The sequence below is a fragment of the Caecibacteroides pullorum genome, from assembly GCF_019239235.1.
Classification (GTDB): Bacteria; Bacteroidota; Bacteroidia; order Bacteroidales; family Bacteroidaceae; genus Bacteroides; species Bacteroides pullorum.
Genome location: NZ_JAAZTS010000011.1, coordinates 1 through 57,671 on the forward strand (window position 1 = coordinate 1; position 57,671 = coordinate 57,671).

General features: G+C 48.3%; 38 protein-coding genes (1 of these 38 running past the window's edge). 10 read left to right on the forward strand and 28 right to left on the reverse strand.

What is annotated here, in order from left to right:
- Nucleotides 1-192: 192 nt before the first annotated feature.
- Nucleotides 193-1,680: a sulfatase family protein gene (locus HF894_RS08850; protein ID WP_204971683.1), complete on the reverse strand. Its 1,488-nt coding sequence runs from the start codon at nt 1,678-1,680 to the stop codon at nt 193-195.
- A 393-nt stretch (nt 1,681-2,073) separates the two neighbouring features.
- Between HF894_RS08850 and HF894_RS08855 the strand changes: the two genes are divergently transcribed.
- From HF894_RS08855 to HF894_RS08865, 3 genes are read left to right on the forward strand one after another with little or no spacing between them, the layout of a single operon-like run.
- Entirely contained in the window at nt 2,074-3,663 is a 1,590-nt protein-coding gene (locus HF894_RS08855; RefSeq protein ID WP_204971684.1) for a M60 family metallopeptidase, read from the forward strand.
- Nucleotides 3,664-3,688: 25 nt separating this feature from the next.
- Nucleotides 3,689-6,679 (forward strand): glycoside hydrolase domain-containing protein, encoded by a 2,991-nt coding sequence (locus HF894_RS08860; protein ID WP_204971685.1) that lies wholly within the window; start codon nt 3,689-3,691, stop codon nt 6,677-6,679.
- A gap of 33 nt (nt 6,680-6,712) precedes the next feature.
- Nucleotides 6,713-9,886: a DUF5107 domain-containing protein gene (locus tag HF894_RS08865; protein WP_204971686.1), complete on the forward strand. Its 3,174-nt coding sequence runs from the start codon at nt 6,713-6,715 to the stop codon at nt 9,884-9,886.
- Nucleotides 9,887-10,195: 309 nt separating this feature from the next.
- On the opposite strand, the gene HF894_RS08870 is transcribed toward HF894_RS08865, so the two are convergent.
- The 3 genes from HF894_RS08870 to HF894_RS08880 are packed head-to-tail and all read right to left on the reverse strand — an operon-like array spanning nt 10,196 to nt 12,340.
- Entirely contained in the window at nt 10,196-11,176 is a 981-nt protein-coding gene (locus HF894_RS08870; protein ID WP_204971687.1) for a dihydroorotate dehydrogenase-like protein, read from the reverse strand.
- An 18-nt stretch (nt 11,177-11,194) separates the two neighbouring features.
- Nucleotides 11,195-11,860: a YggS family pyridoxal phosphate-dependent enzyme gene (locus HF894_RS08875; RefSeq protein WP_021846511.1), complete on the reverse strand. Its 666-nt coding sequence runs from the start codon at nt 11,858-11,860 to the stop codon at nt 11,195-11,197.
- A 15-nt stretch (nt 11,861-11,875) separates the two neighbouring features.
- Nucleotides 11,876-12,340 (reverse strand): DUF4494 domain-containing protein, encoded by a 465-nt coding sequence (locus tag HF894_RS08880; protein WP_021846512.1) that lies wholly within the window; start codon nt 12,338-12,340, stop codon nt 11,876-11,878.
- Between the two features lie 257 nt (nt 12,341-12,597).
- Between HF894_RS08880 and tpx the strand changes: the two genes are divergently transcribed.
- Entirely contained in the window at nt 12,598-13,098 is a 501-nt protein-coding gene (gene tpx, locus HF894_RS08885; RefSeq protein ID WP_021846513.1) for a thiol peroxidase, read from the forward strand.
- A gap of 105 nt (nt 13,099-13,203) precedes the next feature.
- On the opposite strand, the gene HF894_RS08890 is transcribed toward tpx, so the two are convergent.
- From HF894_RS08890 to HF894_RS08905, 4 genes are all read right to left on the reverse strand, one after another.
- Nucleotides 13,204-14,094 carry a DUF368 domain-containing protein gene (locus HF894_RS08890; RefSeq protein WP_204971688.1) on the reverse strand — a complete coding sequence of 297 codons (891 nt, stop codon included), beginning with the start codon at nt 14,092-14,094 and terminating at the stop codon, nt 13,204-13,206.
- Between the two features lie 40 nt (nt 14,095-14,134).
- Nucleotides 14,135-15,574: a tetratricopeptide repeat protein gene (locus HF894_RS08895; RefSeq protein WP_204971689.1), complete on the reverse strand. Its 1,440-nt coding sequence runs from the start codon at nt 15,572-15,574 to the stop codon at nt 14,135-14,137.
- Nucleotides 15,575-15,595: 21 nt separating this feature from the next.
- Nucleotides 15,596-17,335 carry a glutamine--tRNA ligase/YqeY domain fusion protein gene (locus HF894_RS08900; RefSeq protein WP_075317277.1) on the reverse strand — a complete coding sequence of 580 codons (1,740 nt, stop codon included), beginning with the start codon at nt 17,333-17,335 and terminating at the stop codon, nt 15,596-15,598.
- 542 nt (nt 17,336-17,877) lie between these two features.
- A complete protein-coding gene (locus HF894_RS08905) occupies nt 17,878-18,699 on the reverse strand; it encodes a PstS family phosphate ABC transporter substrate-binding protein (RefSeq protein WP_246593188.1) in 822 nt (273 codons plus the stop codon).
- Between the two features lie 193 nt (nt 18,700-18,892).
- On the opposite strand from HF894_RS08905, the gene pstC reads away from it, so the two are divergent.
- The 4 genes from pstC to phoU all read left to right on the forward strand — a co-directional run bounded on the left by pstC (nt 18,893) and on the right by phoU (nt 22,516).
- Nucleotides 18,893-20,074, forward strand: a complete 1,182-nt coding sequence (gene pstC / locus HF894_RS08910; protein WP_021846519.1) for a phosphate ABC transporter permease subunit PstC — start codon at nt 18,893-18,895, stop codon at nt 20,072-20,074.
- Between the two features lie 24 nt (nt 20,075-20,098).
- The gene (gene pstA / locus HF894_RS08915; protein WP_021846520.1) at nt 20,099-20,965 is read left to right on the forward strand and encodes a phosphate ABC transporter permease PstA; all 867 of its coding nucleotides are present in this window, start codon (nt 20,099-20,101) and stop codon (nt 20,963-20,965) included.
- Between the two features lie 37 nt (nt 20,966-21,002).
- Nucleotides 21,003-21,758: a phosphate ABC transporter ATP-binding protein PstB gene (gene pstB, locus HF894_RS08920; protein ID WP_021846521.1), complete on the forward strand. Its 756-nt coding sequence runs from the start codon at nt 21,003-21,005 to the stop codon at nt 21,756-21,758.
- 65 nt (nt 21,759-21,823) lie between these two features.
- A complete protein-coding gene (gene phoU / locus HF894_RS08925; protein ID WP_021846522.1) occupies nt 21,824-22,516 on the forward strand; it encodes a phosphate signaling complex protein PhoU in 693 nt (230 codons plus the stop codon).
- 95 nt (nt 22,517-22,611) lie between these two features.
- Here the strand turns inward: phoU and HF894_RS08930 are convergent, their stop codons facing one another.
- The 13 genes from HF894_RS08930 to HF894_RS08990 all read right to left on the reverse strand — a co-directional run bounded on the left by HF894_RS08930 (nt 22,612) and on the right by HF894_RS08990 (nt 42,887).
- Entirely contained in the window at nt 22,612-25,386 is a 2,775-nt protein-coding gene (locus HF894_RS08930; protein WP_204971690.1) for a hybrid sensor histidine kinase/response regulator transcription factor, read from the reverse strand.
- A gap of 60 nt (nt 25,387-25,446) precedes the next feature.
- A complete protein-coding gene (locus HF894_RS08935; RefSeq protein ID WP_204971691.1) occupies nt 25,447-26,340 on the reverse strand; it encodes a carbohydrate kinase family protein in 894 nt (297 codons plus the stop codon).
- Nucleotides 26,333-27,517, reverse strand: a complete 1,185-nt coding sequence (locus HF894_RS08940) for an MFS transporter (RefSeq protein ID WP_021846525.1) — start codon at nt 27,515-27,517, stop codon at nt 26,333-26,335. The genes HF894_RS08935 and HF894_RS08940 overlap by 8 nt, the downstream gene beginning before the upstream one ends.
- A 37-nt stretch (nt 27,518-27,554) precedes the next feature.
- Complete coding sequence (locus tag HF894_RS08945) at nt 27,555-29,750, reverse strand: alpha-galactosidase (RefSeq protein ID WP_204971692.1); 2,196 nt, start codon at nt 29,748-29,750, stop codon at nt 27,555-27,557.
- 21 nt (nt 29,751-29,771) lie between these two features.
- Nucleotides 29,772-31,643, reverse strand: coding sequence for a DUF4980 domain-containing protein (locus HF894_RS08950; protein WP_204971693.1), 1,872 nt, complete (start codon nt 31,641-31,643; stop codon nt 29,772-29,774).
- Between the two features lie 286 nt (nt 31,644-31,929).
- Nucleotides 31,930-34,284 carry a TonB-dependent receptor gene (locus HF894_RS08955; RefSeq protein WP_394369838.1) on the reverse strand — a complete coding sequence of 785 codons (2,355 nt, stop codon included), beginning with the start codon at nt 34,282-34,284 and terminating at the stop codon, nt 31,930-31,932.
- A gap of 269 nt (nt 34,285-34,553) precedes the next feature.
- Nucleotides 34,554-35,972 carry a rhamnogalacturonidase gene (locus HF894_RS08960; RefSeq protein WP_204971695.1) on the reverse strand — a complete coding sequence of 473 codons (1,419 nt, stop codon included), beginning with the start codon at nt 35,970-35,972 and terminating at the stop codon, nt 34,554-34,556.
- Entirely contained in the window at nt 35,972-36,775 is an 804-nt protein-coding gene (locus HF894_RS08965; protein WP_204971804.1) for a hypothetical protein, read from the reverse strand. The genes HF894_RS08960 and HF894_RS08965 overlap by 1 nt, the downstream gene beginning before the upstream one ends.
- On the reverse strand, nt 36,775-37,458 hold the full coding sequence (locus HF894_RS08970) for a DUF4450 domain-containing protein (RefSeq protein ID WP_204971696.1): 684 nt from the start codon (nt 37,456-37,458) through the stop codon (nt 36,775-36,777). Before HF894_RS08970 ends, HF894_RS08965 begins: the two co-directional genes overlap by 1 nt.
- A 177-nt stretch (nt 37,459-37,635) precedes the next feature.
- Complete coding sequence (locus tag HF894_RS08975) at nt 37,636-38,973, reverse strand: NADP-specific glutamate dehydrogenase (protein ID WP_204971697.1); 1,338 nt, start codon at nt 38,971-38,973, stop codon at nt 37,636-37,638.
- Nucleotides 38,974-39,119: 146 nt separating this feature from the next.
- Nucleotides 39,120-39,293: a hypothetical protein gene (locus tag HF894_RS08980; RefSeq protein WP_111936063.1), complete on the reverse strand. Its 174-nt coding sequence runs from the start codon at nt 39,291-39,293 to the stop codon at nt 39,120-39,122.
- Nucleotides 39,290-41,578: an NADP-dependent malic enzyme gene (locus tag HF894_RS08985; RefSeq protein ID WP_075317812.1), complete on the reverse strand. Its 2,289-nt coding sequence runs from the start codon at nt 41,576-41,578 to the stop codon at nt 39,290-39,292. The genes HF894_RS08980 and HF894_RS08985 overlap by 4 nt, the downstream gene beginning before the upstream one ends.
- A 28-nt stretch (nt 41,579-41,606) precedes the next feature.
- Nucleotides 41,607-42,887: an O-acetylhomoserine aminocarboxypropyltransferase/cysteine synthase family protein gene (locus HF894_RS08990; RefSeq protein ID WP_204968936.1), complete on the reverse strand. Its 1,281-nt coding sequence runs from the start codon at nt 42,885-42,887 to the stop codon at nt 41,607-41,609.
- A gap of 112 nt (nt 42,888-42,999) precedes the next feature.
- Between HF894_RS08990 and HF894_RS08995 the strand changes: the two genes are divergently transcribed.
- Nucleotides 43,000-44,001, forward strand: coding sequence for an N-acetylmuramoyl-L-alanine amidase family protein (locus HF894_RS08995; protein ID WP_204968935.1), 1,002 nt, complete (start codon nt 43,000-43,002; stop codon nt 43,999-44,001).
- Between the two features lies 1 nt (nt 44,002).
- Here the strand turns inward: HF894_RS08995 and HF894_RS09000 are convergent, their stop codons facing one another.
- From HF894_RS09000 to miaA, 6 genes are all read right to left on the reverse strand, one after another.
- Nucleotides 44,003-44,509, reverse strand: a complete 507-nt coding sequence (locus HF894_RS09000; protein ID WP_204971698.1) for a C40 family peptidase — start codon at nt 44,507-44,509, stop codon at nt 44,003-44,005.
- Nucleotides 44,509-45,312, reverse strand: a complete 804-nt coding sequence (locus HF894_RS09005; RefSeq protein ID WP_204971699.1) for an ABC transporter ATP-binding protein — start codon at nt 45,310-45,312, stop codon at nt 44,509-44,511. The genes HF894_RS09000 and HF894_RS09005 overlap by 1 nt, the downstream gene beginning before the upstream one ends.
- A gap of 66 nt (nt 45,313-45,378) precedes the next feature.
- Nucleotides 45,379-46,875 carry a DUF5687 family protein gene (locus HF894_RS09010; protein ID WP_204971700.1) on the reverse strand — a complete coding sequence of 499 codons (1,497 nt, stop codon included), beginning with the start codon at nt 46,873-46,875 and terminating at the stop codon, nt 45,379-45,381.
- A gap of 128 nt (nt 46,876-47,003) precedes the next feature.
- Nucleotides 47,004-49,847, reverse strand: a complete 2,844-nt coding sequence (locus HF894_RS09015; protein ID WP_204971712.1) for a M16 family metallopeptidase — start codon at nt 49,845-49,847, stop codon at nt 47,004-47,006.
- Between the two features lie 103 nt (nt 49,848-49,950).
- The gene (locus HF894_RS09020) at nt 49,951-50,877 is read right to left on the reverse strand and encodes a diacylglycerol/lipid kinase family protein (protein ID WP_021846541.1); all 927 of its coding nucleotides are present in this window, start codon (nt 50,875-50,877) and stop codon (nt 49,951-49,953) included.
- Between the two features lie 72 nt (nt 50,878-50,949).
- On the reverse strand, nt 50,950-51,873 hold the full coding sequence (gene miaA / locus HF894_RS09025; RefSeq protein WP_204971714.1) for a tRNA (adenosine(37)-N6)-dimethylallyltransferase MiaA: 924 nt from the start codon (nt 51,871-51,873) through the stop codon (nt 50,950-50,952).
- A gap of 582 nt (nt 51,874-52,455) precedes the next feature.
- Between miaA and HF894_RS09030 the strand changes: the two genes are divergently transcribed.
- Nucleotides 52,456-56,070, forward strand: coding sequence for a DEAD/DEAH box helicase (locus HF894_RS09030; protein ID WP_204971715.1), 3,615 nt, complete (start codon nt 52,456-52,458; stop codon nt 56,068-56,070).
- Nucleotides 56,071-56,158: 88 nt separating this feature from the next.
- Here the strand turns inward: HF894_RS09030 and HF894_RS09035 are convergent, their stop codons facing one another.
- Nucleotides 56,159-57,671, reverse strand: the 3' portion of a protein-coding gene (locus HF894_RS09035; protein ID WP_204971718.1) for a DEAD/DEAH box helicase family protein. It continues 1,805 nt past the right edge of the window; the window shows 1,513 of its 3,318 coding nt (coding positions 1,806-3,318); its start codon lies beyond the right edge, outside the window; the stop codon is at nt 56,159-56,161.

The following is a 57,671-nucleotide window of genomic DNA, read 5'->3' on the forward strand; positions in this document are numbered from 1 at the left end:
GACTGCAAAGTTGCAAAATCAAGTCCGTTTCATCTCAAGAAACCACGTAATTGACTATATTTCAATAATTTCAAAGAACTATTTATCAACTTTTACGGGACAGTAGTGAGGGCACTCTATTTTTAATAGCGTTATCCTCAGACTATAAACTCATTTTTACAGGAGCTGAGTTTGGATACTTTCTTTTTAGTTTTAGGGACGGGAAAAGACTGTATATGCAGGATCCTCTACATCCACCAGCATCTTAGTCAGTATCTTTTTGAGTTTACCTACCAGTTTCACTTCTTTGTCAGCTAGATTATTCATCTGATAAGGATCGTTTTTTCGATCAAAAAGATATTCTTCAGTAATGATTCCTTTCTTGAATTTGGCGGCGTATGTGTATTGTTTGTTACGTATACCTCTTGCGCCTGTATCTGGATTTTTCCCAGTTGAGTTTACTTGGTTATACCGCATATACAACTGATATTTCGGCATGTTTTTACGACTGCCCAGAATCTGTTTGCTCAGATTACGGGTCTGGACAGAAGAAGGTATCTTGTCCTCCAATCCCATCAGAGACAAAATAGTCGGGCAGAAATCCTCCACAGAAAGCAATAAGTCCTGATCTACCCTTGGCGAGAGTTTGTCTCCCCAGGAAATCATAAAAGGAACTCTCATTGCTTCTTCATAGAAGATATTTTTCCCGATATTCTCATGCATTCCCATGGAATCCCCATGATCAGAAACAAAGACAACAATTGTATGATCAAACATACCGTTTCGTTTGAGCGCTTCAATGATCCGTCCAAACTGTTCATCTACTCCCGATATGCAGGCATAATAATCAGGCAGACTTTTCTTGAAATAATCAACATACTTCTGATCTGCATTTCGGAGATGCGGCATTGCGGCTACAACCGAATCAACATTCAATCCTTTATAAAGTTCCTTATAATTGTCGGGTACCAGTTCATAACCCGTATGAGGAGGATTCATGGATACCATCATGGCAAAAGGCTGGTCTGATCCCTTGATACTATCCAGATACTGAATGGCAAGATCGGCCTCATATTCAGGCCCCCACTGATTCACATAATAAAAATCCTCGCGCCCGGCCTGAGAATTCCAGTACATGGGTTTCAGATGCCAGTCGTATGTACCATAAGCCACCCAATAGTCAAAGCCATGTCTTCTGTGAGGAGGACACCATTCATTCCAGGCCATTTCCCCCTTATTGTTGTAGCAGTCGATAAAAGGCTTCACAGGTTTGTCCAAATGCCATTTCCCGATGTATGCAGTATGGTAACCTTCCGAGTGAAGTACATCCGACCAGCAAGTCAGGTCTTCCCGCAATTCAACATCCTGTACGGCTGACTCCGACTGACAGTTGGTAATAACTCCATTCTTGTGCGGATAAGCTCCCGAAAGGAACATACCTCTGGCCGGAGATGATACAGGATACCCGCTGACAGCCTGGGTACACACGACTGCTTCTCTGGCAAAAGAATCAAAATGCGGAGTTTTTACCGCTTCCTTTCCTCTGAAACTGAAGGCATCTCCACGAAACTGGTCAGCCATTATGACCAGAAGATTAGGACGTTCATTACCGGAATTATCCGATACGGCAGTTGCCTGGACAGGAAGTTGATACAAAGTGGATGCAATAGCAGCAAAACAGAAATTCGCGTAATTTTTCATGGTATCTAAGTTTTATTTCAGCAAATGTAGCTATTTGAACGATAATACAAAAAATCAAATTGCTTTTTTATCGGGGTTCTACCATACTCCAGATAGTTAATTTTCACAAAAAACAAGAAGGGTGAGAAACTTTTGCTAATTTTGTAAAACGTCTGAAAATACAGAAAACTGACCGGTATTGTTATCCCGACCATAACGCCGGAATGTATCTGATCTTTCCAGATAATGGGGTATGAAAAACTATATGTACAAATCTATTAAATTTATAAACCGAAGTCTATGAAAAAAATCAGTTTCTTATTGTGCCTTAGCATGACTTTCAATAATCTTGCAATAGAACAAGCATCAGCTAAAGAAGCAAACAGCTATGAAACATGTTTTGTCTATGAAAACATGGATGAAAACAAGGTCAGTCTTGAAGAAATCGCCAAGGAATTATTCGCCGATCCTCTGTGTACGACACTGAACAAAAAAGTCGGAAAAAGAAAAATCAAGTCTTGCAAAAGCGAAGAGTTAAGAAATCTGGCCACAGCCCTGTATAACAAACAATATGACACTCAATTTCGTGTAAACTCCTTTAAACCGGTCTACAGTCCGGAAGCACTGGGAAAACTGTTGCATATCGGAGACGGTTACAGCACCTACCAGCATATTACAGGTATCGTACTCAAGCCCGGAAAACACATCATCGTTGTCGACGGTCTGAAAGAAGGCAGCAAACTCGGCGTGAAAGTAGCGGATTTGTATGCTCCCAATCAGGGAGACGAAGACTGGAGCCTTCATTTTGAAAGATTCGAACTCAAAAATGGAATTAACGTCATTGAGAAAACTTCCGAATGGACAGGACTTGCCTATATGGATTACTACTTCGACAACCCGGAAAAAGAAAATACGGTTAAGGTACATTTCATCACCGGAGAAGTCAACGGATATTTCGATGCATCCGTAAATACCAACGAAGACTGGGACAGAATGCTTGCCAACGCTGTCTATCCGGTTTTCGATGCAACAGGAAGCAACATACACCTGGCTTACCCGGTAGAGGATCTGAAAAAATATGCACCCGGCCAGGGTAAGGAACTGATTGATGTTTACGAACAGCTGGTGTCCAAGCAACATGAAATCATTGGCTGGAAAAAATACAATCACATCACAAACAATAAAATCTTTGCCCGCGTCAACTACGGATACTACATGTTCCGCGACGGTGATGGCGTAGCCTTCAAGTTCGATACCATGAAACGTGTGGCCGATCCTGTTCACATGCGGACAAAAGACGAAGATGCCTGCTGGGGATTCAGCCATGAAGTGGGACACGTACATCAGCTGCAAACCTATCTCTCATGGGGAGGATTGGGTGAAACCAGCAATAATATCTGTACCAGATATTGTACGCAGGCTTTCGGATACAAGAACAGACTTTCCTCAGCTTTTGCCAATGCTGAAAAGAGTTTCCTGGAAGACAGCAAGGCCGGTGCGGTCAGCCCTTCCCGGAAAGCCGGAGAAATGAACGACTCCATCATCTCCTCCTGCAAGGAAAATCCGGACAAGGCAATCAGCTATCTGGAAACAGATGTATTTGAAAGACTGGTTCCGTTCTGGAAGCTGCAATGCTACTTCACTCAAAACGGCTACCCTGACTTTTATCCGGACTTATACGAAAAAATGAGAAACTCCGAAAAAGAACATCCGGAACTGAAAGATCTGGACAGAAGCAGCAACGTCGTTCCATTCCAGCTGAACTTCATACGGGGAGCTTCCTTACTGGCAGGAAAGAATCTTTATCCTTATTTTGAAAAGTTCGGTTTCTTCCGTATCCTGAAACTTTCATACGATGATTACGGAAATTATACCTACGAAATGACAACCGAAATGAGAGACCGCTTCAAGAAAGAAATGGAAGAGCTGGAAAAACAGCAATTGATCAAGCCGCTCACTCCGGAAGAACTCAACGCACTGATTTATGCTAAAGAAAAAGAGTAACTCAAAGTCTAAATACCAATAAACTATGAAACGAATTTTTCCTCTTTTATTGGGAGGCCTGCTGCTGGCTGTTCCCCTTCAGGGACAGGAGAAACCCCTGCCAGCCTTATACGGCACAGGCACCTGGAATGCTGATTCACTCGGCAATCACAGAGTGGTGGTTTCCGTTGACCAGCCCTCAGATGCAGTTCTGGCTCTCATCCAATGGCGACGGAAAGATTTCAATCCGGAAAACAAGGATCTGATTGTCATTGATGCCAAGACCGGAAAGCGTATCACCAACGTATGCCGCTTTCAGATCAACCGGGAAAAAGGTGAGGTGGCCTTCCAGCCGCAGACCGTTCCGGGAGACTATTACATCTACTACCTGAAAAACATTTCTACAGGAAGCAAATATTATCCGACCGTAACTTATCCGGGATTTGAAGAAACAGCATCTGCCGAATGGAAAAAGGCCAACCGCCTGACAGGAAAAAAGGCTCCCGAACTACCGCAGGCTACCGTCAAGCAATTCCAGGCCATCAATGAATTCCATTCTTTCTACCCGATGGAAGTGATCGCCACTGCCAAAGAAAAAGACGACTTGCTGAAATCCCAACCAGAGGATCCCTATATTCTGTTTACGGAAGACCGGCGTTACCCGATCCGCATGACAACGGATCTGCCCTATAAATGGATAGAGGACAACCGCCATGATTCTTTTGAGGGAACGGCAGACAAGGGAGAATATTACACCTTCCAAATTGGTCTTTGGGCGGCCCGCAAGGATGTCAACCACCTGAAGCTTACCTATTCTGCTCTGGTTAATTCACAAACCGGCGAATCAATCCCCGCTTCTGCATTCACCTGTTTCAACACAGGAGGTGTAGATGTCACCGGAAGTGTGTTTGAAAAAGACTGTTCCGTCCCCAAAGGAAAAGTACAGGCCCTGTGGGTAGGAACGATGGTTCCCGAACAGCTGACAGCCGGACAGTATACAGGAACAGTAACCGTTCAGGCTGCAGGAATGAAACCCAAACAGGTAAAAGTGACCCTGAATGTCACTGACAACCTGATTGCCAACCATGGAGACAATGAACCCTGGAGACATTCGCGCCTGCGCTGGCTGAACTCCCAGATCGGCTTTGATGACGAAGTAATCGCTCCCTATATTCCTCTGAATGTACAGGACAAGACCATTTCACTGCTGGGACGCAAAGTGACTCTTCAGCCCAACGGATTCCCGGCACAGATCACTTCTTATTTCAAGGAAACACTCACCGAAATAGGAACAGAAGGACTGGATATCCTGTCCAGACCGATGGAACTCACAACCGGAGAAAACTGGGAGAACCTGGACTTCACCTATACCAAACGTAAGGCCGGTGCTCTGGGATGGCATGCCACCAATCAGAACAATCAGTTCATTATGAACCTGGACGCCCAGATCGAGTCTGACGGAAACATGGAATACAAGGTAGTGCTTATTGCCCGCAAGGATGGTGAAATAAATGACATTGCACTCCGTACCGAACTGGCCCCCAACATTGCACAATATATGATGGGATTGGGAGAAAAAGGCGGCTACTGCCCCCAGAATCTGGACTGGAAATGGGGCGTTGAAAAAAATCAGGATGCCCTGTGGACCGGCAGTGTCAATGGAGGACTGCAACTCCGATTCTATGACGACAAATACGAACGTCCGCTGAATACGAACTTCTACCACGAGAAACCGCTGCACATGCCGGTTTCGTGGTGTAACAACGGCAATGGAGGTATCAAGCTGAGTGCAGCAGGAAAAAACACCCTGATCAATGCTTATTCAGGAAAACGTACAGTCAAAAAAGGTGACCGCCTGTGCTTCTACTTCAACGTGCTGATCACTCCGTTCCGTACCATCAATCCCGACAAGCAATGGCAGGACCGCTATTATCACGGATATGACTTCATCGACAAGACTCATGAATTCGGAGCGACCGTAGTCAATATTCATCACGCCAATGCCATCAATCCGTTTATCAACTATCCTTTCCTGCGCACCAGAGAGATGAAAGCTTATATTGACGGAGCTCATGCAAAGAATATGAAAGTGAAGATCTACAATACGGTACGTGAACTTTCAAACAGCTGTACCGAGATCTTTGCCTTGAGAAGCCTCAACGGAGAAATTTTCTCCAAAGGTAAGGGAGGCGGATATTCCTGGCTTCAGGAACACTACGACCAGGATTACATCGCTGCCTGGTTTGCCTATAATGTACAGGATGCTGCGATTGTAAATACCGGAGTATCCCGCTGGCACAATTACTATATGGAAGGACTGGACTGGCTCGTCAAGAATGTCGGCATCGACGGACTGTACATTGACGACCTGGCTTTCGACCGCATGTCCATGAAACGTGTACGCAAGATTCTGAACCGTACCAACCCTGGTGCCATGATCGACTTGCATTCAGCCAACCAGTTTAACGACAAAGACGGCTTTGCCAACAGTGCAAACCTGTATCTGGAACACTTCCCCTACCTGGACCGCCTGTGGTTCGGCGAATATTTCGACTACGACATGCCGCCCGAGTTCTGGATGGTGGAAGTATCTGGTATCCCCTACGGACTGATGGGAGAAATGCTGTGGGAAGGTGGAAACAAATGGCGCGGAATGCTGTATGGCATGACCGGACGTAACCCGGGATATGGGGTGGACAACCGTCCTCTTTGGAAATTCTGGGATGAGTTTGGAATGAAAGGCAGTGAAATGATCGGTTACTGGGTGAAGGATAACCCGGTCAAGACCGGCAGAGAAAAAACCCTCGCCACCATCTACCGTAAAACCGGAACCAAGACACTGGTCTCACTGGCAACCTGGGAAGACCATGATGTAGATGTTACCCTGCAAATTGACTGGGCTAAACTGGGCCTGGATCCGGCCAAGGTATCTCTGCATGCCCCGGCTATTGAGAACTTCCAACCCGAAAAGACCTGGAAACCGGGAGACACCGTAACCGTTCCGAAAGGAAAAGGATGGCTTATCGTGATTGAATAACCGAAGGATTCCATCGAATAAAAACCATTTCACATGAAAAACAGAATACTAACCCTGACAACCTGTGTCTTCTGCCTGGCTCCGCAAGGATTTGCCCAGCATGTATCCGTTCAGGAACAGACAGAGACCCTGAAAACCTATAAATTCTCTGATCCGAATCCGGTAGCAACTCCTTCCAACCTGTTCTATCCCTACTTCCGGTTTGACGGATTTACAGCCAAAGGTGAAAACCGGGAATGGAAAACAGTTGAACTGGAGAATGATTACATCAAAGTTACCCTCTTTCCGGAAGTAGGCGGAAAGATATGGGGAGCCGTGGACAAAACCACCGGTAAAGACTTTATCTACAAGAACGGAGTAGCCAAATTCCGTGATATCGCCATGAGAGGTCCCTGGACCTCCGGCGGTATCGAGTTCAATTTCGGTATCATCGGACACGCTCCCACCTCCAGCACTCCTGTGGATTATCTGGTCAGACAAAAAGATGACGGCAGTGTAAGCTGCTACCTGTTCTCCTACGAATGGCTGACACGCACGGCCTGGACTGTGGAAGTCAATCTGCCTAAGGACAAAGCTTACTTTACAACCCACACCACCTGGTACAACCAGTCCGATGTTGATCAGCCTTATTACCAGTGGATGAATGCCGGATACCGGGTCGGCCAGAAAGCTGAGTTCTGTTATCCGGGCGACCATCTCATCGGACACGGGGGTGAGGTTTCCTCGTTCCCGGTAGATGAAAACAACCGGAACATCGGATGGTATGACTCCAATAATTTCGGCAATTCCAAGTCTTACCACGTTCTGGGATATTACAATGACTATTACGGCATCTACTGGCACGGAGAAGATTTCGGGTCCATCCATCATTCCAATTTTGATGAGAAACTGGGTATGAAAATCTTCCTATGGGGACAGTCCCGTGAAGGAGGTATCTGGGAAGACCTGCTGACCGACCAGAACGGCCAGTACATCGAGCTGCAGTCCGGCCGAATGTTCAACCAGCCGGCTTCCAACAGTGCCTACACCCCTTACAAACATCATTCGTTCGCACCTCAGATGACGGATGCATGGACCGAATACTGGTATCCCGTCAAAGGAATCAAAGGAGTGTCCAAGGCCAGCACCATCGGAGCCTTGCACGTAATGCGTGAGGCTGACGGACTGAAACTGGCCTTTTCACCGCTGGAAAAACTGTCAACCGATCTCAAGATCTACAAAGACCAGCAGCTGGTGGAAACACTGTCTCTGACTACCAACGTCATGGAACCGGTCACCCTGACTTCCCTGAAAGGAAAAGACATCCCCGAAGGCCACCTGAAAGTAGTCATCGGAGACAATCTCCTGATCTACTCGGATAATCCGGAAAACTTCGACCTGAAGCGCCCCATGACCCTTCCCGAAGATTTCAACTGGAATTCTGCTTTCGGACTTTATACCCAGGGAGAACAATGGTTGAACCAAAAAGTATGGGACAAGGCAGAAAGCTACCTGAAGAAATCCCTGGAACAGGATGCCAACTTCTCACCGGCTCTGGTACGCCTTTCCTCCCTCTATTACCGGGAAGGCAGATATCAGGAAATGATTCCCCTGCTGGAACGGGCTTTGGGGCTGAATACCTATGACGGAGAAGCCAACTACCTGTACGGACTGGCCAACCGCATGCTGGGCAATGCAACAGAAGCGAAGGCTGCTTTTGCTATCGCTACTTTTTCAGCTTCAGTGCGCACTGCCGCTTACGAACAGCTGGGCGAAATGTATGCTTGCGACCGGAACTGGACCAAAGCCGAACAATATGCAAAGAAGAGTCTGACTTACAATGCCATGAACCTTCATGCCCGTCAGTTGCTGACAATGATTTACAGAAAGACTGGCAGAACAGAGCTGGCGAAAGAACAGATCAGCCAGGTGCTGGATCAGCTGCCTTTGTATCATGGTCTCCGCTTTGAAGAAGCCTGGCTGTCCGGAAACCATACTCCGGAACAACTTGCTTCATTCGCTTCCCAGATCCGTAATGAACTGCCGGCCGAAACTTATCTGGAACTGGCCGAATGGTATGAAAGAACCGGATGTGAGGAAGAAGCCATCGCCCTGCTCACCTGTGCCGGAAATCATCCGATAGTCCTGTATCAGAAAGCCTGGCTGCAGAGCAGACAAGGAGCAGCTCGGGAAGCCCGGGAAACACTGGAACTGGCCAATGCCCAGTCACCGGATTATATCTTCCCCTTCCGTCCGGAAACCCTGAAATACCTGGATTGGGCCGAATCGCAGTCAGCCAACTGGAAAATCAACTATTACCAGGGACTGATATACTGGACCAACCAGCAGAAGGACAAGGCACTCCAGGAAATGAACCTGTGTGACAATGCAGGCTATGCACCTCTGTATCTGTCGCGCGCACAGCTCAAGGAAGGCGAAGCCAGACTGGCAGACCTGATGAAAGCCGAGCAGGCAGATCCTTCATGGAGAGCCGGCATGGCCTTGCTGAACTATTATATTGCAGAAAGTAACTGGGACAAGGTAGTAGAAACAGGCAAAAAGTACATCCAGAAATATCCGGACAACTATTACATTGGACTGAAATATGCCAACGGTCTGTGCGAAACCAGACAGTATGGTTCCTGCATTTCCCTGTTGAGCAAAATGCAAGTGTTACCGAACGAAGGTTCCTATGCCGGCAGAGCCGTATACCGTGCTGCCAACCTCTACCAGGCAATGGATCAGTTCAGCAAACACCGGTATGATGCAGCCCTGAAATCCATAAAAGCCTCCGAAGAATGGCCGGAAAACCTGGGTGTAGGAAAACCTTACGACGATCAGATAGACAAACGGCTGGAAGATTATCTGGAAGCCAAGGTATATGAAAAGAAAGGAGAAACGGCAAAAGCCCAAACCCTGCTGGACAAAGTATCTTCCCATCCTACTTCCACCCGCAATTTCGAATCAGCGCATTTGCTGACGGCACTGGCTTTGCGTGACACAGGCAAACAGGCAGAAGCCGACAAGCTGGTTGCCTCCTGGAAAAAGGATTTCCCGGAAAGCAAACCGGCACAATGGTGTACTGCCGTTTATCATGGAAACATGGACCAGGCTAGAGAACTGTTGAGCAGCAGATATGCTTCCAACGAGACTACTCCCTGGGAAACCGGCTACCGGGATACAAACTTTGACCTGATTGCAAGATTATTCTCGGGAGTACCCAAGTGACACTTTACGCTGCTAAAGTAGGTGTTTAGCGGGCTAAAGTGCATGTTTAGCGCGCCAAAGTAGGTGTTTAGGAAACGCAAAGAGGGACATGTGAAACTTCGGTTTTGCTTTCACACCGCCCGTTTTTTGAGAGACTATCCGTAAAGCCTTCACGCTTTCACATTATTGTAAGTTCTTGTTTTCAAGTATTTTATGGTGAAGGATAGATTTCACAGGGAAGATAGTTGGTTTCACGGATGTTTTGGAAAAGAGAAAGAGGATAAAACCAACGGCTTTATCCTCTTTCTCTATATTGTCGCTAGATAATACTTATTCGTGCTGTGCGAAATACTTCAGGAATTGCGTGCGTTCGAAAGTATTCACACCCTTTACGTCGCCTACGTTCAGTTTACCCTTGAACTGGGCGATGTTTTCCATGCCCTTGCTTGCCATCCATTCGGCCACGAACTTGTTGTATTCGTTAATGACGGCAGATGATTCTTTGTAAAGAACACTGCAAATTTCTACGGCGGAGGCTCCTGCCAGAATGGATTTTACAATGCCTTCAGCTGAGTGGATGCCACCTGAAATGGCATAATCTATCTTATTGACTGCTGCCGAAGCAATACCGGTCCAGCGAAGCGAGTTGGAGAGGTCGGCCTCATTGCTGAATACATCACCTGCCACCTGCGTCATCTTGTCGATATTGATATCCGGCTGGTAGAAGCGGTTGAACAATACGACGGCCGCAGCTCCGTTGGCGTAAAGCTGGTCGATGAGGGCTACGGGATTCGTCAGATTGCTGCCCAGTTTCATGATAACGGGGATTTTGACCGTTTTCTTGATGTGACGCAGGATGTCAATGTGGCGCTGTTCAAAGCTACCATAGGTGTATTGTACATCAGTTTGTAAAGCTAGAATATTGATCTCCAGTGCGTCGGCTCCGGCTTCTTCGATCTGCTTGGCGAAGTCTGCCCATACGTCATCTTTATAGCAGTTGATGCTGGCGATAACGGGGATGTCGCACACCTTCTTGCTTTCACGTATCAGGTTGAGATATTCACCTAGTTTGTGGTGGAGGATGTAGACAGACAGTTTGTCTGCAGCTTCGGGTGACATGGAAGGATCGTCGTGTTGGTAGACTTCCATCATGATCTGCTCTTCAAAGAGAGACTTCAGTACGATAGCTCCTGCTCCTGCTTCGCAGAGTTTCTGGTTCTTGGCTGCGCTGTCTGTCAGACCTGAACTGCTGACGATAATGGGATTTCTAAGGGAAAGCCCGGCAAATGTTGTTTGTAACGTTGTTGCCATGATGTTTTATTTTTTAGATTAATAAATTCGTTCTCCGAAAATTTTGCTTCCTACACGTACCAGTGTGCTTCCTTCGGCAATGGCTTCGTGGTAGTCGTGAGACATGCCCATCGAAAGTTCGCAAAAAGCATCGTCGTCGGCAAACCATGTGGATTTTACTTCACGGAAGAAGTTGCTTAAGGAACGGAATTCCTCCTTGATTTGTTCGACGTTGTCCGTGTTGGTGGCCATGCCCATGAGCCCGCACAGACGGATGTGCTGCAACTGACGCCACTGGCCTTCGGCCAGCATCTGGCGGCATTCGTCGAAGCTGAAGCCGAATTTGGTCTCTTCGCGGGCGATGTGCAGTTGGAGCAGGCAGTTCACCCTGCGTCCGGCTTTGGCTGCTTGTTTGTCTACTTCTGCCAGGAGCTTGTAGGAGTCGATGCCGTGAATCAGTGCTACGTAGGGCACGATGTATTTCACTTTGTTGGTCTGCAGGTGGCCGATGAAATGCCATTCAATGTCTTTCGGCAGACTTTCATATTTGGCCGTCATTTCCTGTACCTTGCTTTCGCCGAAGATACGTTGTCCTGCCCGATAAGCTTCTTCGATGGCTTCGTTCGGGTGGAACTTCGATACGGCTACCAGCCGTACGCCTTCGGGCAGTTCGTTCCGTATTTCTTTGATGCGTTCTCCAATCATATTTTCTCTTGTTTTTTATACTTCCGGCTTGTCGTCGGGCTCAGCGCTGTAAGGATACACGTCCATAAGTGGCGTTTCGGCCACAGAGGCTATCTGATAATCGGCCATGGTGCCCTTCATCCCTTCATCCAGTTTCTTTACGGCATCGCGCAAATCGGCGGCTTGTACCAATACTTGCGTAGATGTTTTTTTCTCTGCACCGCTCTTTTCATCGAGTGTGATAAAAATGAGCTTGCATTTGAACCAGCGGTCGGCAGCTTCTTCATCGCAGGGGAAAAGTTCGCTATAGTTGGCACGCTTGATGTCGGCTACAGTGAACTCACCACTGATGAAAGGAGTAATCTCTTCGATGATACGTGCTTCGGCTTCGGTAAAGCTGAGTGCATCTACCAGATAGGGCTCCGTAACCTTCTTGTTCATGCCGTTTTCCATTGTTTTTTCATATCGAATCTTGCATTCGAACCATGTATGCATTGCCATAATTTTCAGTCTTTTAGTTTTCTATCAATAAAAATTGGTCGGTTAATTCCCCACAAAGATAAAACTTTTCAAATGAAGAATGCAAGATAAGGTTTAAGATTTGCGCAGAGTGTCTGATTTTCTGTTATAGTTATTGTTGTGGACGGGTGGAATAAGAACGGGACGAAACATTCTTTTAACATGATTGAAATAGGTGCTTCCAAACTTTTTCTTACTTTTGTTTGTTATCAAGAAGAATTTTAAAGGAAAAGAAAATTATGGCAACAACAAATTTCAAAGGACAGCCGGTGAGATTGATCGGTGAGTTTATACAGGTGGGCACTGTAGCCCCCGATTTCGGATTAGTAAAAACGGACTTGTCAACTTTCTCGTTAAAAGATTTGAGTGGTAAGAATGTGGTATTGAATATTTTTCCAAGTCTTGATACGGCAGTTTGCGCAACTTCAGTTCGTAAGTTTAATAAATTAGCAGCTTCTTTGCCCGATACGATTGTATTGGCTATTTCGAAAGATCTGCCTTTTGCACATGCACGTTTTTGTACAACGGAAGGCATTGAACATGTCATTCCATTGTCCGATTTCCGTATTTCCGATTTTGATGAGAATTATGGTGTATGTATGGCCGATGGTCCGTTAGCCGGATTGTTGGCACGTGCTGTCGTTATTATAGGTAAGGACGGTCGGGTGGCTTATACGGAGCTGGTACCTGAAATTACACAGGAACCTGATTATGACAAAGCTTTGGAAGTTTTGAAGTAATTTTTCTAAAAAAACAGGGTGTATCCTTTTCCAAGAAGGTTGAGACTTCTTGATAGAGATACACCCTTTATTTTGTGGAATAAATGCGAAAAGGTTCGTTTTTCTTTATTGATCAGCTTTTTTAGATAGTTTTTCAAGGAAGTAGACCATGAGGAAGCCTACTACCATCAGTGCTATTGCCTCGCCAATGTAGGCATTGGGCAAGATGTTGGTTTCGATAGGCATGCCATGAGTGTTGTCGGCTATTTCTTTCCATGGCCATACTTTGTTGAGTGAACCCAGCATGAAGCCTGTCAGAACGGCTAAGGTGATGTTGCGGAAATGCTTCAAGGCAAACGATAACAGACGTGAGAAACTGGTGATACCGATGAATGCACCTGCTGCAAAAATGGCCAAGGTCGTGATATTGAGCGTCTTTACCGCTTCCATTATATAGAAATATTTACCTAACAACACCAGAATGAAACTTCCTGAAATGCCTGGAAGAATCATGGCGCAGATAGCAATAGCTCCACACAGGAAGATGAACAGCGGATGGGTCGACGTTTCTGCGGGAGTAGCAACGGTTATGTAGTAAGCTACAATGGCACCAATGATGAATCCGATGACAGTTTTCCAATTCCACCCTTTGATGTCTTTCCCTACGAACCAAGTAGATGCCAGTACCAGGCCGAAGAAAAATGCCCATACCAAAATGGGATGGGTAGTGAGTAGCCAAGTTATGACTTTTGCGAGCGAAAAGACGCTAATGCCAATTCCCAGCAGAAGTGAGAACAGAAAATTCCCATTGATTTTCTTCCAAAACTGTCCCCATTTTCCTGTAAAAAACAGGCGGAGACTTTCCATATTAATACTCTTGATCGTTTCTATCAGTTCATCGTAGATGCCTACAATAAAGGCGATGGTACCGCCTGAGACACCCGGTACAACATCGGCAGCTCCCATGCCCATACCTTTTAGTGCGATGAATGCGTAGTCTTTCAGTTTTCTTTTCATATTGCTTGTAATTTTATTTTGTAGAGTCTTTTTGTAAAAATTATCCTTTTCTTCGTCGGATAGGTTCTGTCAGGTAGGTTTTCATTACCTGCATGGCCTCTCCATCAGGCATTGTCTCCACCTGTGTTTGCAGATTTTCCATGTATTTTTCGTTCATGGGGCTTTCTGTCTGTTGGTTGTAGTGTCGGGCCTTCTCTGTTTCGCCAGACAGGATACATGACATGGTAAGTCGCTGGTACAGGTTCGGATAGTCAGGTTTCCACTGTTCGATATGTTCCAGAGCGCTGACAGAATAGCGGTACATACCTGCTTCGGTGCTATAAGCGGCTATTTCTGACCATGTATCGGCTGTATTGTCATAGCTGCCTATTTCTTCCCACATGTCAACGGCTTTTTGCCTTTCGCCACGTTGTGCATAGATTAGGCCTCCCAACAAATGGGCGTCTACATTGAGGTAATCGATGTCAATGGCTTTGTGGCAGTAATCGAGTGCCTGTCCTTCGTACTTTTCGTTGCCAAGTTTATAAATGCAGATGGCCATGCCGGCGTAGAGGGATGAACGTGTAATAGGGTCTTTCAAGTCCTCTTCCTGTTGCAGGGCAAGATCCAGTTCGTTATAGGCTTTTTCCCATTCTTCTTTTTCCAGCTTGATCTGCCCTACCATTGAGTTCAGATAGGCAGGAGCGATACTGTGGAACTTGACGGCCTGTTCATAGCACTTGACGGCTTCTTCGTCGTTGCCAAGCTCCAGAAAGCAGTAACCCTTAATGACGTAAGCTTCTCCCAGTTCGTCATCAGCCAGCAGGGCATAGTCGCAGGCGTCAATGGCTTTTCCAAATTCCTGCATGCCCATATAGCAACGTGCCGCTGCCATCCAGTATTGTGGATGATAGGGATCATTGTCTATCAGCTTATTATAGTAAGTCAGAGCTTCTGCATAGTTTTTCCGGTCGAGCAGGCTGTCAGCCATGATACAGCAGTATTCTGTATCTTCTTTGTCCCATCGCCAGTGCGAAAGCCATTCCGTTGCCTGGTCGTACTGATAGGCTCCAAGGTACATGTAAGCCACATCGATGATGTTTTCCTTGCTGTATTTGTCTTCCAGCATGTCCAGTTGCAGTTCGGCGTCCTCTATGCGTCCTTCTTCCACCAACAGTCTGGCGCGTAGGATGGTGACGTCGGGGCGTTCTTCGGTTATTTCTGCGGCAGCCTGCTTTGCGTCTTCCAGCTCGTACAGATCCAGATGTAAGTAGCTGCGCTCCACCAGCAACGAGGTGTTGCCAGGGTGGAGCTTCAGCCCATACGCGATGACTTCGGCTGCGTCGTCGAACTTACTGTTGCGGTCGTACCATTCGGCAATATCGGCCAGGTCTTCTGCATCCATGTAGATGGAGATGTGCTGGTCGCGTGCCGTTTCGTAGCTTTCCACCAGTTCAGCCAATGCCTTGTCTTTGCCCGACAGCAGGTTCTTGTTACTCATCGTATGTGTGTATCAGTTTTTTTATTTGTTTATTTTGCCCCAAGTGTCTTTCAGGCCTACTGTGCGGTTGAAGACCATCTTTTCTGCTGTAGAATCCTTGTCGACGTTGAAGTAGCCGATGCGTTGGAATTGCAGATAAGTGAGGGGCTTCATGCCGGCAGCAAACTTTTCGACATAACAGCAGGGCAATACCTTCAGCGAATCGGGGTTGATGATTTCCTTCATGGCTGTCAGGGCGTCGCAGTTCTTGGCTTCGCGGATGGCAGCCAGCTCGTCGCGAGGATTTTCCACTTTCCACAGACGGTCGTACAGGCGTACTTCAGCTTCCAGGCAGTGGGCACAGCTCACCCAATGCAGGGTGCCTTTCACCTTGCGGTTGGCGCCTGGCATACCGCTCTTTGAGTCAGGGTCGTATTCGCAGTAGACTTCCACCACTTCGCCTGCCTCGTTCTTCTTGCAACCTGTGCACTTCACGATGTAGGCATTCTTCAAGCGTACTTCCTGGCCGGGGGTCATGCGGAAATATTTCTTCGGGGCGTCCTCCATGAAATCTTCGCGCTCCATCCACAGCTCACGGCTGAATTCGATGGTATGGCTGCCTTCTTCAGGACGTTCGGGGTTGTTGATGGCTTCCAGTTCCTCCACCTGTCCTTCGGGATAGTTGGTGATAACCAACTTCACAGGATTCAGTACGGCTGAAATACGAGTGGCACGTTCGTTCAGGTCTTCGCGAACGGCACTTTCCAGCAGGGCGAACTCGTTGAGAGCGTCGTAAGTGGTGTAACCGATCTTGTCGATGAACTTATGGATAGACTCTGGCGAATAGCCACGACGGCGGAAACCACAGATGGTCGGCATGCGGGGATCGTCCCAGCCGTTCACCAGGCCTTCCTTGACGAGCGTCAGCAGGTTGCGCTTGCTCATCAGCGTGTAGCTCAGGTTCAGTTTGTTGAATTCGTACTGGCGCGGGCGGTTGTCGTCCAGATCCTTGCCTTCTTTCAGCCAATCGACGAAGAGGTCGTAGAGCGGGCGGTGTACCACAAATTCCAATGTACAGAGCGAGTGGGTCACGCCTTCGAAGAAGTCACTCTGGCCGTGGGCGAAGTCATACATGGGATAGGCTTTCCATTTCGTACCCGTGCGGTGGTGCGGATGTTTCACTACACGATAGATGATGGGGTCGCGGAAGTGCATGTTGGGGTTGGCCATGTCTATCTTGGCGCGCAGCACCATGGCACCTTCTTCTACCTCGCCACTGTTCATCTTTTGGAACAGCTCCAGATTTTCTTCAATAGGGCGGTTGCGGTAAGGACTTTCCGTACCCGGCTGGGTCGGTGTACCTTTCTGTGCCGCTATTTCTTCAGACGACTGTTCGTCGATGTAAGCCTTGCCTTCCTTGATGAGGCGGATGGCGAAGTCCCACAGCTGCTGGAAGTAGTCGGAGGCATAGTATTCGTGTCCCCACTGGTAGCCCAGCCAGCGTATGTCTTCCTTGATGGCCTCGACGTATTCCACGTCCTCCTTGGTGGGGTTGGTGTCGTCGAAGCGCAGGTTGCATACGCCTCCGTGAGCGGCTGCGATGCCGAAATCAAGGCAGATGGCCTTGGCATGTCCGATGTGCAGGTATCCGTTAGGCTCCGGCGGGAAGCGTGTCTGCACTCTGCCTCCATTTTTACCGTTGCTCAAGTCGTTTTCTACAATTTGCTCAATGAAGTTCAAGCTTTTCTTTTCGCTTGTTTCTTCGTTTTTCAGTTCTGCCATAGTGTTATAATATATAATATGGTGTAATTTCCCGTAGGGATATGATAAAACATGTGGCAAAAGTACGACTTTTACATGACGTGGGGAAACATATTCTTTTATTTTTTAGGAGAAGTCCGTCCGCACGTTTGTCTTGCTAAAATAGCCGGAACATTGAAGCTCTTATGTTTGAAGTATTCGGGTCTTATAGACGTTGTCTGAGCCTCTTTCCGGTGGCCCGGAAACCTACTCATCTACTTAAATGCCTGATAATGGCCCATGAAGGTAGATGTGTGACAAGCGTTTGGTAAACATTATGCGTGAAAAAATAAATAAATGCCCTGCCTTAAAGGTTGCCTATCTTAGAATGTTTATACAGCCTCTTGCTGCATTTACCCAATTTATTGAAAATGTACTGTTTACTCCTGCAAGTTTCAAAATGCTCTTTATGTTCATGTATCATTTTAACCGTCATCCCGGCCTTGAGCCGGGATCCAGGAACACACAGGCGATGATGATATGGATCCCGCATCGAGTGCGGGATGACAGAAACCGGATAGCGTTTATGGCTTGACGGGAATATATTCGCCGCCTTTGATGATGGCCTGCCCGTTGGACGAAAGAATATAATCCAGTAGCGGGGCAACGCGGTCGGCATTCTTCTGTTCGTAATAGTAGTAGAGTGGGCGGACGATGGGGTAAGTGCCGTTGGTGGCGTTTTGCGGGGTGGGTTGTGCATACTCGCCTCCTTCGTAGGCCACGGCAAGCGGCTTCACTCGGTGGGAGACGTAGGCCAGTCCCACGTAGCCGATGGCACCACGGGTCTGGCTGACCGACTGGATGACGGCGCCCGTGGCGGGCATGGAAAGGCTGCCAGCCATGTAGTTCTTATTTTTCAGCACGCTCTCTTTGAAGAATTCATACGTGCCGGAGGACGTCTCGCGCGAATAAACGACAATCTTGCGGTCTTCTCCTCCCACTTCTTTCCAGTTGGTAATCTTTCCGCGGAAAATATCTTCCAGTTGCTGGCGGGTCAGCCGGTCGACCGGATTGTCAGGATGGACCACCACGGCAAGGGCGTCTCCAGCGATGATGGTTTCGCGGATGTCTTTGCCTGCCGCCTTAGCTCTCATCTTTTCGCTGAACTTGATGGAGCGCGAAGCCATGGCCAAATCGGCCGTGCCGTCCAGCAATGCGGAAATTCCTACGCCGCTACCTCCGCCGGTGACGGTGACGCGGGCTTCGGGGTGGATTTTCATGAATTCTTCGGCTGTCTGTTGGGCGATGGGCAATACTGTGTCGCTGCCCTTGATGCGTTGGGCGTAGAGGTTGCCGAAGGAAAGAAACCATGCGGCCAGAACAAGAAAAATCTGTATAGTCTTCATTTTAATTATTGTTTTTATGGGCACAAATAACGGAAACAGATGTTTCATGGATGTTACAAAACGGGTGTCCTCGGGATTTGTAACGAAAATGTAATACATATGAAACCGTTTTTTCAAGAGAAAGACACGTTTTCTTAGCATTTCCGCTGTTTCTTTGCGGCGGAAAATTATAGGTACAGAAATTTATTATGCAATGAAGCGGATATTTGAAAAAATTGTAGAAGGACTGCTGGCCTGTAGCGGTTTTGTGACAAGCATCACAATTGTTTTGATTGTGCTCTTCCTCTTTTCGGAAGCGGCGGGGCTGTTTGGTGACAAGGTCATAGAAGAAGGTTACGTGCTGGCGGTTCATCAAGGTACCGGAGTGGACGAGCTGACTCCCGAGGAGATTAAGGATGTGTTTGACGGCGAGATTACCAATTGGAAGGATGTAGGGGGAGAGGATGTCCCCATCCGCCTGTTTCGTCTGGAGGACGCTGAGCGGTATTTCACGGAAGAGCAGTTGGGAGCGTCTTACGAGAATGCGGGCGCATGTATCACAGGGTTGGTAGCCCGTACGCCTGGTATGGTGGCTTTTGTTCCCGAACAGTTTGTGGAGCACAATGACTCAGTGTATTTGATGAAAGATAACACCATCTCGGCGAAGGACGTGTTTGCCGGTGCGGAATGGTTTCCGACTGCTACGCCCGCACCCTTGTTCGGTTTCTTGCCCTTGATAACGGGTACGCTTTGGGTCAGCCTATTTGCCATTCTGATAGCTTTACCCTTCGGACTGTCCGTGGCCATCTATATGTCTGAAGTGGCCCATCCTAAAATCCGTAACGTCTTGAAGCCGGTCATCGAGCTGTTGAGCGGTATTCCATCTGTAGTTTATGGCTTCTTCGGCCTGATAGTCATCGTGCCTTTGCTTCAACAAGTGTTCAACCTACCTGTGGGTGAAAGTGGCTTGGCGGGAAGTATCGTGCTGGCCATCATGGCCTTGCCTACGATAATCACCGTGACGGAAGATGCCATGCGTAACTGTCCCCGGGCTATGCGCGAGGCCAGTCTGGCGCTGGGCGCATCGCAATGGCAGACTATTTATAGAGTGGTGATACCTTACTCCATATCGGGTATTACGTCGGGTGTCGTGTTGGGCATCGGACGCGCTGTGGGCGAGACGATGGCCGTGTTGATGGTGACAGGCAATGCGGCCGTGATACCGTCTTCCATCCTTGAACCGCTTCGCACCATTCCCGCTACGATTGCTGCCGAACTGGGTGAGGCTCCCGCGGGGGGGGCACATTACGCGTCGTTGTTCCTCTTGGGCGTGGTGCTGTTTTTCATTAGTCTGCTGATTAACTTTACGGTGGAGGCGGTGTCGAAGAGAAAGTAAGGATTTAAATATAGAAATAAGATTATGTCAGTCAATCGAAAACGTGTTTCGCAAGGTATAGCTTTCGGTTTGTTCCGTTTGCTGAGTCTGAGTGTCGTGTTGGTGCTCTTTGCTATTCTGTTCTTTATTATATATAAAGGTATAGGGGTCATTAGTTGGGACTTCTTGACGACGGCTCCGGCCGACGGTATGACGGCAGGCGGTATCTGGCCGGCCATTGTAGGTACGTTTTATCTCATGGTGGGTAGTGCGCTGTTCGCTTTCCCTGTAGGAGTGATGAGCGGCATTTATATGAATGAGTATGCTCCCAAACGGGGGTGGGTGGTTCGCTTCATCCGGATGATGACCAATAACCTGAGCGGCATCCCGTCCATTGTGTTTGGCTTGTTCGGTATGGCCTTGTTTGTCAACTGGCTCGATTTTGGTGACAGCATCCTGGCCGGTTCGCTCACGTTGGGCCTGCTCAGCTTACCGTTGGTTATCCGTACTACTGAGGAAGCTTTGAAGGCGATACCCGACAGCATGCGTGAGGGAAGCCGGGCCTTGGGCGCCACGAAGTTGCAGACCATCTGGCATGTCATCTTGCCGATGGGTATGCCTAACATCATTACCGGCCTTATTCTGGCTTTGGGGCGTGTGTCGGGCGAGACGGCGCCTATTCTGTTTACTTGTGCCGCTTACTTCCTGCCTCGGTTGCCACAAAGCATTTTTGACCAGTGTATGGCATTGCCCTATCACCTGTATGTGATTTCGACCAGTGGTACGGACATCGATGCCCAGCTGCCCATTGCCTATGGCACGGCCTTGGTGCTCATTGTCATCATCTTGTTTGTTAACCTGTTGGCCAATGCTCTGCGCAAGTATTTTGAGAAGAAAGTAAAATCAAATTAGAAAATGGAAATTTATCGATAATCAAATATCCAAATATATGAAGAATATCATTGAAACCCGTGACGTGAACTTCTGGTATGGCGATTTTCATGCGTTGAAAAATATCAGCATGGATATAGAGGAAAAATCCGTGGTGGCTTTCATCGGCCCGTCGGGATGTGGCAAGTCTACCTTCCTTCGTCTGTTGAACCGGATGAATGACCTGATACCCGATACGCGTCTGACCGGAAGCGTTCAAATCAACGGGCAAGACATCTACGGCAAAGGGGTGAATGTGGATGAGTTGCGTAAGGACGTTGGCATGGTTTTTCAGCGTCCCAACCCGTTTCCCAAGAGTATATTCGAGAATGTAGCCTATGGCCTGCGCGTGAATGGGGTGACCGATACCCAATTCATTCGTCAGCGTGTGGAGGAAAGCTTGCGTGGTGCCGCCTTGTGGGATGAGGTGAAAGACAAGTTGAAAGAGTCGGCGTATGCTCTTTCGGGTGGTCAGCAGCAGCGTTTGTGCATAGCTCGGGCCATGGCAGTATCCCCCTCGGTGCTTCTTATGGACGAACCGGCTTCGGCGCTCGACCCCATCTCGACAACCAAGGTAGAGGAGTTGATACACGAGCTGAAGCACGACTACACCATTGTTATCGTGACTCATAACATGCAGCAGGCCGCCCGTGTAAGCGATAAGACGGCTTTCTTCTACATGGGGCAGATGGTGGAGTATGGCGACACGAAGACCATCTTTATCAGCCCGAAAAAAGAGCAGACGCAGAATTATATCACAGGACGTTTCGGTTAATGGGGATTTTGCTTAACTTTGAGGCAATTTTAAAAACGAATTAGTAACTAAAACAGAATAGTATTATGGTAAAATTCATCGAAAGTGAACTGGTTTTGTTGAAGAAAGAGATAGACGAAATGTGGACGTTGGTTTACAACCAACTGGATCGTGCCGGCGAATCGGTACTTACGCTGGACAAGGAGTTGGCTCAGCAGGTGCTTGTGCATGAACGTCGGGTCAATGCCTTTGAGCTGAAGATAGACAGCGATGTGGAGGACATCATTGCGCTTTATACGCCGGTAGCCATCGATTTACGATTTGTATTGGCCATGCTGAAAATCAATACCAATCTGGAGCGTCTGGGCGATTTTGCCGAGAGCGTTGCCCGCTTTGCTCTCGAAGAGAAAGAGCTGACACTCGATGCCGACCTCGTGAAGCGTCTTCGTCTGCAGGAGATGATCGATCAGGTTCTCTCCATGCTCGAACTGGCAAAGCGTGCTTTGCAGGAAGAAAGCCAGGAGTTGGCTACATCAGTTTTCGCGAAAGACAATGTGCTGGATGAAATCAATGCCAACGCTTCTACCTTGTTGGCAGAATATATCCAGCAACATCCTGAAAGCGCTTTGTCCTGCATCAATTTGGCAAGCGTTTTCCGCAAGTTGGAGCGTGCCGGCGACCACATCACGAACATAGCAGAAGAGATTGTCTTCTTCATCGACGCCAAGGTATTGAAGCATCACGATACGGCAGAAGAGGGATACGGACAAGAGAAGTAGTCAGAGAAGCCTCTTCTTAATAAAGAATAAAGCATTGTTTTCTGCCTCACAAAGCATTGTTTTTCGAGGTGGAAAGCAATGCTTTCTTTTTGCATTTATTCTCCATTCTTTCGTTTCAAGAAATCGGTGGGGTTTTCGCCGAAATATTCTTTGTAGCATTTGGTGAAGTAGGAGGGCGAACTGAAACCTACCTCGTAAGTGATTTCAGCTACCGTCTTTTCGGTGGAAGCCAATAGCGAAGATGCACGTTTCAGGCGTGCGATGCGCAGCAGTTCGTTGGGGGCATGGCCACAGAGTGCCTTCGTTTTGCGATAAAGCTGTACGCGGCTCAAACCTATTTCTTCCCCCAAATCCTCTATGCTTAGGTTAGGATCGGACAGGCGGTCGTTGATGAGGCGATGGAGCTTTTCCATGAAACCTTTATCCAGCTCGGCCACGGGGGCCTTTTGCGTGGGTGCTTTCACGCCGTCCGAGAAGAAATTTTGTAAACGTTGGCGGTTTTCGATGAGGTTGCGCAGGCGGACGGTAAGTAGCTGGGCACTGAAAGGTTTGGATATGTAGGAATCTGCTCCACACTCGTATCCCTTTATCTTCTGTTCGTCTACGGCATAGGCCGTAAGCATCATCACAGGGATATGCGATGTCTGCAATTCCGACTTCAGGCGGCGGCAGCACTCCATGCCGTCCATGACGGGCATCATCACGTCGCAGATGATGGCGTCGGGCACGTACTTCATGGCTTGTTGAACGCCCTCTTGTCCATTGGCAGCCTCAATGACGTTGTATTTTTCCTGAAGGACGGAGCGGACATAGTCGCGTATGTCCTGATTGTCGTCTATTACGAGAATGGTTTCTTTGTCTTCGGGTTTTGTGTCGTGATCGGCCACTTGTATTGTTTCCTGGTCGGCGGCCAGTACGGCGCCTTCTTTCAGGTTGGCTAACATGGCGCTACGAGTAGTGTTACTGTCTAATGCACCTGTTTGATGAGCTGGCATCTCAATGCAGAAGCGGGTACCTTGTCCTTCAGCGCTGTCCACGTGGATGGTGCCTCCGTGCATCTCTACAAATGCTTTCACCAAGGCGAGGCCAATGCCCGATCCTGCATGGTGGACATCTATCTGGTAGAAGCTTTCGAATATGTGCTGTATGTGGTCGGCAGACATGCCTACTCCAGTATCTGTTACTTGCAGGCGCATCCAACGGATATTTTCCTTATTGAAAAATTCGAGACTGACGTGGACGCTTCCGTTTTCGGGAGTAAACTTGAAGGCGTTGGACAGGAGATTGTACAAGATACGTTCTATTTTTTCGGCATCGGCGGTGATGACGCTTTCTTCGTTGTCTTTACCTTCAGGCTCAGGGGTATCGATGCTGAAGCGGATATGCTTTCGATAGGCCAAAGTACGGAAGGCGTCTGTCCATTCGTGTAGCGAGGCAGCCAGATCAAATCGAGAGAGATGCATATCCAGTTTCCCTTCTTCGAATTTGCGGAAGTCGAGTATCTGGTTGACGAGGCGTAGCAGTACAGCTACGTTCTTATGGATAATATTCAGCAGAAAGCGTTCCTGCTCGTTCAGGTTGTGACTTTGCTGAAGTTGGTCGACGGGGTCGGCGATGAGGGTGAGGGGAGTACGGAAGTCGTGGGATACGTTGGTGAAGAAAGCCAGTTTGGCATGCGTAGCCTCTTCTAGTTGCCTCGATAGTATGATGAGTTGGTCACGTTGTTCCTCCAGCTGCTTTTTCTGTTGGGACAGTTCGGCATTCAAGCGGTTTTTGGTCCAAAAAGCACGTACTACGAAGACCAGTAATGCCCCTACCAGCAGGATAATGATGATGCAGGCGTAGAGGAACATGCGTTGGGCGGAATAGCGGAGCAGGAAGGCATCCAACTGGCTGTTGAGCTTCTCGATTTTTCCGTCCAGTGTGGCGATGTGATCCGTTTGCATCTGCATTACGTGGGCGTTTTGTCGGTTGACAGGAGCGGTGGAAAGCAGATTCTCGCGTTGATATTTCTTCCCTTCCAGAATGCTCATGGCTACTTGTATTACGCGGTCGCCTCCCGTGGGATAAATGAAAGTTCCGTCCAATATGCCATTGGCTACCAATTCTACTCCCAAGCCTTTGCCAGGCAAGGCATCTACACCGACGAAGAGCATTTTGTTTGCGCGTCCATGCCGAAGGGCTGCTGTGTGTGCTCCTGCTGCCATGCGATCGTTATGAGCAAATACCAGATCGATTTTCGGCTGACAGGTCAGGATGGAGTCAAATGCTTGTTCTGCTGATTTTTGGAACCACCCGGCATCGGCACTGGCCACTATCTGTATGCCAGGTGTACGAGATAGTACGTCCATCAATCCTCGATGGCGATCGGCTGCAGGTGTGGAACCTTTTAAGCCTGTCAGTTCTACAACGTTGCCTTTGCCTTCCAAACGTGTAGTAATGTAGTGGCCTATCTGTCGGCCCATTTCGTAGTTGTCTGCTCCTACATAAGCAGTATACTGGTCGGAGTTAATCCGTCTGTCAACCAGTACGACCGGGATTCCCTTGGCATATGCTTTTTCTATCACAGGAGTGATGGCTTCTGCTTCGTTGGGAGCTACAACAATCAGATCTACTTTTCGGCGGATAAATCGTTCGATATCTTCTGTTTGTTTCCGATTATCGTCGTTTGCCGAACGGATATCTACTTCCACGCCAGGATAGAAGAGTGCTTCGCGGCGGATTTCCTTGTTCATTTGTGTGCGCCATTCGTCATCACTGCATTGTGACACGCCGATAACGTAACGGTTTTTCTCTTGGCTGCATGAACTAAATAGCAGTAGATAGAGTGTACAAAGGATGGTTACAAGAAAGACAAAATGGCGTTTCATGGATTTTTGTTCTTTGGTTATGGATACAAAGATAGACAAAAATCCATGAAACTATCATCTCTATGCCAGTCTTTCCGTCAGCGATTGAGGTAATACGGGCATAGCTCCTTGTTGCGTACAAACATAAGCCGAAGTTTCTACGGCCAGTTGATGGGCTTCTGCTACTGGATGTCCCTTAAGGATAGCGGCCGTAAAGGCTGCTGTGAAAGAGTCGCCTGCACCTACAGTGTCAGCAACCTGCACCTTAGGAGTTTCTACAAATGATACGTGGCCGGGAGTAAAGACATAACTGCCGTTTACACCACAAGTCAGAATCAGCATTTTCAGATTATATTTGGCCAGCAGAATCCAGCATTTGTCCTGAAGGTCGATACCCGGATAACCGAACATTCGGCTTACGGTAACCAGCTCTTCATCGTTAATCTTCAGTACGTTGCAACGACGAAACGAATCACACAGAATTTCTTTCGTATAAAATCCTTGACGCAGGTTGATGTCAAAAATGCGGAGTGTATCTTCGTTTTCCGGCATTGCGTCGAGAAAATGGTGAATGGTTTCGCGTGATACGATGCTGCGTTGTGCCAATGAACCGAAACAGACTGCGCATGTCTGATGGGCCAGTCCCTCAAGAGCTTGTGTGTAGGGAATGTTGTCCCAAGCTACACCTTCTTTTATGTCATAGCAAGGAACCCCTTCAGCATCCAATTCTACTTGAACCGTTCCTGTGGGATAAGGTACTGTTTCTATCAGTCCGTATAATTGTTTTTCGCGGAAGTTATCCAAAATTTCTGAACCCAGTTTGTCCTGTCCTACGGCACTTACTATGCGGCTTTCCAATCCGAACTGCGATACGTGATAGGCAAAATTGGCTGGTGCTCCACCCAGTTTTTTCCCTTCGGGCAGCACGTCCCAAAGTGCTTCGCCCATTCCGACTACGATTGATTGATTATTCATGGCTATTGTTTTTTTGTGATTTCATTTTCAAAGTGTAGGCAATCAGATAGAGTACGCCGATCGTCATTACAGCGACAGCGCCGCTTTGTCCAACAGCGTCACTGGCCATACCCATCAGCAGCGGGAAGATTGTACCTCCGAAAAGACCCATAATCATCAGTCCCGAAACCTCGTTCTTTTTGTCGGGTACAGCAGTGAGGGCTTGTGCAAAGATGATAGGAAAGACATTGGAGTTGCCGAATCCGATGAGGGCGATGCAGACGTAGATGACATGATGTGCGTCGGACACCAGCAGGCCAGCCATGGCTACCAGCATACACGCTACGCTGATGCCCAGAAAGCGGCGTGCAGACAAATGCTGCAGGATGAACGTGCCCAACAGGCAGCCCGCCGTACGGAAGATGAAGTAGAGGCTCGTGGCAAAACCAGCTTCGTCGAGTGTCAAGCCTACACGCTCCATCAGTAGCTTGGGTGCAGTTGTGTTGGTTCCTACATCGATACCTACGTGGCAGACAATACCCAAAAAACAAAGCAGGATAAACGGTTGTCCTAACAGACGCAGGCAGTCTGCAAAGCCTGATGCCTGATCGGGCTTTTCTTCTTCAATAGGGGTAGATGAGAGCCACAGGATGGCGATGACAGCCACTATCATGTAGACGGGGAACAGCACACGCCAGCCCAATCCGAAAGTAGGCATGGCCTGCGTAGCACCCCACATGGCGATGTAGGGAGCCAGGAACGAAGCGATGGCTTTGACAAACTGCCCGAAAGTAAGCGAACTGGCCAGACGGTCGCCCGAAATAATGTTGCTCAATAGTGGATTGAGCGAAGTTTGCATCAGGGCATTGCCGATACCCAGCAGCGAGAAGGAGCAGAGCATCAGTCCGTAACCATCCCCAAAGAAAGGCAATAGGAGTGACAGAGCTGTTACGAAGAGGCTCAGCAGTACCGTGTTTTTTCGTCCGATACGATTCATCAGCATTCCTGTGGGTACAGAGAAAATGAGAAACCAGAAGAAGACAAGCGACGGAAAAATGTTGGCCTGCGAGTCCGTCAGTCCAAGGTCAGCCTTTACGTAATTGGAAGCGATACCTACCAGGTCGACAAAGCCCATGGCGAAGAAGCAGAGCATGACGGGTATCAGCCTTCCGTATTTCATTTGTTGTTTTGCGGTCATTGTTTTTAAGAATTTAAAGAAGTTTGAGAAGTGATATTCATTCTACCTCCGTCAGTTCCACCACATGACTTTGCATCGGGCGGAAACCAAAGATATCGAGACCGATTTTCATCAGATAGTCACCTGAAAGAATGCGGCCGTTAGATGGAAGTGAAGATTGGGCCTCGGGCATCAGGTTGATTTCCGCTACCTTGTAGTGCTTCGTCGGGTCAAGTCCCTGCAAGCGGACGGGCAGCAGTTTCTCCTGATAACGCGGATAGACATCGTAAGCAAAGAGTACGGCCTTGCGGCTGTCTGTGCTCACGTAGTTCACCGCCATGTGGTTACTTTCGTAAGGCGATACCAGACGGTATTGGTTACCGTCCAGGATGATGGATTGCAGACGCTTCCAGTTGGCTACGGCCGTCTGGCAGTAGAGCAGTTCCTCGGCACTCAGTTCTTTCAGTCCCAGGTCGAAACCCAGCTTACACATCGAAGCCACATCGGTGCGGAACTTGAGGGAAGCTGCCTTGTTCCAGCTCGTCACATGGGCGCACATGGCCTTGGCCGGGAAGAACTGCGAGAAGCCCCATTGGATGTAGATGCGCTCCACAGGATCGGTATTGTCGCTACACCAGAATTCGGTGAAATACTTCAGCGCCTCGTAGTCGCAACGTGCACCGCCGCCCGAGCAGAGCATCATGGGCACGTCGGGATAGTTGTCCTTCACCCGTTTCATCACGTTATAGACGCCGCGGACATGGTCGATGTACAGTTGTCCCTGTTCAGCTTTGAGGTAGGGCGAATAGATGTTGGTGATAGGGCTGTTGCAGTCCCACTTGAAGTAAGCGATGTCAGGATTCTCCTTCAGCAGCTTGTCCACAATGCTGTAGACATAGTCCTGCACGGCCGGGTTGCTCAGGTCGAGCACCAGCTGGTTGCGGTAGTAATACGTCTCGCGATTGGGATAATGGATGGCCCAGTCGGGGTGCTGCTCGAAGAGTTCGCTTTTGGGATTCACCATTTCCGGCTCTATCCATAGTCCGAACTTCACGCCCGCCTCTTTGGCAGCGTCGGTCAGGGCACGGATGCCGCCGGGCAGCTTGTCGTGCGTCACTTCCCAGTCGCCCAGTCCTGCACGGTCGTCTTTGCGCGGATATTTGTTGCCAAACCATCCGTCGTCCAGCAGAAACATGTCTACACCCAGGTCTTTGGCTTCCTTCATCAGTTCGGCCAGGATGTCCTGATCGAAGTCGAAGGCTGTGTTTTCCCAGTTGTTGAGCAGGGTCAGGCGTGTACCTTTGCCGTCCTTCAGCTGATAGTTGCGTGCCCAGGCCTGCAGGTTGCGGCTGCCCTGGCCGGTACCTTCAGTGCTCAGTGTAAAGATGAATTCGGGGGTAGTGAAGACCTCATCGCGATTCAACCGATAGGCCGACGCATACGGATTGATGCCGGGAATGATGCGCAGGTTGCCCACATTGTCCACCTCGAAGGTGAAGCGGAAATTGCCTGTCCACGCCAGTGTGCCCATCAGCACTTCGCCCTGCCGTTCCTGGGCGGGCTGGTCCAGTCCCACGATGAAGAAGGGATGCGTGTGCATGGCGGCGCGGCTGCCCAGCTTGGTGTCGATCACCTTCTTGCCGAAAAGCAGGGGCTGCGTGCTCATCTGCGCTTCCTTGGCCCAGTCGCTGCTGAACTCCGTCAGGTAGTAAGCCGGACGGCTGAAGTAAAGCATGGTCGAGGCATAGGCCGACAAAGTAACGGGCTTCTTCTCCTGATGGCGGATTTCGCTCCACGTCTTGATGACGTTCTCCTTCGGATAGGCCACGTAGTGCAGCGTCACGTCGACGGGATACTTGTCGTCGCGCAGCTGGATGTCGGTCTGCACGCCTCCCTCCACGGGGTGCGAGGAGGAAGAAACGTAGTAGAGCCATGTGGAAGGATTTCCGTCGTTGTGGGTGACGGCCAGGGCGGGTTCGAAGAAGTCTTCGTTGCCCGAACCGCTGTACACCTCCCACCCGCGGCGGCTGACACTGCCGTCCGAGGCGGGGTGTACGCTCCACCCCAGCTCTTTCAGGTCGGACTCGTTCAGCAGCCGTTCACCAAAGTAGCTCTGGTAGAGGCGGCCGTTGTCGCCCACCTGCAGCACCAGGTCGGTGCGGTCAGTGGAAATGCGTATCTGTTTCATGTCACTGGCATTCAGTGTAGTGGTGGCGAGCAGTGCAAGTGCCGCCGTTGCGATGAGGTGTTTCATGGGATATAAGGGCTTTTAGTGTTACAATCCTAACTGATGTACTTTCAGGTTCTTCACTTCGGCCTCACCTCCCTGGGTATAGAAACGCAGAGTGTTGTAGGGCTGGGTGGGGAACACGAGGTTGGTCATGGCGATGCGGCCACCGTCTACGAAGATTTCGACAGAGCACTTGTCTACAAACACATCAAGGTGATATGTCTTGCCTTCGCACAGAGAGAGCGGTGCCCAGGTGCCCAGAGCGAAATCGTTGATGTAGTTCACTGATTCGGTCTTGCGGTGGTCGTCGGTTTCTTTGGCGTGAGGTTCTGCTTTCTCGCCGAAAGCGGTCAGTCCGCTTTGGGTACGATCCATGACGAGACGACCGGCCTTCATGTCGAGGTAGATGTCTACCTTTTCGCCCTTGTCGTTCAGCAGTTGGAAGCCTGTGGCTTGTGCTTTGCCCGGGGTGATGTCCATTTCCAGTTCGCAAGCGCCTTCGGCACCGGTAGCCAGCGGGCTGACCAGATGTTCGTCGGCCAGGGTGAAGTCGTTGACGGGGGTAGTGCCTTTGCGCAGGCCTTCGGTCTCCTTCACGGCATTGGCGGCCATGTAGATTTCACCGTTCTTGGTATAGAGTGAAAGCTCGCGAGGCAGGGCGTTGGCACCGCGGTACTGGCGGATGGGGGTTACGTTGGCATACTGCCAGTTGCTCATCCAGGGAACTGCGATGGTGCGGTCGCCGGTGTTCGAGAAGCAGACAGTAGCGTAGTGGTCCTTACCGAAGTCGAGCCACTTGGTAACGCTCTTGTCCGTGTCGCACTTGAATTCCTTGCCGTCGAATTCACCTACGAAATATTCCGTAGCACTACCGCCGAAGGGGCAGCCGGGGTTGATGTTGACAATCATCACCCACTTCATGTTGTCCTTGTTGCCGTCGACAGGCAGCTGTACGAAGTCGGGACACTCAAACTGGTTGGGTTGTACGCCGTAACCTTCGCCAAACTGGCTGAGGTATTCCCAGTTCTTCATGTCGGTGGACGAGTAGAAACGCATGTTTTTGTCGGCGGAAACAATCATGTACCACTTCTGTGCGGGTTCGTACCAGAAGACTTTCGGGTCGCGGAAGTCCTTCAGTCCGTCGAACGGCGTCAGGATGGGGTTCTTTTCGTATTTGGTATAGGTGCGGCCGTTGTCGTTGCTGTAGGCCATGCACTGTATCTGTCCGTGCTCGTCGCTGGCCGAGGTGTAGAAAGCAATCATGGCGTCCTTGCCGTAGCCGGCGCTGTTGTTCTTGTCGATAACGGAACTACCCGAGAAGATGTGTCCCAGCGTGTCGCGGGCAATAGCCGGATCAAGGTGTTCCCAGTGGATGAGGTCGCGGCTGACGGAGTGTCCCCAGTGCATGTTGCCCCACTTCGATCCGTAGGGGTTGTACTGGAAATACAGGTGATATTCGCCGTCTTTGTAGACCAGACCGTTGGCGTCGTTCATCCAGCCATAGAGCGGCGTGTGGTGATAGACGGGACGGTAATAGTCGGTATTGGTGGTGTCGAAGGTGTCGGCCAGGCGGATGCTGTCCCAGCAGATGGCGTTAGCAGCCACACGACCGATGGTCACCGTGGCTTCCTTCGCTCCCTGCGGCAGGGCGAAGGGCACGTAATATTCTACGCTATCGACTGCCAGACGTACGTCCATGGCCATGTCGGCGGGGCTGCCCGTGATGAGTTTCACCTTGCCTTCGTTGCAAGACTCCTGGATGGGGAGGATGAGGTATCGGGTTGGGTTTGTGATGTGAACGATGGTGAGCGTGTCGCCTTGGTGTTCCAGGCGGATGCCGTTGCTCTGCGGCTGGCAGGCTGTCAGTGCGGCAGCTGTTGCCAAAGTCATTGTCAGGTGATTGAAAATCCTTTTCATGGTTCTATTGTTTTTGAGCGTTTAAATGTACAGATTATTTTTGAATTAGCCTCACCGGTGTGGCGGGTTTCCGCAGGGCTTCGGCGACGAGCCTCACCGGTGCGGCGGGTCTCCGACGGGCTTCGGCAGTGTGCCTCACCGGTGTGGCGGGTCTCCGACGGGCTTCGGCGACGAGCCTCACCGGTGCGGCGGGTCTCCGACGGGCTTCGCCGTTGAGCCTCACCGGTGTGGCAGGTTTCCGCAGGGCTTCGGCGTCGTGCCTCACCGGTGTGGCCGGCCGGGAGGATCAGAATTTCAGGCTGGCGCTGAATTCGACGGTGAACGGACGGATGTAGCTACCCGCCATGACGTGTCCGGCATACTGTCCGGCGTCTTCCTTTTCGATCAGTTCGGCACCGGCGATGCTGCCTTTGGCGCCTGTCTGGTTCAGGAAGTTCACGACGGTGCAGCCCAGGGCAAGTTTCTTGTTCACCTGCCAGTTCAGTCCGCCGAAGGTCTCCCAGCGGCCGTTGAAGTAGTAGGCGTCGTTGATGTTGGCGTAGGTCTTGCTGAAGTAGCGGAAGCTGGTCCAGATCTTCAGGTCCTTGGTGATCATGTAGCTGGGGTCTATTTCGACGATGACCTGCGGGATTTCGGCTACGATGTTGCCCGTGGCGTTGATTTCGCCCACGTATCCGTCGGAGAAGGTGACAGAGGTCTCATACTTCTTGTAAGTCGGCTTCTGGTAGGTGAAGAGGAAGTGCAGGTCGAATCCCTTGAAGGGGCGGGTAACGACGTCGGTGGTCCAACCCAGCGTCTGGATGTCGTAGGTCAGCGGGGCGGCCATGATTTCCGTCTGTCCGGCAGCGGTCTTGTGCTGCAGGTTCAGGGTAGAGTTGTTGTTCGTCTTCGAGATATAGGAGAAGAGCGAGGTCAGACTCAACCATTCGTTGTTGTAGTAGATTCCGGCACGTCCCAGGGGTACGGAGATCTTGTCCGTGTTGGGCAGGGTGGCAGGAGCGAAGTTTTCGATTTTCGGATGCTGGGTGATGTAGGTGAAGTCGCCGGTGAAGCCGAATGACTTGGTCAGCTTGTAGGTGGCGGCAGCGGTCAGAGCGTAGTTCAGCCAGTCGTAGCTCATTGCAGTGGGGGCAATCTGAGTACCGTCGGGAGCCGTAGCACCCAAGTAGTAGTTGGCAAAGCGGCCTACGTATTCGCCGTTGGCGTTCTTTACGGCTGCGTTGTCGCCGCGCAGGGCTTGGTATTCCAGGCGGGCACCGTAGTAGAGGTTCAGCTTGTCGGTTACGTCCCAGTCGTGGGTGAAGTAGAGGGCCAGCTTGTTCTCGTGTCCCTTGTAGTATTCCGAAGCGTTCTTGTTGAAGTCATAGTAGTATCCGTTCCCGGCGTAGGTGCGTCCGGCATAGGTGGCGTAGTCTGCGTTGTAGAGGCGCACGGGGTAACTGCCGTCGGTGGGAACGGACTGGTCGTACATGGTGGTGGCCGATGCGTAGTCGATATCATAGTACCATTCGTTCAGGCCAAGGCGCCAGGTGCTGTTGCCTGTGTGGCGTGACAGTTCGGTGGTGAACATGAACGAATCGATAAATCCGCGGTTGAGGCACGACATGCGGCTCTGCACGTATTCGCCCGTGTAGGGCTTCATGCTGCCGTCAGCGGCTTCGTAGAGATAGTTGATGCCGGCTTCATTCTGGTCGAGCGACATCGGGGTCTGGTAAACGCACGAGCCGGTGGAGTGGTCATATTTCATGATGGTGCGCCAGTTCAGTCCGTTGTCCCAAGTGTAGTTGTTCATCAGGGTGAACTCGCTGCCCTTGTTCTGCACGGCGTCGTAGAGGTTAGTCTTCTTTACTTCGCCCGTGCGCATGTCGCGATACATCATTTCGTTGTCCATTGGCAGGTAGGAAGTAGTTCCGAGGGCGAACTGGCCGAACTCTTTCACGCTTCCGTCGCCCACGTAGACGAACGGGGCTGATTGTGTGGCATACATGTAGACTGGATGGCTGTTGCTGTAGTGATAGATGGCGGTCAGTTCGCCACGGTTATCGTTGTATTTCTTCGTCAGGGCGAATTTATAGATCTGCGTGCGGTCCTGGAAGGGAGTCGATTTGATTTTGAACGTTCCCGGGTCGAAGTCCTGGTAGATGCTTCCGCTGTAATACCAGTCACGGGCGATGTCGCCGTTCACGTTGAGCGAGAACTCCTGCATGCCGAAGTGGTTGCTCTTGTAGTTCAGGGTGCCGTGAAAGCCTTTCTGCCCCAGCTGGGTGAAGGAGTTGACGGCGTATCCGATGTTTCCGGTAGTGATGGCTGTCTCCGAAATTTTCAGCAGTCCCACGTGGTTCAGGCTGGCGTCGGCACGCCAAAGGGAGTTGACTGAATGAGGATTGGTAGCGTAAGTGACGGGGATGCCGTTTTCCAATACATTGACGTCGGCCGAGGGTAGTCCGATCTGGATTTCACGTGGACCGTTGGCACTGGCGGCGTTCAGCATCACGTTACGGTTTTCCTCCTCTTTACTGGAGCTTTCCGTTTGTGGCTGTTCCGATGATTTCTTTTCTTCTTGTGCGAAAATGTTTCCACAAGTCAATCCGAGCAACAAAAAAGCTGCTGCGGCGCGATAGCATACTGCATGTCTTTTCATACCTGTTTTCATGGTACGTTATTTAATAAGTTAATAATTGAAGTTTCGCTTTTCGGTCATCGGGCGTTTTGCCTGAAGGCCTGTGCAAATGTATGCAGTCGTTCGCAGGAAGGATAAAAAAAATGTTTCATTCCCTGTCATCAGGGTTACATGAAACATTTTTGATAAGGAATGTAACAAAATGGATAGACGTCAGCTTCAGCGACTTAAACGTCAGCTTGGGTTCGCTAACCCTCAGCTTGACGTTTTCCGTGTGGAGGCCGGTTGGCTCAGGGCTTGTAGACTTTTCCGTCCGACGTGATGTTGCGGTAGGTGATGCCGGTAGCGTCGTCCGTGACCATCAGTGGCCGGCCGTCGGGCTGCTCGTAGTGGAAGTGTACATTGTCCAGCCGGATGTTGCGGGCATGGCGGATGTAGAAGCCTTTGGCAGGAACGGTGCCGAATATCCATGGTTCGGGATATACTTTCTCTTGTTCGGGCGGCGTACGCTGTCCGTCGGCTTCGGTGTAGCCGCCTTGGTGATAAATATGGATGTTGCTCAGGCTGACATCTTCAATGATGGCTCCGGGTATGCCGCTGATGATGGACGAATAGCGCGAGTCGGCGTTGAACACGTTGACGTTGCTGATGAGGATGCGCTTCATGCTGCCCACGGGTGTCCCCTCAGGACTGCGCATACGTGCGCCTAGGCGAAGGAAGATGGGGGAGTTGACGATGTCGCGCATGGTGATGTTGCTGATAACAATGTCTTCCAGGCGTCCGCCATCCACTGTTTCGAGTGCCAGACCGCGGCAACGCTCAAAGATGCAGTTGGTGATGGCGATGTTCTTGAATCCGCCGCTCGACTCGGTGCCCAGTTTGATGCGTCCTGTCACAAAACCATGGTCGGGGGCTTGCGGCTCGTCGCGTTGCCATGTGCAGTCCAGCACACTGCCGCGGTCGTATCCGCTGACCAAACAGTCGGAGATGGTGACGTCTTCCGTGTCTTTGAAGTAGCCTAAAGCGTAAGACGATTTCAGGACGATGGCATCATCCCACGGGCTGTTGACTGTGCACTGGCTGATGCGTACGTTCTTACAACAGTCTATGTCGAATCCGTCGCGGTTGGTGTCCACCTTCAGGTTCAGGATGGTCAGGTTGTCCACACCCGTGGCCAGCAGACCGAAGTGGCCGCAGCGCAGCATGGAGAAATCTTTCAGCGTGACGTTCTTGCAGAGCTTCAGGCTGATGGCCTTGTTGCCTACGCCTGGCAGTCGGCTTTCTTCTCGTGTCAGCCCGTGACCGTCAATCAGTCCCGGGCCGCTGATGGTGATGTCTTCCAGTCCGATGCCCCAGATGAGCGAGTTCTTCCAGTGGCTGTGGCCGAAATCCTGGTAGCGGTTGTGTTCGTTGGCTTCCGCTTCGTCATAGCCATCGGTAGCGGAAGGGAAGGCGGCTGTAATCACGGTGCCTTGTTCCATCAGCAGATGGACGTGGCTGGCCAGTCGGATGGAGTAGCAGGCATAGTTGCCAGCGGGCAAGTAGACGGTACCTCCGCCATTGGCGGCTGCTTCCTGGATGGCACGGTTGATAGCGGGGCTGTCTATAGTCTTTCCGTCGGCTTTGGCACCGTAGTCTTTTACATTATATACGTCGGCTTGGATTGCTGCCGTGCAGAGGCAGAGCAGCAGGAACAATATCTTTTTCATTATTGTAGGGGCATTAAGGTAAATCGTTTCAAGTAAGAGGCATTTCCGTACATGGTGTGCTCGTCGGACAGATTCCAGAAACCGTCTTTCGAAGTGGGGTTGGCATCCCAGTCGATTACAGCCCAGCAGAGACCTATTTCATTGCCTTCTTTGAGGACGGTTGGACGGGAGAATTCCGGCCCGTCGGCATCGGCATGGTCGAAGGGAGTGATGTAGAACTCCAGCGTCAGTTTGCCGGCTTCGCCTTCACGAAAGTCATAGTGGTAGGCGTAGTCGGCGTAGGGTTTCTGCTTCAGCCACACTTGTGGTCCCCAAAGCATGCACCAGTCGCGTCCGTGGGGTGGTGTGAAGATGTGGTAGTTCTGTGCGTGGCAGCCATGAAACTTGAACCAGGCCTGCCAGACATCTTTAGGAGCAGTTGGGTGGAAGCGGTCGATGAACGGGCCTCCTGAGCAGTCACCGTCCACTACTACTTCGAAAATGTCCGTATTCAGCGAGTTTTCATTGAAGCGCCAGTAGTTGTCCCAGGCTTCGTAGAGAAAATACAATTTCTGGGTTTCGGCACACCAACCTACCTTTACGCTGATCTGCAAGGTTTCGGTGTTTGGAGCGGCATGCTTACCTTCGTCTTCTTTCATTGCGGCTTCAGTTATGGTATAGCTGTCGGGTACACAGGACCAGTCGCGGGTATCACCGTCCAGGACGGGGACTTCATCGGCTGCAAACTGGTAGACTTTGTAATCCTGCGCGTTGGCTGGCAGATACGTCAGCAGCAGGAACAGGGAAAGATACAAATGTTTCATCATGGGTTGTTTTTGATTTCTTTGTCAAAAAGGGCTGGTAGCATAAAGCGGTTATAGTCGGCTTTGGCGTTTTGTTTGTACAGGCAAAAGTAGAGAGTCTCTCCTTCTTGCCAGGTGCGTAGGGCAGCGATTACGGGAGCATCTGTCTTTTTGCCTGAACGGTAGAGTGTCAGGGGATTGTTCTGCTGATGGGCATCGCAGAGGATGGGTTCGGGACCGTCGGGCATCACACCGTGTACAGTTCTCAGTCTCATCACCTCACCGTAGTAGACGGTAAATGCATTTCCTTCGGTACAGAACACATTGTCGTGACAGGCGTCTGTGGGGATTGCATCGTTTTGTTCCGTCTTTACAACTTTGTCATCACAAGCACCGAAAGCCCAGCACAGGCGAGCGTCAGATGGTAGATTTTCGGCTGTGGCCTTCAGAATGATTCCTTGTGTGTCGGTCAGTGAACAGATGGTTAGTTCTACTTTACCTCCTTTCCACAGTTTGTCTTTTACCGTGTAATGTTTTCCTTTGTTTTTCACTTTGCATTGGTCTAGCCATCGGCTTTCCTCACCGCAGACCACTCCCAACCGTAAGGTTCCTGCTCCTTCTGGAAGTTGCAGAGGGGGGAGGGTTTGAGCTTGGATGGTTGCTGTCCATAAAAATAGTAGCAGCAGTAACAGTTTGTTTTTCATTGTAGGTCTAATCTTGATTATTTATGCGGCTAAGTTACGTCCTTCCGAGGTTTGAGCAAATGGAAATAAGTACAATAGGATGGAATATTGTATAAAGAAAAAGCGGAAGGCATCGCTGCCTCCCGCTTTTCTCCTTGTTTAAGTTGTATGTTGTAACTATGGCTTGTTTATTTCGCATCATACAATTCCTTGAGCCATCATGGCATTTGCCACTTTCATGAAACCGGCAATGTTGGCACCCTTTACATAATTTACGTATCCGTCGGGTTCCGTGCCATACTTCACGCAGTTTTCGTGGATGTTTTCCATGATGTAATGCAGTTTTGCATCTACCTCTTCAGCACTCCATGACAGGCGTTCAGAGTTCTGAGTCATTTCGAGACCCGATACCGATACACCACCTGCATTGGCAGCCTTACCCGGAGCGTAGAGGATCTTGGCTTCTTGGAAAACGCGGATTGCTTCCGGTGTAGAAGGCATGTTGGCTCCTTCGGATACTGCAATCACACCATTGGCGATCAACTTCTTGGCATCGTCTCCGTTGATTTCATTCTGCGTGGCAGATGGAAGTGCAATATCAGCTTTCTCACCCCAAGGACGAGCTCCTTCTACGTATTTCACGCCAGGATATTGTTCTGCATATTCACGGATACGACCACGGTACAGATTTTTCAGTTCCATGATGTAGTCCAGTTTTTCGCGGTCGATACCTTCGGGGTCGTAAACGTAACCGTCGGAGTCGGACATGGTCAATACCTTACCGCCCAGTTGCAATACCTTTTCAGCTGTATATTGGGCTACGTTACCTGATCCTGAGATAAGTACTGTCTTACCTTTCAGATCCATTCCTTTGGTCTTCAGCATTTCCATCAGGAAGTATACATTACCATAACCCGTAGCTTCGGGACGGATTAGTGAACCACCAAATTCACGGCCTTTACCGGTCAACACGCCACTGAATTCGCGGGTCAGCTTCTTATACATGCCGAACATAAAACCAACCTCACGGCCACCTACACCTATATCACCAGCAGGTACATCTACATCCGGACCAATGTGGCGCCACAGTTCCAGCATGAAAGCCTGGCAGAAACGCATCACTTCAGCATTGCTCTTGCCACGCGGAGAGAAATCTGAACCACCTTTTCCACCACCCATCGGAAGGGTAGTCAGTGAGTTTTTGAAAGTCTGCTCGAAAGCCAGGAACTTCAGAATGCCCAGGTTTACAGATGAGTGGAAACGGATACCACCTTTGTACGGGCCGATGGCATTGTTATGTTGTACACGGTAGCCCATATTGGTTTGTACGTTGCCTTTATCATCAACCCAAGTGACGCGGAACTGGTATACACGATCAGGAATACACAGACGTTCAATCAGGTTAGCTTTCTCGAATTCGGGGTGTTTGTTGTACTCTTCTTCGATTGTACCTAATACCTCTTCTACGGCTTGATGATACTCAGGTTCATTGGGAAACCGTCTTTTTAAATCTTCTAATACCTTAGCTGCATTCATAATCTTTGTTTTATTAGTTGTTTTATTACTTGCGGTTGCAAATGTATATATAAAAATGATAAGTGCAAACAATTTATAAATAAAAAGCGAGATAAAACGTCATTTTTTTTGTTTTATCTCGCTTTTAGTAGAAAAACGATATGTTTTTACCGCTTCTTCAGTGACTGGATGACAGGAATGAACACCAATGCTGCCGAAATGAGTATCATTAGGATGACAGGACCGTCAATTCGTTCGCTGTATACTAATACATAGTAGCAAAGTAACGCCCAAAGAAGCGTGATGCAAACTATTTGTGATTTAGAAAGCGGTTTTCTCATTGTTTCGCTTTCTTTTTGTCGACAATGGCGTCGATGACAGCCACGGCAGTAATGTTCACAATGTCACGTACCGAACTTTCGAAGTCTGTAAAGTGGATAGGCTTGTTCAGACCCATTTGTATCGGACCGATGAGTTCGGCGTCTGTATCCATTGCCTGCAGTAGTTTGTATGCTGAATTGGCTGAACTCAAGTTGGGGAATACCAACGTATTGACATCCTTGCCAAAAAGACGGGTAAAAGGATACTTTTTGTCACGCATTTCGCGATTCATGGCAAAGTTCACCTGCATTTCGCCATCGATAGCCAGTTCGGGATAGTGCTGTTGCATGTAGTCTACGGCCTCGTGTACCTTGACAGGACTTCCTTCCGTGTCGGCACCGAAGTTGGAGTAGCTCAGCATGGCCATCACCGGAGTATGGTTGAAGAAACGTACAGTGTGTTCCGACAACTTGGCGATGTCAATCAGCGTATCCGTGTCGGGATGACGGTTGATGAGCGTGTCGGCCAGGAAGTAGGTACCCTTCTTGGAATTGAGGATGTGCATGGTACCGAAATGTTTGTATTCGGGACGGATGCCGATTACTTCCTTAGCTACCTTGATGGTGTTGCTGTATTTGGTGTAGAGTCCGGTGATGAAAGCATCTGCCTCACCTGTCTCGACCATCATCATGCCGAAGTAGTTGCGTTCGAACATTTTATCGTTAGCTTCCTCGTAGGTCGCACCTTCGCGGGCACGCTTTTCAGACAGGATGCGGGCATAACGTTCACGGCGCGGAGCTTCATCGGGGTGACGCAGGTTGACAATTTCAATACCTTCTAGGCTGAGATCCAGTTCCTTGGCCAGTTTCATGATGGCTTCGTCATTGCCCAGCAGAATAGGATGACAGATACCTTCGGCTTTAGCTTCAACAGCAGCTTTCAACATATTGGGGTGGATACCTTCTGCAAAAACTACGCGTTGTGGATTGCGGCGTGCCGTGTCGTAGAGCTGGCGGGTGAGTTTGCTTTCGTAACCCATCAGTTCACGCAACTGTAGGCAGTAGGCATCCCAGTCTTCGATATTCTTGCGGGCTACTCCACTCTCCATGGCGGCACGGGCCACGGCGCACGACACTTCTGTAATGAGACGTGGGTCGACGGGTTTCGGGATGAAGTATTCGGGACCAAAAGTGAAATTATTCACATGGTAGGCTTCGTTTACTACGTCGGGTACGGGTTGCTTGGCCAGGTCGGCAATAGCGTGTACGGCAGCAATTTTCATTTCTTCGTTGATAGCACTGGCGTGTGTGTCCAATGCACCACGGAAAATGTAGGGGAAGCCGATGACGTTGTTGATCTGGTTGGGATAGTCTGAGCGGCCAGTCGACATCAGCACATCAGGCCGGGCAGCCATAGCGTCTTCGTAAGAGATTTCCGGTGTGGGGTTGGCCAGGGCGAAGACGATAGGATGGTCTGCCATCGAGCGTACCATGTCCTGTGTTAGCACATTGCCTTTGGACAAACCGAGGAAAACGTCGGCTCCTTTAATGGCTTCTTCCAGTGTGTGTACATCGCGGCGGTCCGTAGCAAAGAAGCGTTTTTGTTCAGTCAGATTTTCACGATCGCTTGTAATGACTCCTTTGCTGTCCAGCATCAGGATGTTTTCGCGGCGGGCGCCTAACGAAACATACAGTTTGGTGCACGAAATGGCTGATGCTCCGGCACCGTTTACTACGATGCGTACGTCTTCAATCCGTTTGCCAGCTACTTCGAGTGCATTCAACAGTCCTGCACTTGAGATGATGGCTGTTCCGTGCTGGTCATCATGCATTACGGGAATATCCAATTCTTCTTTCAGTCGGCGTTCTATTTCGAAGCATTCAGGTGCCTTGATATCTTCCAGATTGATTCCTCCAAAAGTAGGGGCAATAGCCTTTACGGCTTGGATGAATTTCTCGGGGTCCTTTTCATTTACTTCGATGTCGAATACATCAATACCTGCATAGATTTTGAAGAGCAATCCTTTGCCTTCCATTACGGGTTTACCGCTCAGGGCGCCGATGTCTCCCAGCCCGAGTACGGCAGTACCGTTAGAAATAACGGCTACCAGATTTCCTTTGGCTGTGTATTTGTAGGCATCCTGCGGATTTTTCTCTATTTCCAGACAGGGTTCGGCTACGCCGGGTGAATAAGCCAGCGAGAGGTCGGTTTGTGTGGTATAAGGCTTGGTGGGCACCACTTCAATTTTTCCCGGTTTGCCCATTGAATGATAGAGCAAAGCGGCTTCTTTCGTAATCTTTCCCATATTCGTTTTTAGTATTTGTTCTATGATTCTATGCGTTTAATGCTTGCTCGATGTCAGCAATAATATCTTCGGCATTTTCGATACCGACAGAAAATCGGATAAGGTCTGGACGTACACCGGCTTCCATCAGTTGCTCGTCTGTTAATTGACGGTGTGTATGACTGGCTGGATGGAGTACGCAGGTGCGGGCGTCGGCTACATGGGTAACGATGGCTGCCAATTTTAGTGAGTCCATAAATTTGATAGCAACGTCGCGTCCGCCTTTTAATCCAAAAGTTACCACACCACATGATCCGTTTGGCATGTATTTTTGTGCCAGTGAATAATATTTATCACCTGGTAGGCCGCTGTAGTTTACCCACGCTACTTTGTTATTCTTAGACAGGTATTCGGCTACGGCTTGCGCATTTTTGCAATGTTGTGGCATGCGCAGGTGCAGTGTTTCCAGTCCGAGGTTTAGCAGAAAGGCGTTCTGCGGTGATTGGATGCTGCCTAAATCACGCATTAATTGGGCTGTAGCTTTGGTTATGTAGGCCATTTTACCGAAAGCTTTTGTATAGGTCAGTCCATGGTATGATTCATCAGGAGTGCAGAGACCGGGGAATTTGTCGGCATGGGCATCCCAGTCGAAGTTACCGCTGTCTACGATACATCCGCCTACGCTTGTGGCATGTCCGTCCATGTACTTCGTTGTGGAGTGTACTACGATGTCGGCTCCCCATTCAAACGGACGGCAATTAATAGGGGTAGGGAAGGTGTTGTCTACAATCAGAGGAACTCCATGTTTATGAGCAATGCGGGCAAACTTTTCGATGTCAAGAACCTCGAGTGTGGGATTCGAAATGGTTTCGCCAAACAGTGCCTTGGTGTTGGGGCGGAAAGCGGCAGAGATCTCTTCTTCCGATGCATCGGGATTGATGAAAGTCACGTCAATGCCCAGCTTTTTCATTGTTACACCGAAAAGATTGAATGTCCCACCATAAATACATGATGAGCATACAAAGTGGTCGCCTGCCTGGCAAATGTTGAAGACGGCATAGAAGTTGGCAGCTTGTCCACTTGAAGTCAGCATGGCAGCTACGCCACCTTCCAATGCTGCGATTTTAGCAGCTACTGCATCATTTGTAGGGTTCTGAAGGCGGGTATAAAAGTATCCGCTGTCTTCCAGGTCGAAGAGGCGAGCCATCTGTTCGCTGGTATCGTATTTGAAAGTTGTACTCTGATAGATGGGGAGTACGCGGGGTTCTCCTTTTTTGGGAGACCAGCCGGCCTGTACGCACAGGGTTTCGGGTTTGAATCGCTTGGTCATAATCGAATAATTGTATAGTTTTGGGTTATTTATATGCACTTATTTCTCGCAAAAGTACGGAAAATACTGTAAATTTGTCGGCTGAAACCGGATTTTTAGTGGATTTAATAGAATGAGACATATTTTACTTCCTTTGATATTGGCCCTATTCACCCTTTCTGCAGTGGCCCAGCAGACCACCGATACTCCTCGCAGAGGCGAGGGAATCTCTTCATTTTTGCAGCGTAATCATCGTTCCGGACAGGCTTATTACCGTGAATTCCTGCGGCTGAATGAAAAGAAACTGAAAGGCAAGAAAGAACTGATATTGGGAGTACGTTATGTGCTTCCTCCGTTGAAAGAGGGAGGAAAACAGTCTGTTACTGCTAAAAAGCGGCAAATTAAGGAACCCTTGTTCGGCAAGAAACTTTCGCATGTCGATGTGACGGGCAGTAGCTTGGACGGTGCTTGCTTTTACATTGTCAGTGGACATGGTGGTCCCGATCCAGGGGCTATAGGGCGTCTGAATGGCCATGAGTTGCATGAAGATGAGTATGCCTATGATGTAGCCCTGCGCTTGGCGCGTAATCTGATGCAGGAAGGTGCCGAAGTACATATTATCATCCAAGATAAGAAAGACGGTATCCGTAATGATAATTATCTGAAGAATAGCAAACGGGAGACATGTATGGGCGATCCTATTCCACTCAATCAAGTCGAACGTCTGAAACAGCGTTGTGTGAAAATCAATGAACTCTATCGCAAAGACCGACAGAAATACAAGTATTGTCGTTCGGTATTTCTCCATGTGGATAGCCGTAGTAAGCGGGCTCAGACCGATGTATTTTTTTATCATGCTCCAGGTAGCAAATATGGCGAGCAATTGGCTCGCGGCATGAAGAATACGTTCGAGCGTAAGTATGACCGCCATCAACCCAATCGTGGTTTCGAAGGGACGGTGAGCAGTCGTAATCTCTATGTATTGCTTAATTCTACTCCTCCTGCATTATTTGTAGAGTTGGGAAATATTCAGAATAGCTTTGACCAGCGCCGTTTTGTCATCAGTGACAACCGTCAGGCACTGGCCAATTGGATGCGTGAGGGATTGATTGCTGATTTTAAGAAATGCAAATGATTCAGGGGCGTCCGCCGCGTAGCCAGCAGCGGCGGTAATAGGCCTCGTCAAGGTGGCTGACAATGACTCCCCGGCTGGTACTAGCATGTACAAAGTATCCGTCTTTCAGATAGATGCCTACGTGGGTAACTTTTTTTCGTGATTTTCCATTGTGGAAGAATACGAGATCACCTTCTTTCAATTCCCGACGCGAGACTTTTCGGCAGGCTTTCATTTGCTCACTGGTGCTGCGTGGAAGACGCATATGGTATACTTTCCGATAGATTTCTCCAGTCATACCCGAGCAATCTGTTCCTTTTTGAGTGTGCCCGCCGCTACGGTAGGGGGTCCCTATCCATTCGGCGGCGGTGAGATACAGGTGATGGTTATCCTTGGGGCCGATGTCTATACCCAGCTTTACTGAGGCACGAGCTAAGGCCCGATAGTCTAGTCGAGGAGTCGATGTATGGCAGGCACTTAGACAGAGCAGCAGTATTGCAGGGAGTAATAGTCTGTGCAGGCATTTCATTATGCTTTCGCCTCCTCGTCTTTTTGTACTTCTTGTACTTCCGGTTCGTCAGTTGTTGATAATGGTTGTACCTCCTCTTCTTCGGCCAGTTCTTCTTCTTTGACACCTACGTTGAAGTAATCTTCCAGTTCTTTTTCTGCTGAACCGTTGGCATTGTCAATGTCACGGATGATGATGCCGTGTTCCAGCAGGGCGATGCGGGGGCAGATGTCTACCGTGTGGTTCAGGTTGTGGCTTGAGATAAGAACAGTAGCGTTATGCTCTTCATTGTAGCGTTTCAGCAAGTGCTTGATGATGGCTTGTGATGAGGGATCCAGGAAATTGAACGGTTCGTCCAAAATGAGTAGGCGTGGATGGGGAAGCATAGCCGAGATGATGCCTATTTTCTGCTTGTTGCCCATGGAGTAGTTGCGGATAAATTTCTTCTGTCCCATTACTTCGCCGTTCATGAAACGTTCGAAGGGCAGGAGGCGTTCGTCTACCTCTTCCTTTTTCAGCCCGTACATACGGCCGATGAAGTAGAAGTATTCTTCGGGTGTCAGGTAGTCAATGAGGAAGCCGTCGTCGATGAAGGCACCTGTAAAGGTTTTCCAGTCTTCACTCTTGCTGACGTCGGTTCCGTCAATGCAGACGTTGCCGCGGTCGGCTTGCAGCAAGTCCAGAATAAGGCGGAAGAGAGTCGTCTTTCCTGCGCCGTTGTTGCCCACAAGCCCGAGCATTTCGCCCTGGTTGATTGTATAGTTTTCTATGTCGACGGCTTTTTTTTCACCGAATAATTTCTGTAATGAGTTAATCTGTATCATAGTGTAAAGAACAATGTAAAGCTCAATATTTAGTAATTAATATTTTATATTTCTGATATTTGTCTTTTATCGCTGTCGGCTATCACGAAATCCTTCCAGGTTTTTATAACGTCGTTTCATGAAGCGATGATAGATATTTTTCAACCAGAAGCGCGAGGTGAGGATGAAGCCCAGTCCTACGACAATCAGGATGATATTAGTGGTATTTTCGCCCAGCCATATTTTGAGAACGAAATTTAGCAATAAAGGTAAGCCGAAGGCTGCAAACGAAATGAGGTTCTGCAGTCCTGTTCCCATATTCTGGCGATTGGTCAGTTTGGTGTTCAAGTCCAGCGTGCGGTTGTTGTATACGGCCAACTGGAACAGGCAGAAATAGATGGCTCCGGCGGTAAACAGTGCCCAAGCCAGGCAACTGACAACGGTCAGCTTGCCTGTCACCATAGCAGGTGTCATCAGCAGGAAGGGAATCAGAATAGCTACGCTATAAAGGATGTACTTGGCACGCAGCAGCGAGTAGATAGATTCCTTGCGGCTCATCAGTCCATCAATGTAGTTACCTTCGTAACTCATGATACTGAGCAGGAACATGATGCCGAAGATGACGTAGTTGTACACCATGATGAAGTTTTTCATGCCGTCAGAGTCGTAGATATCCGAAAAGCTGAGGATACCGCTGAACATCAGTACGATGATAACAATGGAACGTAGTGAGGCTTTGCATACTTTGTTGCGTAGCAGCAGCTTCAGCTCCAGGCGCATGTATTCTCCTATTTCGCCGTAGCGGTCCAGGAAGCGGTATTCCGACACGCTGCGCACCTTCACTGTCGTGTCTTCTACTTTGTTTAGTTCGCTGTACACCAGCCCCTGCATCACTTTGCGGTTAACGAACCATAGAGCAATGATGACGACTATCACGCTGAGAAAGCTGAATGCATTGCCTGTAATGAAGCCTTCGCCTAATGTTACGGCCCAGTCGAACAAAGGGCTGTCGTCAGGAATGAACAGGGCACAACCGATAGCGCCATAAACGGCAAGCGGAAGGAAAGTCCACCAGATGCGTTCGTTCATCAACGTGCGACACAGCAAGAACCAGTAGTTGTTCATTACCATCATCAGCCAGATGCCGATACTGTAGGTAACAACGCCTGTCACGCCATAGAAACGCGTTACGGTGATGATAGCCAACGGTACAAAGAAGAACAGCCAGAAGAGGTTGAACGTACTCAGCCCAGAACGAAGTAGAAGACAATCTATCAGCCTGTTGCGTTTAATGGGAAGCAACAGGTAGGGTTTCATTTCCTGCGTAGGTGTTTTTTGGAAAGGAAAACGGATGAGGAAGTCGAGCGCCAGGATGATGATGAGTCCCCCGTTGATGATCTGGTAGGGCTCGCGCGACTCTTCACTCAGGGCAAAAGCAAAAGTTGTGCCGAAGAATATCAGATACCCGGCCCAGAAGGCGGCCATGAGGTACATCCAAAAACGGCCGAATTTGTTTTTGTCGTACATGGGATGGCGTTTGTCGGCCAGCTTGCCATGTCGGCGTAGTTCGAGAAACAAGTTCATGATTGCATGTAAATGTTTGGTATGAAAAAAGGCACGGATAACTCGGATTTTACGGATTTGCTATGCCATTCCGTTGTCTTTCCGTGTCATCCGTGCCTGTTATTTTATGTAGGGCTTTCCTTTTAATATTACTTCTTGTCGGGTACGGTCATCACCACTGTAATCTTGTTGCCCTGTTTTTGCAGGTCGGCAGCAAACTTTTGTACGTCTGCTTTGCTGATGGCATTGATCGTTTCTACGTAGTCTTTGGTATTGTCCACACCGTTGCAGAAATATTCTTTCAGATTGTTTACCCAGTAGCTGTTTTCTTTCTGGTTGTCGTTATACTTTTTCAGCATATACTCCTTGATTTTCTGCATGTGTTCGTCGCTCGGACCTTCGGTAGCCATTTCTTTCATTTCGCGATCGATGATGGAATTCAGCTTTTCGAATTTGTCAGGGTCTGTCTGATATACAATCTGCATCATCATGTCTTCCGTCGGGTATTTGTTCAGCCCTCCGTAGCAGCTGACGCCGTATGTACCGCCTTCTTTTTCGCGGATTTCCTCCGTGTAAACCATGTCGAGTGCCTGTGTCAGGAAGCTCATCAGCAGATTGTTCTTCAGGTCATATTTGCAGTCACCGCTGTAGAGCATGAAGACAGTGGCCATCGGTGTTTGCTGTTCTTTGGCATATGTCTTGTTCAGAATGCCCTTGGCGATGTCCATGTGGTTGTCGCGTACGGTTTCTTTAGCACCTGTAGAGGGCAGAGCGCCGAGGTATTGCTCGATGAGCGGCTTCATTTGTTCCAGATCGATGTTACCAACGAGGAAGAAGGTGAAGTCGCCTGCATTGGCGAAACGTTCCTTGTAGATTTGCAGAACGCGGTCGTAGTCGATCTGGTCGATCAGTTCGGGCTTCAGCGAGAGATAGCGCGGATGGTTGCCGTACATCATCGAGGTGATGGTGTCGTTGATGCTCGACAGCGGGTTGGCTGCTGCATTTTCCAGCTGTGCTTTCAGACGTGTCTTGAAAGAGGCAAAAGCTTCCATATCCTTGCGTGGAGCTGTGAAGCTCAGGTAAGTGAGCTGCATCATCGTTTCAAAATCTTTGGGTGAGCAGTTGCCGTGTACGTATTCTTGTGTACCGCCTACACCTGCGTCTACCGATACTTTCTTGCCGGCCAGCATCTTCGTCAGTTCCACGTTGCTGAAGTCACCCAGTCCGCCGGCAGAGATTACGCCGTTCAGAATGCCTTGGTTGAAGTTCAGCTTGTCACTGTCGGGCAGCAGACTTGTTCCACCCAGACTGAAAGCGCTCATGCGGATTTCGTCAGCCTTGAAGTCTGTCTTCTTCACGTAAACCTTCACACCGTTCGACAGGGTCAGTTCCGTTGTGCCATAGATGGCGTCAGCCTTTTCCGATACGATCTTGCCGCCTTTGGGAGCTTCTTTCATCAGCGGTTCGTTGCTTACCTTGTCTTCGTAGGGTTTTACGTCGAGCTGTTTCATGCCGTTCAGCTGTGCCAGCACTTCTTCCTTAGTGGGGATTACTTCGCCTTCTTTGTCGGGGGCGGAGATGATGACCACCTCGTTGTTGTCAGGAATCAGTTCGCTTTGTACAATCTGGTTTACCAGAGCCACGGGGATGTTGGGGGCTATCTGGTTGAAGACTGTATATTCGTATTCGATGCCTGGCATAGGCTCAGCGTCGAGGAAGTGCTGGATGCACTCGTTCACGTACGAATCATTCTTCGTGTTGGCACGTTCGTTATAGGAAGACTCAATACGTTGCAGGATGTTTGCACGGGCACGTGCATATTCCGATTCCGTGAATCCATAGCGGCGCATGCGTTCTACTTCCGTCAGCAGAGCGGTCAAAGTTTCCTTCAGACCGTTGTCTTTGGCCGTACCAGAGATGTTGAAGGCTTCTTTGGTCTTGGATAGGAAGAAGTTGCCATAATAACTGCCGGCATTTACGTAGGGCGGGTTGGCGCTCTGTGCCAGTTCGCTCAGACGCTCATTCAGCATCATGGTGATGGTGCTCATCAGGTAGTCCTGCACCAGGTAGGCCATAGTACCCTTGATGGAGTCGGGCGTGGCATCGTGCTTGAAGTAAATGTCGATGCTCGGACTGTCTATCTCCTTGTCCTTACCTATATATATAAGGGGTTCGGCATTATCGGGTACGGGATAGTAGACACGTTCGGCTGGGTTGACGGGCTTCTTCACGTCAGCAAATACCGACTTGATTTTGGCTTCCATCTGGTCTACGTCAATGTCACCCACGATGATGATACCCTGCAGATCGGGACGATACCATTTGGCGTAGTAGTCGCGGATGTCCTGATAGGGGAAGTTGTTGATGACGTCGATGCTGCCGATGGGCATACAGTCGCTGTACTTGGAGTCGGGGTAGATGACGGGTTGCGCTTCGGTGTAGAGGCGGAGCATGCCGCTGTTGCGGCTGCGCCACTCTTCGCGGATGACGCCGCGTTCCTTGTCTATCTCCTTGTCGGCCAGCAGGATGGCGTTGCTCCAGTCGTGCAGGATGAGCAGGCAGGAGTCTACTACGGATGCATCTGTACTGGGGACATTGCTGATGCGGTAAACAGTTTCATCCACCGAGGTATAGGCGTTGAGGTTCACACCGAATTTGATACCTTTCGTTTCGCACCATTGTACGATACCCAGGCCACGTTCGTCGCCGGGGAAGTTTTTCGTACCGTTGAAGGCCATGTGCTCCAGGAAGTGTGCCAGTCCGCGTTGTTGTGGCTCTTCGAGGATAGAACCTACTTTCTGTGCGATATGAAATTCAACACGGTTTTCGGGTTTTTCGTTGTGACGGATGTAATAGGTCAGTCCGTTGTCCAACTTGCCCACGCGTACCTGTGCGTCCATGGGGACGGGTGGCATCTGCTGGGCGAAAAGGATTCCCATGTTACCGCAGACGATGACTGCGGCCAGGATGGTTTTCTTGAATAAATGTCTCATAACTCAATTTTTAAGTTTTTCTGTATGTATCAGTCGAAGGCGGTGGCCGAAAGTCACACGCCAGAGAGATTTTTTTAGTGATTATCGGCTTGTAATTCGTCTCTTATTCGGGTATAATCAGCGTAATGGCTTCGTGCAGGATACCGATTTCCAGCGGGAAGTGGCGGTCAAGAATACGTCCGTCCAGGTCGACTTCCGCATTCTGCGCACGAAGCACTTTGACGTGTTGAGTACGATAGGGGTGAACTACCTTGTGGTTCAGGATACGTCCTTGTATCAGCATCCACAGGCCACTGAGCAGCTGGCGAAGTTCGGGACGGTAGATGACAGAAACGTCCAGCCAACCGTTGTAGGGGACGGCACTCGGCACTTGTCCATAACCACGTGCACTGCCGATACAAACCGTCATGATACGTCCGCGGATGTGTTCGCCGTTTATCTTCAGATGCATGCGATGAAGCTTGCGTTCGAAAATGAGCGACAGCAAGGCCATGAAATATGACAATGGCTTTACGCCCCAGAATCGTTTGCACTGGTCGGTAACCTTTACGATGCGTGCTCCCAGGCCAATGTTGATGGCGTTCAGGAAATAGCGTGTCAGGTGTTTCTGTCCGTCGTAATAGTAGCATGTACCTACGTCGATCCGTCTGCGCCGCCCGTGAATGATGCAGTCTACAGCCTCTTTATAGTCATCGCTCATGTCCCAGTAGTTGGCAAAGTCATTGCCGATGCCGTTGGGGATGATGCCCAGGCTGATGTTTTCCTTGTCGGGAGCATCGGAGTTCATGATACCGTTGATGGCATCGTTCAGGGCGCCGTCGCCACCCACGATGACGATGGTATGGTAACCGTTGTTGGCCAGAATGCCGGCCAAACGTTCCACCGAGCCGAACCCTTCGGATTGTACGTAGTCATAAGCCACGTTTCGGCTGTCCATGTATTCCTTGATTTCTTTCCACCGTTTCTGCACTTTGCGTGTGCCGGCTTTGGGGTTGTATATCACCCCCCATTTTTCGGGTGATTTCGTCATAGCTTCTTTGTCCTTATTGTTTGGCAGTGGGAGAGGAAGGAAGCCTCTTTTCTGCCGTTGTCACTTGCAAATTTACAAATTCTCTGTGAGTTTTCCTTTGACAAACGCAATCTTTTCTTCCATGGGCAGGCGTGCGTCCATCCAGTGGATGGTAAAGCCGCGCCGTTCCATGCCTCTGAACCATGTCATTTGCCGCTTGGCAAACTGATGGATGGCGGTTTCCAGTCCGTGGAACATCTCGTCGTAAGTCAGCCGGCCGGTGACGTAGAGGGTCAGGTATTTGTATTCCAGTCCGTAATAGATGAGGTCTTCTGCTGCGATACCTCGTTCCAGCAAGCGGCGTACTTCGTCCACCATACCTTCGTCCAGTCGCTGCTTCAGGCGGCGGGTTATCTTTTCGCGGCGCAGGTCGCGGTCGATGTCCACGCCGATGATAAGGCTTTTCAGCTGTGGAAACGAACGCTCGTCCACGGGGGTGTGCAGGTAGTATTCTTCTATTTCGATGGCTCGGATGGCTCGTTTGGCTGTGTCCACGTCCGTTGTGTTGTGCAAGGTCTTGTAGGTTTTCAGCAGTTCAGTCAGTTCTTCCAGCGATTTGTCTGCCAGGCGGGCGCGCAGCTCAGGGTTCTCGGGTACGGGCAGCAGGCGGTAGCCTTTCAGCACAGCTTCCAGATAGAGCCCCGTCCCTCCGCAGGCGATGGGTATCATACCCCTGTGGCGGATATCTTCGTAAGCCGTCAGGAAGTCGCGCTGGTACTCGAAGACGTTGTACTTGTAGCCCGGCTCGGCGATGTCTATAAGGTGGTAGGGGATGGCTTGTCCGTTTACGTTGTAGTCGGCCAGGTCCTTCCCTGTACCCAGATCCATGCCGCGGTACACCTGTCGGGAGTCGGCACTGATGATTTCCGTTTTCAATTCAGCTGCCAGAGCTGCTGCAAAAGGTGTCTTTCCCGAAGCTGTAGGACCCAGTATGGCGATTAAATCATAGTTTGGCATACACTTGCAATTTACGTTCGGGCAAACTTACGGATTTTCTGTGGAATATACTAATGAAAGACTGGTTCTATTTTTCTCCAGTTGAGAAAAACTTTTTTCCCAACTGGAGAAAAAACAGTGGCTGCTTGGTGTTTCCAACTGCCTACATTAGCGTCGTAAAGTGCCACTTTAGCGTGCTAAAGAGGGACTTTACGGAAGCCAAGTGCCTCATGGTAGAAAGCAGTGCTTTTCGGGTGTGAAAGCAATGTTTTAAAGGGAAGAAAGCATCGTCTTCTTGTGAAAATTATGTTTTTGTTTTATCCTTCACGCCTTCACTTCATTTCAAAACGTTGGAATATAGCTTGTTATGGTGAAATATGTGTTTTGTTTGCTTTCACATCTTTAGGTATGTGTGTGGCGTTTTAGATAATCAGATTGTAATAGATATGAACACTTAATTTTTTTCAAATGTGCAGAAAGTTTGCATACTTGCTATGTATTTTTGTAGCATAAATAATAATTTTATCTAGTAACTAATTTTATTTGCTTATGCTAACTCCTTTTGCGAATAGACTGGAATCTATTATCAATGAAAAACGGAATGTGATTGAACGTCCTATTTTTGTATTCGTAGGTTTAACACCTTATGTGGATTTCACTCCCTATAAAGACAACATTGTGCATGTTGAAACCTTTGATAAGGAAGGGAATACATCGTTATTCAACGAGAAATGGTTTACAAAAGTATTTATAAAATTATCGCAATCAACGGATTTTTGTATTTTATCACATCAGCAATATTCATATCTGATAGAATACCTAAACCCAGACTTGTATAAGGATAGATTGGTTGTGGTTTATGACAATCTGCGTTCATTATTGCCCATCTCAAAAGAGTTATATATGGAAGAGAATTCTGGCGATGGATTGGAGGTCCGTTCAGACGAAATGCCAGTATATCATGCGGAACAGTTTAAGATTGGAGAGAATTATTTCTATTCTTTGAAAGGATTTGATGAAGAAAATATGACCGTTCCCTTTTTTACAGAAGTGAAAAAGCTTGATCCTTCACCCTATTCGTATTCAAGTGAAGAAGTGATAGATATTGCATCCAATCCTTATTCATTGGATTTCTTTGTCAATGAATGTATCAGGACATCCAATTTCAAAAAAAGAATGGTGGTAAAACTTTCAGCCAAGAATGTGTTGGGCACCGCTATAGAAAGAAATATGGAGTATCTGAATGCTCTATTATCAGTTTATGGTGGAGGTATATATAGAGCATCATTGGAGAATGTTACTAAGGACTATGCTCCGTCTAATGAAGCGATTACTTTATTGAAAAAATATTGGGGAGAGTCTGCATCGTTCCGCAATATAAATGTGTATGAAAATCCAGAGATGGGAAAAGCTACAATGCCTATATCACAGGGGCTTATAATAGATACCATCATTAATGAGTACAAGACAGCAAAAAGTGGTAATATACCTCGTGACATATTCATCACCGCACCAACCGGGGCTGGTAAGTCACTTATTTTTCAGATACCTGCATTCTATGCAGCAGAACAGGGAGATGTAACTATCGTTGTATCCCCACTCAAGGCTCTTATGAATGATCAGGTTATGAATCTGAAGAATGAAAGAGAGTATTCAAGGGTAGAGTTTATCAACAGCGATCTTAATCTGATGGATCGTGACAGGATTATAGACAGGTGCAAAAGGAGGGAAATAGATATCTTATATTTATCACCGGAATTATTACTCTCATACGCATTGAGTTATTTTATTGGAGATAGAAGATTAGGCCTTCTTATCATAGACGAAGCTCATCTTATCACTACATGGGGCAGGGACTTTAGAGTAGATTATTGGTTTCTTGGAAATTATCTGAATAAGATTCGCAAGTATTCAGCTTCCTCATTCCCTTTGGTCGCATTAACGGCTACTGCAGTATATGGCGGTGTTAATGATATGGTGTTTGACAGTATAAACTCGTTAAACATGCATGACCCGCATAAATTCATAGGTGAGGTTCGTAGGACAGATATAGAATTTGTGATTGACACTCATGACAATTATAGAGATGGTTCATTCGAGAATAACAAGATTGAAGAAACTGGTAATTTCATAAAAGGAGTTCGTAAGCTTGATTTGAAGACAATTGTCTATGCTCCCTATACACGTCATATAGCTAAGATAGAAGATAAGGTAGCTGAGATGGGGATTGATGGGGTAGTTTCGTTTCATGGCTCAATGATAAATGACAACCAGAGAGCTGCCTATGAGAGATTTAAGAATAATCAGGCTAAAGTAATGGTTGCAACCAAAGCTTTTGGGATGGGGGTGGATATTCCGGATATTCAGGTTGTATATCATCATGCCCCTTCCGGTTTGTTACCGGACTATGTACAGGAGATAGGGCGTGTCGCTCGTAAAAAAGGGATGAAGGGATACGCAGCACTAACATTTTCACCTTCTGATCTGAGGTATAGCAAGCAGTTATTTGGCATGTCTTCCATAAAGACTTTTCAGTTGCAGGAGGTTCTCAAAAAAATAATGCGTCATTTTATGACAAACGGTAGAAAAAGAAATATGCTTTTGTCTTCAAATGACTTTGGATATATTTTTGAAACAGGCGACGGACTTGATCAAAAGGTTTCTACCGCATTGATGATGATAGAGAAGGACTATCTGCTTAAAACACGTTTTAATGTTTTGATAGCAAGGCCCAAAAGGGTGTTTACCTGCGTCTATGCACGTACAAACGAGGTCGGAATACAGAGACTTAAAGAGAGATATGGAGATTGTTTCAGTGTGATAAGTAGATCTGAAAAGACAGATTCATACAATATTGAGCTGAACCTCGATAAAATCTGGTCGTCACATTTTAACGAATACAGTTTCCCTCAGATAAAAAGAGATTTTTATAATAAGAGGTTTCTTGAATCGGAAGGAATAAGCCTATCTCCTCTTATAAAAGTAACGCACAGGATCAACACAGAGTTTACTGTTGTGCTCAATACGATAAATGAAGTTATTTCTGCTATTAAAGCAGCTTTTGTCCAGTTAAGACAAAGAGGTGGATTCTTTACAGAGCAGGAATTCAGAAGTATAGTAAAGTCTCTTTTGCTCTCAAAATATGACATAGACAAAATAATATCATTTATTCTATCAACATATTCGGGAAGACTTATCGGTTGCAATACATTGGAAGCCGACTCTTTCCTGCAGAGAAGGGTTGTCGGGTTCAACGAAGAATATCAGGTGTTTTCGACAAACTATGAATCTCAATTTGCCACATTAATCAAGATTCTAACCTCTATGTTTGATGAGAATGCATCGAAAAGGGCAATCAGATATGTTTCTGCTGGTGAAGTTATGCTTAAAAACCATATCAGACTCGGTTCATTGATTGAGATACTCGGAATAGGCAGTTTTGAAACACAAGGCGGTGATGAACCTAAAATCTTCGTTCGTATAAACGATCCACGGAGGATAAAAAAAGATTCTGAAAGTAAGATTTACACTAATTTCATTCTTGAGGGTGTTAAGAACAGACATAAAACAAGTTGTGATATATATGAGCATTTTTTCCTTAACTATCTGAGTAATGAACGAAGATGGGATTTTATAGAGGATTTCTTCTTGGGTGCATCATACGAGGAACTTATAGAACGTTATCCTGGAGGTACGCAGAATCACATAGATATCCTCTCGTATTTGGAAGAAAACGCAATAGTAGCAGATGGAGAGAATGTCGTATCGCCGAATAATAATTCGATAATAGACGGTTTTTTACCGAGAAAAGGAGGATATTATATGCCAGACAGTCTTCTTACAATCGGTAACAAGACAATGAAGATTAAGAAGTGGATAACAGAGAATCCTGTGTCATTGCATAGGACTGTGGTGGAATATGAGTTGATGATAGACAAATCATATTATAAGGTTCTTATGTCGAGATTGCAAAACTGTCATTTTGCATATTACAGAGATTTTATGGGACTGAAGTTACTTATTGACTATCCGGGATATGATGGACGAGTGCAAGCCTCCGTTCCTTACAATGATGACCCTGTCAAGTTTTATAAGTGGTGGAAGAAGAATTCAGATAGAGTTACACTTAGCTATAAGGACCAGTTGCTGTTATTTATGGCTGTAGATAAAAAGGCTCCTAAAGCTCTGACCAAATTGCATAAAGCGATGATAGCATGATAAAGTTCAGGTCTGTTATTGGTGGTAACCAAAAAATAACAGACCTGAATTTTGTTGTTGTTTTATCAGGATATTAAAGACATATACCTTAAGCTACAATAATAGCATCATGTAGATCCTCCACATATTTCTTAACACCTATGAAATCCTGTCCAAAAACGTCGGACCATTCAAATTCATCGAATGGAGGTTCATTAACAAGAGTTTCAAAGCTGATATCGCCATGGTCAGAAACATAGGTAATAATAGTTTTCAGGTATTCCTCCTGTAGTGAAGTAAAGTTGTTATCTGAAAAGAACTGTGACAGTTTCGCCATTGCAGCTTTCCTGTCTATACCAATTTGGGAGCGTATAAAGGCTGCTACATTTCTATTGAATGACATTTTGCAGTTCTGTAGATAGTTTATGTATTCATCTTCAGTGCCAAGATCAGTCCACAATATTCTCTCCAATTCACTAATGTCTTTTTGGTTGAGCTGTTCAATATTCCTTATTTTAACGAGTACGGGTAATTCAGCATTCTGGTTTAAAAACTCCTCTACTCTTTGTTTATAAGAGGCTCTGTATGGTTGGATATTAACAGAAGATTTTTCTTCTATTATATCCTTTATATTCAATATAAAATCACGGCTTTCACTATCGATGATAAATTGTACCAGGTCTCTTATTTCCTTTCGGACGTATTCAAGTCTGTTTAAGGTAATATCATTCCAGAAAGCAGGTACAGAAATTTCTTTAATCAGATCCATCTTAACCTGAACTTGTGGTATGGCAGCTTTCTCCTGAAGACTGATACATATATTTTGAACCTTTCTTATATAATTACCTGCATTTATTGTAGAATCAAGCATAGATAACTGAATATAGAGCATGATGGCATCAAACTTTTTGGCAGTTTCATTGTCTTTTTCAGGTATAACAAGAGGAGCTACTTTATCCTTCAAGTCCAATACATCAGTAGCAGAAAGAACTATCCAATTCTCTTTTTTCATGAATTTATCCACCACATCAATATTTTGTCTGACAGATATATGCTTCGTATTCAATTTGCCAACTTGAGAAATGAGAATATCCTTTATTTCATCATGAAGTTTCTTTGCCCCCTCGTCACTTTGATAGTTGACATGTTGGAGAGCGAAAGCTATATCAACCCTCAGTCCAAAGAGTTTTTCAGATAACGTAACCTGTGGTAGGGCTTCGTTTCCTCTTGGATTCTCGTCAAAGTATTCAAAGTTTCCGCACCAGTCGAAAATATAGAAGGTTTTCTTATCCTCACCGATGTCGAAAATATCCTTACTCAGTCTTGTTCCTCTACCTATCATCTGCCAGAACTTGATATAAGAATAAACTTTCTTGAAAAACACAAGGTTGAGTATATCAGGAACATCGATGCCAGTGTCAAGCATATCTACACTGACCGCAATCTGAGGCATTTTGTTCCTTTCCTCAAAGCAGTTTATCAGGGTCTGTGAGTAGTTTACTGTATTATCTATGAGTACACAGAAGTCCGGACCAAGTTCAGGATATAAAACATTAAATCTTTTCACTATCTGAATGGCATGTTTATGGTTATAGGCAAAGATTATGGTTTTACCTATAACA

What these genes read in the sequence shown, in the direction of transcription:
- HF894_RS08850 (WP_204971683.1), bottom strand. Translation starts at nt 1,680, where the DNA reads ATGAAAAATTACGCGAATTTCTGTTTTGCTGCTATTGCATCCACTTTG.
- HF894_RS08855 (WP_204971684.1), top strand. Translation starts at nt 2,074, where the DNA reads ATGGATGAAAACAAGGTCAGTCTTGAAGAAATCGCCAAGGAATTATTC.
- HF894_RS08860 (WP_204971685.1), top strand. Translation starts at nt 3,689, where the DNA reads ATGAAACGAATTTTTCCTCTTTTATTGGGAGGCCTGCTGCTGGCTGTT.
- HF894_RS08865 (WP_204971686.1), top strand. Translation starts at nt 6,713, where the DNA reads ATGAAAAACAGAATACTAACCCTGACAACCTGTGTCTTCTGCCTGGCT.
- HF894_RS08870 (WP_204971687.1), bottom strand. Translation starts at nt 11,176, where the DNA reads ATGGCAACAACGTTACAAACAACATTTGCCGGGCTTTCCCTTAGAAAT.
- HF894_RS08875 (WP_021846511.1), bottom strand. Translation starts at nt 11,860, where the DNA reads ATGATTGGAGAACGCATCAAAGAAATACGGAACGAACTGCCCGAAGGC.
- HF894_RS08880 (WP_021846512.1), bottom strand. Translation starts at nt 12,340, where the DNA reads ATGGCAATGCATACATGGTTCGAATGCAAGATTCGATATGAAAAAACA.
- tpx (WP_021846513.1), top strand. Translation starts at nt 12,598, where the DNA reads ATGGCAACAACAAATTTCAAAGGACAGCCGGTGAGATTGATCGGTGAG.
- HF894_RS08890 (WP_204971688.1), bottom strand. Translation starts at nt 14,094, where the DNA reads ATGAAAAGAAAACTGAAAGACTACGCATTCATCGCACTAAAAGGTATG.
- HF894_RS08895 (WP_204971689.1), bottom strand. Translation starts at nt 15,574, where the DNA reads ATGAGTAACAAGAACCTGCTGTCGGGCAAAGACAAGGCATTGGCTGAA.
- HF894_RS08900 (WP_075317277.1), bottom strand. Translation starts at nt 17,335, where the DNA reads ATGGCAGAACTGAAAAACGAAGAAACAAGCGAAAAGAAAAGCTTGAAC.
- HF894_RS08905 (WP_246593188.1), bottom strand. Translation starts at nt 18,699, where the DNA reads ATGAAGACTATACAGATTTTTCTTGTTCTGGCCGCATGGTTTCTTTCC.
- pstC (WP_021846519.1), top strand. Translation starts at nt 18,893, where the DNA reads ATGAAGCGGATATTTGAAAAAATTGTAGAAGGACTGCTGGCCTGTAGC.
- pstA (WP_021846520.1), top strand. Translation starts at nt 20,099, where the DNA reads ATGTCAGTCAATCGAAAACGTGTTTCGCAAGGTATAGCTTTCGGTTTG.
- pstB (WP_021846521.1), top strand. Translation starts at nt 21,003, where the DNA reads ATGAAGAATATCATTGAAACCCGTGACGTGAACTTCTGGTATGGCGAT.
- phoU (WP_021846522.1), top strand. Translation starts at nt 21,824, where the DNA reads ATGGTAAAATTCATCGAAAGTGAACTGGTTTTGTTGAAGAAAGAGATA.
- HF894_RS08930 (WP_204971690.1), bottom strand. Translation starts at nt 25,386, where the DNA reads ATGAAACGCCATTTTGTCTTTCTTGTAACCATCCTTTGTACACTCTAT.
- HF894_RS08935 (WP_204971691.1), bottom strand. Translation starts at nt 26,340, where the DNA reads ATGAATAATCAATCAATCGTAGTCGGAATGGGCGAAGCACTTTGGGAC.
- HF894_RS08940 (WP_021846525.1), bottom strand. Translation starts at nt 27,517, where the DNA reads ATGACCGCAAAACAACAAATGAAATACGGAAGGCTGATACCCGTCATG.
- HF894_RS08945 (WP_204971692.1), bottom strand. Translation starts at nt 29,750, where the DNA reads ATGAAACACCTCATCGCAACGGCGGCACTTGCACTGCTCGCCACCACT.
- HF894_RS08950 (WP_204971693.1), bottom strand. Translation starts at nt 31,643, where the DNA reads ATGAAAAGGATTTTCAATCACCTGACAATGACTTTGGCAACAGCTGCC.
- HF894_RS08955 (WP_394369838.1), bottom strand. Translation starts at nt 34,284, where the DNA reads ATGAAAAGACATGCAGTATGCTATCGCGCCGCAGCAGCTTTTTTGTTG.
- HF894_RS08960 (WP_204971695.1), bottom strand. Translation starts at nt 35,972, where the DNA reads ATGAAAAAGATATTGTTCCTGCTGCTCTGCCTCTGCACGGCAGCAATC.
- HF894_RS08965 (WP_204971804.1), bottom strand. Translation starts at nt 36,775, where the DNA reads ATGAAACATTTGTATCTTTCCCTGTTCCTGCTGCTGACGTATCTGCCA.
- HF894_RS08970 (WP_204971696.1), bottom strand. Translation starts at nt 37,458, where the DNA reads ATGAAAAACAAACTGTTACTGCTGCTACTATTTTTATGGACAGCAACC.
- HF894_RS08975 (WP_204971697.1), bottom strand. Translation starts at nt 38,973, where the DNA reads ATGAATGCAGCTAAGGTATTAGAAGATTTAAAAAGACGGTTTCCCAAT.
- HF894_RS08980 (WP_111936063.1), bottom strand. Translation starts at nt 39,293, where the DNA reads ATGAGAAAACCGCTTTCTAAATCACAAATAGTTTGCATCACGCTTCTT.
- HF894_RS08985 (WP_075317812.1), bottom strand. Translation starts at nt 41,578, where the DNA reads ATGGGAAAGATTACGAAAGAAGCCGCTTTGCTCTATCATTCAATGGGC.
- HF894_RS08990 (WP_204968936.1), bottom strand. Translation starts at nt 42,887, where the DNA reads ATGACCAAGCGATTCAAACCCGAAACCCTGTGCGTACAGGCCGGCTGG.
- HF894_RS08995 (WP_204968935.1), top strand. Translation starts at nt 43,000, where the DNA reads ATGAGACATATTTTACTTCCTTTGATATTGGCCCTATTCACCCTTTCT.
- HF894_RS09000 (WP_204971698.1), bottom strand. Translation starts at nt 44,509, where the DNA reads ATGAAATGCCTGCACAGACTATTACTCCCTGCAATACTGCTGCTCTGT.
- HF894_RS09005 (WP_204971699.1), bottom strand. Translation starts at nt 45,312, where the DNA reads ATGATACAGATTAACTCATTACAGAAATTATTCGGTGAAAAAAAAGCC.
- HF894_RS09010 (WP_204971700.1), bottom strand. Translation starts at nt 46,875, where the DNA reads ATGAACTTGTTTCTCGAACTACGCCGACATGGCAAGCTGGCCGACAAA.
- HF894_RS09015 (WP_204971712.1), bottom strand. Translation starts at nt 49,847, where the DNA reads ATGAGACATTTATTCAAGAAAACCATCCTGGCCGCAGTCATCGTCTGC.
- HF894_RS09020 (WP_021846541.1), bottom strand. Translation starts at nt 50,877, where the DNA reads ATGACGAAATCACCCGAAAAATGGGGGGTGATATACAACCCCAAAGCC.
- miaA (WP_204971714.1), bottom strand. Translation starts at nt 51,873, where the DNA reads ATGCCAAACTATGATTTAATCGCCATACTGGGTCCTACAGCTTCGGGA.